Source organism: Sphingomonas sp. QA11, from assembly GCF_028473665.1.
Taxonomy (GTDB): Bacteria; Pseudomonadota; Alphaproteobacteria; order Sphingomonadales; family Sphingomonadaceae; genus Sphingomonas; species Sphingomonas phytovorans.
On sequence record NZ_CP098774.1, the window covers coordinates 505613 to 563283 of the forward strand.

Annotated in this window: 49 protein-coding genes (2 of these 49 running past the window's edge); 21 read left to right on the plus strand and 28 right to left on the minus strand. The window is 63.5% G+C overall.

The window, feature by feature from the left end; genetic code table 11:
* From NDN01_RS02440 to NDN01_RS02460, 5 genes are all read left to right on the plus strand, one after another.
* Positions 1-361 carry the 3' portion of an endonuclease domain-containing protein gene (locus NDN01_RS02440; RefSeq protein ID WP_443025190.1) on the plus strand. The gene continues 35 nt to the left of window position 1, outside the view, so only the last 361 of its 396 coding nucleotides appear in the window; the start codon falls outside the window, past its left edge; the stop codon is at positions 359-361.
* Positions 354-1748 (plus strand): dihydrolipoyl dehydrogenase, encoded by a 1395-nt coding sequence (lpdA, locus tag NDN01_RS02445; RefSeq protein ID WP_272625551.1) that lies wholly within the window; start codon positions 354-356, stop codon positions 1746-1748. Before NDN01_RS02440 ends, lpdA begins: the two co-directional genes overlap by 8 nt.
* A 187-nt stretch (positions 1749-1935) precedes the next feature.
* On the plus strand, positions 1936-3207 hold the full coding sequence (locus NDN01_RS02450) for a Xaa-Pro dipeptidase (protein WP_272625552.1): 1272 nt from the start codon (positions 1936-1938) through the stop codon (positions 3205-3207).
* A 13-nt stretch (positions 3208-3220) separates the two neighbouring features.
* Positions 3221-4657: a hypothetical protein gene (locus NDN01_RS02455; protein WP_272625553.1), complete on the plus strand. Its 1437-nt coding sequence runs from the start codon at positions 3221-3223 to the stop codon at positions 4655-4657.
* A gap of 62 nt (positions 4658-4719) precedes the next feature.
* Complete coding sequence (locus tag NDN01_RS02460; protein ID WP_272625554.1) at positions 4720-5064, plus strand: hypothetical protein; 345 nt, start codon at positions 4720-4722, stop codon at positions 5062-5064.
* Between the two features lie 132 nt (positions 5065-5196).
* Here NDN01_RS02460 and arr read toward each other — a convergent pair whose 3' ends face one another.
* Positions 5197-5610, minus strand: a complete 414-nt coding sequence (gene arr, locus NDN01_RS02465; protein WP_272625555.1) for an NAD(+)--rifampin ADP-ribosyltransferase — start codon at positions 5608-5610, stop codon at positions 5197-5199.
* A 213-nt stretch (positions 5611-5823) separates the two neighbouring features.
* Here arr and NDN01_RS02470 point away from each other — a divergent pair, with 213 nt between their 5' ends.
* Entirely contained in the window at positions 5824-6486 is a 663-nt protein-coding gene (locus NDN01_RS02470) for a CatB-related O-acetyltransferase (protein ID WP_272625556.1), read from the plus strand.
* 114 nt (positions 6487-6600) lie between these two features.
* Here NDN01_RS02470 and NDN01_RS02475 read toward each other — a convergent pair whose 3' ends face one another.
* From NDN01_RS02475 to NDN01_RS02490, 4 genes are all read right to left on the minus strand, one after another.
* Complete coding sequence (locus tag NDN01_RS02475) at positions 6601-6756, minus strand: hypothetical protein (RefSeq protein ID WP_272625557.1); 156 nt, start codon at positions 6754-6756, stop codon at positions 6601-6603.
* A gap of 46 nt (positions 6757-6802) precedes the next feature.
* Entirely contained in the window at positions 6803-7258 is a 456-nt protein-coding gene (locus NDN01_RS02480; protein WP_272625558.1) for a GFA family protein, read from the minus strand.
* A gap of 194 nt (positions 7259-7452) precedes the next feature.
* On the minus strand, positions 7453-7941 hold the full coding sequence (locus tag NDN01_RS02485) for a bactofilin family protein (RefSeq protein WP_272625559.1): 489 nt from the start codon (positions 7939-7941) through the stop codon (positions 7453-7455).
* 81 nt (positions 7942-8022) lie between these two features.
* Complete coding sequence (locus tag NDN01_RS02490; protein WP_272625560.1) at positions 8023-9189, minus strand: hypothetical protein; 1167 nt, start codon at positions 9187-9189, stop codon at positions 8023-8025.
* A gap of 141 nt (positions 9190-9330) precedes the next feature.
* Between NDN01_RS02490 and NDN01_RS02495 the strand changes: the two genes are divergently transcribed.
* The 4 genes from NDN01_RS02495 to NDN01_RS02510 all read left to right on the plus strand — a co-directional run bounded on the left by NDN01_RS02495 (position 9331) and on the right by NDN01_RS02510 (position 15185).
* Positions 9331-12525, plus strand: coding sequence for a bifunctional cytochrome P450/NADPH--P450 reductase (locus NDN01_RS02495; RefSeq protein ID WP_272625561.1), 3195 nt, complete (start codon positions 9331-9333; stop codon positions 12523-12525).
* A gap of 128 nt (positions 12526-12653) precedes the next feature.
* A complete protein-coding gene (locus NDN01_RS02500) occupies positions 12654-14171 on the plus strand; it encodes a WS/DGAT/MGAT family O-acyltransferase (RefSeq protein ID WP_272625562.1) in 1518 nt (505 codons plus the stop codon).
* On the plus strand, positions 14168-14521 hold the full coding sequence (locus NDN01_RS02505; RefSeq protein WP_272625563.1) for a phasin family protein: 354 nt from the start codon (positions 14168-14170) through the stop codon (positions 14519-14521). Before NDN01_RS02500 ends, NDN01_RS02505 begins: the two co-directional genes overlap by 4 nt.
* Positions 14522-14687: 166 nt before the next feature.
* On the plus strand, positions 14688-15185 hold the full coding sequence (locus tag NDN01_RS02510) for a hypothetical protein (RefSeq protein ID WP_272625565.1): 498 nt from the start codon (positions 14688-14690) through the stop codon (positions 15183-15185).
* Positions 15186-15226: 41 nt separating this feature from the next.
* Here the strand turns inward: NDN01_RS02510 and NDN01_RS02515 are convergent, their stop codons facing one another.
* The 12 genes from NDN01_RS02515 to NDN01_RS02570 form a co-directional block, all read right to left on the minus strand.
* A complete protein-coding gene (locus tag NDN01_RS02515; RefSeq protein WP_272625566.1) occupies positions 15227-16015 on the minus strand; it encodes an esterase/lipase family protein in 789 nt (262 codons plus the stop codon).
* A gap of 52 nt (positions 16016-16067) precedes the next feature.
* Positions 16068-16604, minus strand: a complete 537-nt coding sequence (locus NDN01_RS02520; RefSeq protein ID WP_272625567.1) for a GNAT family N-acetyltransferase — start codon at positions 16602-16604, stop codon at positions 16068-16070.
* Entirely contained in the window at positions 16601-17674 is a 1074-nt protein-coding gene (locus tag NDN01_RS02525) for an alpha/beta fold hydrolase (protein ID WP_272625568.1), read from the minus strand. Before NDN01_RS02525 ends, NDN01_RS02520 begins: the two co-directional genes overlap by 4 nt.
* Before the next feature lie 19 nt (positions 17675-17693).
* A complete protein-coding gene (locus tag NDN01_RS02530; protein WP_272625570.1) occupies positions 17694-18065 on the minus strand; it encodes a poly(R)-hydroxyalkanoic acid synthase subunit PhaE in 372 nt (123 codons plus the stop codon).
* 79 nt (positions 18066-18144) lie between these two features.
* On the minus strand, positions 18145-19572 hold the full coding sequence (locus NDN01_RS02535) for an efflux transporter outer membrane subunit (RefSeq protein ID WP_272625571.1): 1428 nt from the start codon (positions 19570-19572) through the stop codon (positions 18145-18147).
* The gene (locus tag NDN01_RS02540; protein WP_272625573.1) at positions 19572-22769 is read right to left on the minus strand and encodes an efflux RND transporter permease subunit; all 3198 of its coding nucleotides are present in this window, start codon (positions 22767-22769) and stop codon (positions 19572-19574) included. Before NDN01_RS02540 ends, NDN01_RS02535 begins: the two co-directional genes overlap by 1 nt.
* A 7-nt stretch (positions 22770-22776) precedes the next feature.
* Entirely contained in the window at positions 22777-23976 is a 1200-nt protein-coding gene (locus NDN01_RS02545) for an efflux RND transporter periplasmic adaptor subunit (protein WP_272625574.1), read from the minus strand.
* A 146-nt stretch (positions 23977-24122) separates the two neighbouring features.
* A complete protein-coding gene (locus NDN01_RS02550) occupies positions 24123-24305 on the minus strand; it encodes a hypothetical protein (protein ID WP_272625575.1) in 183 nt (60 codons plus the stop codon).
* Positions 24302-24760, minus strand: a complete 459-nt coding sequence (locus NDN01_RS02555) for a YaiI/YqxD family protein (RefSeq protein WP_272628462.1) — start codon at positions 24758-24760, stop codon at positions 24302-24304. Before NDN01_RS02555 ends, NDN01_RS02550 begins: the two co-directional genes overlap by 4 nt.
* Positions 24761-24783: 23 nt before the next feature.
* Positions 24784-25269 carry a GreA/GreB family elongation factor gene (locus NDN01_RS02560; protein WP_272625576.1) on the minus strand — a complete coding sequence of 162 codons (486 nt, stop codon included), beginning with the start codon at positions 25267-25269 and terminating at the stop codon, positions 24784-24786.
* Positions 25266-26174: a LysR family transcriptional regulator gene (locus NDN01_RS02565; protein ID WP_272625577.1), complete on the minus strand. Its 909-nt coding sequence runs from the start codon at positions 26172-26174 to the stop codon at positions 25266-25268. Before NDN01_RS02565 ends, NDN01_RS02560 begins: the two co-directional genes overlap by 4 nt.
* Positions 26175-26622: 448 nt before the next feature.
* Complete coding sequence (locus NDN01_RS02570; RefSeq protein ID WP_272625579.1) at positions 26623-26943, minus strand: hypothetical protein; 321 nt, start codon at positions 26941-26943, stop codon at positions 26623-26625.
* A gap of 884 nt (positions 26944-27827) precedes the next feature.
* Between NDN01_RS02570 and NDN01_RS02580 the strand changes: the two genes are divergently transcribed.
* A complete protein-coding gene (locus tag NDN01_RS02580) occupies positions 27828-28505 on the plus strand; it encodes a transposase (protein ID WP_272625581.1) in 678 nt (225 codons plus the stop codon).
* A gap of 333 nt (positions 28506-28838) precedes the next feature.
* Here the strand turns inward: NDN01_RS02580 and NDN01_RS02585 are convergent, their stop codons facing one another.
* From NDN01_RS02585 to NDN01_RS02600, 4 genes are all read right to left on the minus strand, one after another.
* Positions 28839-29273 (minus strand): hypothetical protein, encoded by a 435-nt coding sequence (locus NDN01_RS02585; protein ID WP_272625583.1) that lies wholly within the window; start codon positions 29271-29273, stop codon positions 28839-28841.
* 98 nt (positions 29274-29371) lie between these two features.
* Positions 29372-31951, minus strand: coding sequence for an RHS repeat domain-containing protein (locus tag NDN01_RS02590; RefSeq protein WP_272625584.1), 2580 nt, complete (start codon positions 31949-31951; stop codon positions 29372-29374).
* Between the two features lie 198 nt (positions 31952-32149).
* Positions 32150-34129, minus strand: coding sequence for a hypothetical protein (locus NDN01_RS02595; RefSeq protein ID WP_272625586.1), 1980 nt, complete (start codon positions 34127-34129; stop codon positions 32150-32152).
* The gene (locus NDN01_RS02600) at positions 34126-34485 is read right to left on the minus strand and encodes a Calx-beta domain-containing protein (protein WP_272625588.1); all 360 of its coding nucleotides are present in this window, start codon (positions 34483-34485) and stop codon (positions 34126-34128) included. The genes NDN01_RS02595 and NDN01_RS02600 overlap by 4 nt, the downstream gene beginning before the upstream one ends.
* A gap of 662 nt (positions 34486-35147) precedes the next feature.
* Here NDN01_RS02600 and NDN01_RS02605 point away from each other — a divergent pair.
* Both NDN01_RS02605 and NDN01_RS02610 read left to right on the plus strand, forming a co-directional pair.
* Complete coding sequence (locus NDN01_RS02605; RefSeq protein ID WP_272625589.1) at positions 35148-36647, plus strand: CoA-acylating methylmalonate-semialdehyde dehydrogenase; 1500 nt, start codon at positions 35148-35150, stop codon at positions 36645-36647.
* A gap of 1 nt (position 36648) precedes the next feature.
* Complete coding sequence (locus tag NDN01_RS02610) at positions 36649-37140, plus strand: hypothetical protein (protein ID WP_272625591.1); 492 nt, start codon at positions 36649-36651, stop codon at positions 37138-37140.
* A gap of 19 nt (positions 37141-37159) precedes the next feature.
* Here the strand turns inward: NDN01_RS02610 and NDN01_RS02615 are convergent, their stop codons facing one another.
* On the minus strand, positions 37160-37954 hold the full coding sequence (locus NDN01_RS02615; protein ID WP_272625593.1) for a sterol desaturase family protein: 795 nt from the start codon (positions 37952-37954) through the stop codon (positions 37160-37162).
* A gap of 108 nt (positions 37955-38062) precedes the next feature.
* On the minus strand, positions 38063-39097 hold the full coding sequence (locus NDN01_RS02620) for an AraC family transcriptional regulator (RefSeq protein WP_272625595.1): 1035 nt from the start codon (positions 39095-39097) through the stop codon (positions 38063-38065).
* Positions 39098-39202: 105 nt separating this feature from the next.
* On the opposite strand from NDN01_RS02620, the gene NDN01_RS02625 reads away from it, so the two are divergent.
* The 6 genes from NDN01_RS02625 to NDN01_RS02650 all read left to right on the plus strand — a co-directional run bounded on the left by NDN01_RS02625 (position 39203) and on the right by NDN01_RS02650 (position 45221).
* Positions 39203-40288: a polysaccharide deacetylase family protein gene (locus NDN01_RS02625; RefSeq protein ID WP_272625596.1), complete on the plus strand. Its 1086-nt coding sequence runs from the start codon at positions 39203-39205 to the stop codon at positions 40286-40288.
* A 23-nt stretch (positions 40289-40311) separates the two neighbouring features.
* Entirely contained in the window at positions 40312-41457 is a 1146-nt protein-coding gene (locus tag NDN01_RS02630; RefSeq protein ID WP_272625597.1) for an acyl-CoA dehydrogenase family protein, read from the plus strand.
* On the plus strand, positions 41454-42497 hold the full coding sequence (locus NDN01_RS02635; RefSeq protein WP_272625599.1) for an enoyl-CoA hydratase/isomerase family protein: 1044 nt from the start codon (positions 41454-41456) through the stop codon (positions 42495-42497). The genes NDN01_RS02630 and NDN01_RS02635 overlap by 4 nt, the downstream gene beginning before the upstream one ends.
* Positions 42498-42507: 10 nt before the next feature.
* The gene (locus NDN01_RS02640) at positions 42508-43284 is read left to right on the plus strand and encodes an enoyl-CoA hydratase (RefSeq protein WP_272625601.1); all 777 of its coding nucleotides are present in this window, start codon (positions 42508-42510) and stop codon (positions 43282-43284) included.
* Positions 43166-44170, plus strand: coding sequence for a 3-hydroxyisobutyrate dehydrogenase (mmsB, locus tag NDN01_RS02645; RefSeq protein WP_272625603.1), 1005 nt, complete (start codon positions 43166-43168; stop codon positions 44168-44170). The genes NDN01_RS02640 and mmsB overlap by 119 nt, the downstream gene beginning before the upstream one ends.
* 94 nt (positions 44171-44264) lie before the next feature.
* Positions 44265-45221: a hypothetical protein gene (locus tag NDN01_RS02650; protein ID WP_272625605.1), complete on the plus strand. Its 957-nt coding sequence runs from the start codon at positions 44265-44267 to the stop codon at positions 45219-45221.
* A 271-nt stretch (positions 45222-45492) separates the two neighbouring features.
* On the opposite strand, the gene NDN01_RS02655 is transcribed toward NDN01_RS02650, so the two are convergent.
* Together NDN01_RS02655 and NDN01_RS02660 are read right to left on the minus strand one after the other, a co-directional pair.
* Positions 45493-46734 (minus strand): hypothetical protein, encoded by a 1242-nt coding sequence (locus NDN01_RS02655; protein ID WP_272625606.1) that lies wholly within the window; start codon positions 46732-46734, stop codon positions 45493-45495.
* 12 nt (positions 46735-46746) lie between these two features.
* Positions 46747-48540: a S8 family peptidase gene (locus NDN01_RS02660; protein ID WP_272625607.1), complete on the minus strand. Its 1794-nt coding sequence runs from the start codon at positions 48538-48540 to the stop codon at positions 46747-46749.
* Positions 48541-49006: 466 nt separating this feature from the next.
* On the opposite strand from NDN01_RS02660, the gene NDN01_RS02665 reads away from it, so the two are divergent.
* Entirely contained in the window at positions 49007-50581 is a 1575-nt protein-coding gene (locus NDN01_RS02665; protein ID WP_272625610.1) for an alkaline phosphatase D family protein, read from the plus strand.
* A gap of 9 nt (positions 50582-50590) precedes the next feature.
* Here NDN01_RS02665 and NDN01_RS02670 read toward each other — a convergent pair whose 3' ends face one another.
* From NDN01_RS02670 to NDN01_RS02680, 3 genes are all read right to left on the minus strand, one after another.
* A complete protein-coding gene (locus NDN01_RS02670; RefSeq protein ID WP_272625612.1) occupies positions 50591-51565 on the minus strand; it encodes a FecR family protein in 975 nt (324 codons plus the stop codon).
* 86 nt (positions 51566-51651) lie between these two features.
* A complete protein-coding gene (locus NDN01_RS02675) occupies positions 51652-52227 on the minus strand; it encodes an RNA polymerase sigma factor (RefSeq protein WP_272625614.1) in 576 nt (191 codons plus the stop codon).
* A gap of 142 nt (positions 52228-52369) precedes the next feature.
* The gene (locus NDN01_RS02680; protein ID WP_272625616.1) at positions 52370-55348 is read right to left on the minus strand and encodes a TonB-dependent receptor; all 2979 of its coding nucleotides are present in this window, start codon (positions 55346-55348) and stop codon (positions 52370-52372) included.
* A 354-nt stretch (positions 55349-55702) separates the two neighbouring features.
* On the opposite strand from NDN01_RS02680, the gene NDN01_RS02685 reads away from it, so the two are divergent.
* A protein-coding gene (locus tag NDN01_RS02685) for a LysM peptidoglycan-binding domain-containing protein (RefSeq protein WP_272625617.1) crosses the window boundary here: on the plus strand, positions 55703-57671 show its beginning. Its footprint extends 14726 nt past the window's final position; the window shows 1969 of its 16695 coding nt (coding positions 1-1969); it begins with the start codon at positions 55703-55705; the stop codon falls past the right edge of the window.

Here is a 57671-nt window from a genome sequence, read left to right on the forward strand (position 1 = left end):
TTGGCAGGTCCTCCGCAACAAGCGGCTGGCCGGATGGAAATTTAAACGCCAGCAGCCGATCGATCCGTATATCGTCGACTCCGTATGCTTTGCCGCACGGTTGATCGTTGAAGCAGATGGCTCGCGACATCTGGAAAGCACCTGCGACACGCTTCGCGACGACTGGCTGAGAGCCCAGGGCTTCCGCCTCCTGCGTTTCTGGAACAACGACATACTGAAGAATCCGGAAGGCGTTCTTACGTCCATCCTCGTTGCGCTCGAAGGAGACGAACGCGGCATCGAGCCGGTTTCGTCTCCGCCCCCTCTCCCCAGCCCTCCCCCGCAAGGGGGGAGGGAGAAGAAGGATCTACCACGTGGCTGACAGTTTCGACCTCATCATCCTCGGTTCGGGCCCCGGCGGCTATGTCGCGGCGATCCGCGCGGCGCAGCTCGGGCTGAAGACCGCGATCGTCGAGCGGGAGCGTCTCGGCGGCATCTGCCTCAACTGGGGCTGCATTCCGACCAAGGCGCTGCTGCGCACGTCGGAAATCTATCATTATATGAGCCACGCCGCCGATTACGGCCTGAAGGTCGATAATCCCGGTTATGACCTGACGAAGATCGTCGAGCGCTCACGCAAGGTCGCGGGCCAGCTCAACGCTGGCGTGAAGGGCCTGATGAAGAAGAACAAGGTGACCGTGTACGAAGGCACCGGCACCGTCACCGCCAGGGGCAAGCTCAGCGTCAGGCAGGGCGACAAGACCACCGAGCTCGAAGCGAAGAACATCATCATCGCGACCGGCGCCCGCGCCCGCGACCTGCCCTTCGCCAAGGCCGACGGCAAGCGAGTCTGGACCTATCGCCACGCGATGGTCCCGGAAGAGATGCCGACGAAGTTGCTGGTGATCGGCTCCGGCGCGATCGGCGTCGAGTTCGCCAGCTTCTATTCTGACATGGGCGCCGAGGTGACCATCGTCGAGATGCTGCCGCGCATCCTCCCCGTCGAGGATGAGGAAGTATCCGCCTTCATGGAAAAGGCGCTGACCAAGCAGAAGATCCGAATCATCACCGGTGCCGGCATCGAAGGCCTGACCCCGGGCGCCAAGAGCGTTAGCGCCAAGATCAAGGGCAAGGACGGCACGGTGACCACCGAGGAGTTCAGCCACGCCATCGTCGCGATCGGCATCGTGCCCAACACCGAGGATATCGGGCTCGAGAAACTCGGCGTGAAGACCGACCGCGGCCATATCGTCACTGACGGCTATGCGCGTACCAATGTCGAGGGCATCTACGCGATCGGCGATGTCACCGGCCCGCCCTGGCTGGCGCACAAGGCGAGCCATGAGGGCGTTGTCTGCGTCGAGGCGATCGCCGGCGAGAAGCCGCATCCGTTCGAGACCTGGAACATTCCGGGCTGCACCTATTCGCGGCCCCAGATCGCTTCGGTCGGCTTCACCGAGGCCAAGGCGAGGGAAGCCGGCCATGAGGTCAAGGTCGGCAAATTCCCCTTCATCGGCAACGGCAAGGCGATCGCGCTGGGCGAGGCCGAGGGTTTCGTGAAGACGGTGTTCGACGCGAAGACCGGCGAACTCCTCGGCGCGCACATGGTCGGCGCCGAGGTGACCGAGTTGATCCAGGGCTATGTCGTCGCCCGCCAGCTCGAAACGACCGAGGCGGAGCTGATGGAAACGGTGTTCGCCCACCCGACCCTGTCCGAGATGATGCATGAGAGCGTGCTCGGTGCCTATGGGAAGGCGCTGCACATCTGACCGTTCGGTGCCTGCCGGTCATATGGCGCGTGAGGCCTGTCCTTAATGCACCTTCCGGCCGCCTCGGTGGCTGGCCGGCACGAACGGAAGTTGTGTTTCGTCGGATTTCGAATCTGCGCTAGTCCGGTGGCGGGTTCGAAAAACGGCCCGTCACGAGGCGATGGCGGGTCGAAAAAAGGGGGAAGCCATGCTGAAATATCTGGGCGGTGCGTTGCTGGCGCTGGTCGCAGCGCCAAGCACGGCGGAGACGGTGGTCGTCACCGCCGATCACCTGGTCGACGTTGCCGCCGGACGGATCCTCGACAAGCCTGCGGTGGTGATCGTCGATGGCCGGATCACCACGGTCGGCACCCAGGGCGCGGTTGCGATCCCGAAGGATGCGAAGCGGATCGATCTCGCCGGGAAAACCATCCTCCCCGGTCTGATCGACATGCATGTTCATCTGGATTCGGATGCGCGGATCAGCGGCTTCAAGGCGCTCGAATTCACCGACAGCTTCTGGCAGGCGGTGGGTGTGGCGAACGCGAAGGCGATGCTTGAGGCCGGCTTCACCACGGTGCGCAATGTCGGCTCGCGCGGGTATGACGATGTCGGCCTGAAACAGGCGATCGAGCGTGGCTATGTGCCTGGCCCGCGCGTCGTTCCAGCCACTTTTGCGCTCGGCGCGACCGGCGGGCATTGCGACGGGACCGAGGGCCTGCCTCCCAGCTTCGCCGAAGTGCCGACCCCCTCGGTCGCCGACGGGCCGGAGGGCTATCGCAAGCTCGTGCGCAAGGTGCGCAAATATGGCGCCGAGGTGATCAAGATCTGCGCGACCGGTGGCGTGCTGTCGCGCTCGGACGTCGCCGGCGCCCAGCAGATGACCTTCGAGGAGATGAAGGCAGTCGCCGACGAGGCGCACATGCTCGGGCTGAAGGTCGCGGCGCATGCCCATGGCACCGCGGGGATCAACGACGCGCTCCGCGCCGGGATCGACACGATCGAGCATGCCAGTCTGGCCGATGCCGAATCCTTCAGGCTGGCGAAGGAACATGGCGCCTGGTTCTCGATGGATATCTATGACGACGACTATATCCTTGCCGAGGGGGCGAAGAACGGCGTCTATCCGGAATCGCTGGAGAAGGAGCGCGCGATCGGCCGCCGCCAGCGCGAGACCTTCCGGGACGCCTACAAGGCGGGCGTGAAGATGGTCTTCGGCACCGACAATGGCGGGGTCTTCCCCGCCGGCCAGAACGGGCTGCAATTCGCCAAGATGGTCGAATGGGGCATGCCGCCGCTCGAGGCGATCCGCGCGGCGACCAGCAATGCGGCCCAGGCGCTTGGGCGCACCGGCGATGTCGGCACGATCGCGGTGGGGCGCTATGGCGATATCGTCGCGGTCGACGGCGATCCGCTGGCCGATGTCCGCCTGCTCGAACATCCGGCGGCCGTCATCAAGGGCGGTCAACGCATCCGCTGATCCGGAAGCGCAGATGGCTCCGGGATCTTCGGAAAACCTGACGGTGGGGGGCGGGAGTCCGGTTCGCCTCGCCATCGCTGCCTCGCTTCTCTGCTGCGTCGCGCTGGCGGTCTGGTGGCCCGGCGTGGTCGAGTATGACTCGGTCGAGCAGTACAAGCAGGTCCTGAGCGGCATTTATCTCGACTGGCACCCGCCGGCGATGGCGCGGCTCTGGGCGGTGCTGCATCCGCTCGGGCCGGGCGCGACGCCGATGTTCGTGGTCCAGTTCGTCCTGTACTGGCTCGGCCTGGGTCTGCTCGCGGCCGCGCTCGCCCGGTCGGGCAGGGTGCGCGCTGGCGTGGCGGTGCTCGCCATCGGCGCGCTCCCGCTCTTCGTCGGATGGCAGGCGGCCGTGCTGAAGGACACCCAGATGCTCGGCGCGATCGTGGCCGCCACGGGGCTGGTCGGCTGGTGGCGCCTCGCGGACAGGCGCGTGCCGATCATTGCGATGGCGGTGGCGGCGGCATTGCTCGTATATGCGATGCTGGTTCGCGCGAATGCCGTCTTCGCGGTCGTGCCGCTGGTCGTGATGCTGGCGCCATGGTCGATGCGGCTCTGGCAGCGCGGCCTCGCCCTTGTCGCGGGCATCCTCATGGTGCTCGCGGTGAGCCCGCCGATCAACCACGGCCTGCTCGGTGCCGACGAGACTAAGGTCACGCGCACCTTGCCGATTTTCGATCTTGCGGGCATCGCGCATTTCTCCGGCGGCGCCGACGTCCTTCTACCGGCCGAGCGAGCGCTGATCGAGCAGCGCCATTGCTATCAGCCCTATTTCTGGGATCCGCTTGGTGACGACGATCATTGCGGCAGCATCGCCCGGCGTCTCGAACTGATTCCGCCGCGTGCTCTTACTACCCTGTGGCTCGGGTCGATCGCACGTCATCCCATCGCCTATGCCAGGCACCGGCTCGCGCATCTCAATTCGACCGATCGCCTGCTCGTGCCGATGGGCAGGCCCGACGCCGCCCCGCCACGCCGGTCGGAACCGAACGGTATCGGTCTCGGTTCCCCGGGACCGGTCGCGTCGGCGATCGCCTGGTTTGGCGGCTGGCTCGTTGAGACACCCCTCGGCTGGCCGATCGCGTGGATCGTCGTCGCTGCCGTCGGCCTGTGCGTCGCGCTGGCCCGGCCACGGAGCCCCGCGCGCGATCTCGCGCTGGCGCTCGCGGTCTCCGGGCTCATGCTTGAGGCGAGCTTCGCCGTGGTGAGCATCGCCTCCGATCTTCGCTATCATCTCTGGCCGATGATGGCGGCGGTGATGGCGACCATCTTGCTGGCCGGCGAGCGGCGGCCGTCGCGGCGGGCGCTGGTCCTTGGCGGTGCGGCGCTGGCGCTCATCGTAGCGGCCGGGGTCACGGCGCGGATATCGTTGCCGCGAAGTCCGACAAGCTATCAGGGCATGCTGGGCTGAACGATCGAACCTATGCGAGCCCGGCACGTTGGAGCGTTTTCTCCAGAAGAAGAGTGCAGCCAATGCCTCACGCCAGCATGATCGTTACCTGCGCGGGGCCGGACAGCCCGCACGCGTTCGACATCGTCCCGCTCCAGCCCCGCAACGGTACGCTCGATGCGATGTGCCCCGTCTGCGTGGGGCATGGGCAATGGAACAGCGAGATCGATCTGGTGAGCTTTCGCTGCAAGCGCGTGATCTGCGATCATTGCCTCGGCGCAGGGTGGGTAGAGACGGGGGACGATCCCATCGGCCTTCCCGATATCGAGATGACGCCTGGGGGCTACCCGCAATGGACCACGCGATATGTCTCGGCTCAGGAACTGACGGAACAGGATCTCGATCGCGCCCGGCTGATCGCACCATAGAACTCTATCCAGCCAGGCCGGAAGCGCCGATCAATTCTTGTCGGTGCCATTCACCGAGCGAGAGATCGACCCTCCCGTTGAAGCCCTGCCGCTATGCAAACCCATCGGAACATGCCGGATAGCGTTCATGTGTCAGTCGATGATATCCGCGCCCTCCGACTTCAAACGGGCGAGACCATCCTTCATCTGCTGCAATTGTTCGGGCGGGTGTCCCTCCCACTTTGTAACTTCGGCAATGACGCGCAGTGGATCGCGGGAGCGATAGGACAGCGTCGGATTGCCGGGAAACTTCTTGTCGGTCAGGTTGGGATCGTCCACGATCGGCCCGGTCGGTTCCACGACGTAAATCCGTTCTCGCCCACCGTTCGCGGCAAGCTCGGCGCCCCAGATCGCAGCATCGAGCGTGCCCGCCAGATATACCCAGGATAGCGGCGTGGCTTCGGTAAAGTTGGATTGGTAGCCGACGACGATCAGGTCTCCGGGTTTCAGGTCGGCCCGTGTTCCGTGGAAGAATGATGGTGAAAACATGCTGGCGGACGCTGACATGGCTCGCGGCTCCTTTGATGCGAATCGAGGGCCGTTTTCATAGGACAAGGGCCCCCGCTTGCGGCAAGCCCCACCATGGGATACACGATAATAGCGGGAGATGCGGCGAGATCCTGCGACTCAGTTTTCAGCGATACGCTCGGGCAGGGCGGCGGATTGACATCGGCCGGCATGGCTTTCGGCCTCTCGGCCTAGTGAACAGATATGCCAAATATGACATGTCGCAAGAAGCATTGGTCCAACGTCGAATATCTTCACGAGACGGTAAAGAATCCAAACATCCATATCCGCGGGCGAGGCAGCTATTATAGCGACGCCTGGTCGGGCTCGTTTGAGCAGAGCGTTGTCCGCTATCTCTATGGCGACGAATACAGCGCAGCCACCTGGGTGTCGCAATGGCCTGTCGACCAGCTCCATATCGGCGATCATGTGTGCATCGGTGCTGAGGCGGTCATCCTCATGGGGGGCAACCACACCCACCGCACTGACTGGTTCAGCCTCTACCCCTTTCCCGAAGTCATCCTCGATGCCTATGCGAGCAAGGGAGACACGGTCATCGGAGACGGCGCCTGGATCGGCATGCGTGCCATGATCATGCCCGGCATTACCATCGGCGAAGGCGCGGTCATTGCCTCCGGTGCGATCGTCACGAAGGATGTCGCGCCTTATATGATCGTGGCCGGCAATCCCGCTGTTCCAATCCGCCAGCGTTTTCCATCGGAGACGGTCGCTGCCCTCCTCGCCCTGGGCATCTACCAGTGGGAAAAGGCAAAGTTCGATGCATTGAAACCGTTCATCTGCTCGGATGATATCGCGGCGCTCGCTGCCGCGTCGTCAAAATATGATGCCGAGCTGGAAGCGAGGGCCCGCGCGTAGCGGAGGACGGTCGCCGGATCGACCTGATCCGGCCGCCGGCAGTGGGTGAGCGTCCGGGTCCGAGATGGCTTCAGGGCAGCGTCTGGCGGGCGGCGTGCCTGAGCGGACGCCCGATCACGCTGGATCGTTCGCGACCCTGGCTTTGACCCTCGCTACGCTGCGTTCGGAAAATTCGGCGAAAAGAGGCCTGGCGCGTTCGATATTCTTCTCGCGGAACGCGGCAATGGCTTCGCGCAGAAGTTGGCGATCGTTCAAGTCGGCGTTGCTCATCTCGACCTCCGGACGACAATAAGGGGACCAGGCGTGGTTCCGACCGTTAAGCTTGCTCGGCAAACTCGGCGAGCAGTTTCCCGAAATCCGCCATCTCCGGAAACTGCGGGTAGCGATGCTTTGCGGGTGTCTTCGCCCAGGGCAGTGCTTCGCTGGTATAGGTCTCCATGAACGGAACGTACCACCCTGCATCGTCGAGCATCGTCGGGCGGACATTGACGAAGCCGACGTCGAACGCGATCCGGCTGAACACCCAGCTCTTGCACCAGTCGCAATGATGATGCTGCGATTGGTCGCCGTGGAGCCCCCCGATCACGGTGTCGCCCTTCGTCACCGTGAAGCCGTCGGTGGGAATGGCGACGCTGAGCGAATAGGCGCTGGCGCTCATCTTCTGGCAGCCGGTGCAATGGCACGCCATCGTCAGCATCGGCGGCTTGTCGATCCGGATGCGCACCTTGCCGCAGCGGCAGCCACCCTCCATCGGCAGGGTCATCTGGGTCATCGCCGCTCTCCCGTTGCTACTGGACTCGCTCCCTTTGCCACGGGCACAATCGTCGCGACAGGGGAGGAGCTTCATGCCGTTCAGGCGCAACCGCCATCCGCCGTCGACATCGCAAGCGCGTCGATCCGATATCAGGACGCGATGGGCAATATCGGCATGTAGGGGGCGGTCACGCTGACCGCCGCCCATAAGGATCAGGCAGCTTCGCCGTTCGAGCTGACCACGATGATGTCCGGCGCCGGGGCCATCGGCGCGTGGCGCTCGAAATTGCGAGCGCCCGCATCGGCGGCGATATGCTTAAGGCGGCCGTCGATCGACGCGCCATTCTCGATCGCGATCGTCTCATATTCGACATCGCCGGTGATCCGCGCGGCGCGCTCGATGGTGAGCTGGCGCACCGAGACCGATCCTTCGATCGCACCGGCCAGGCGCGCGATGTCCGCCTTGACCGATCCGTTGATCCGGCTGTCCGTGCCCTGCACGAAGCTGCCGCAATTCACGTCGCCGTCGATACGGCCGTCGATATGAAGATCGGCCGTTGCTGACACGTTGCCGACGATGGTGACGTCGGGCCCGAGCACCGAGAACATCCCGCGCTTCCCGCCCGAAGGCTGGAGGGCAGGGGCGGGCGGCAGCGTGGCGCCCGGATCGCGGCTATTCCTGCTGTTGTTGAACATCGACATCCGACTGAATCCCCCACTCCCGAATCGCACGAATGGGTCAGATACCTACCATAGGTTACGGTTTTGCCGCAGCGTCGATGGTCAAATCGCGCGTGCCAGAAGGGGATTGTCGTTCGCCGCGGGGTTGAGCAGTGGCCGGGCCAGGAAAAACGTCGCGACGATCATCGCCACCGCGCCGAGCGCGGCCAATCCCGCGACGCCGCTCAGATAGCTGAGCAACGCCAGGGTCGAGCCCGCCTGGACCAGGATCGCGATCGTCAGGCTTGGCTTGTCGCGGCATACCAGGGCCAGGGCCAGGGCCAGCACATCGGCAAGGAAGAAATAGCGTTCATGCATGCGCGGCAGCAGCCCGGCGGTGACGAGCGTCGCCAGCAAGGCGGCCGACAGCAGCGCCTTGTTGTCGAGAATCTGGGTCGAGAAGCGCGCGATATACGCGGCGGTCCCGCCGATCGCGGCGGCGCAGGCAAGGCCGGACAGCGGCAGGCCGAGCGGCAGCGCCTGGAGGATCGCCCAGATATTCGGCGCGTTGAACGACAGCATCTGGAATGTATCCGCCTGGCGAAGATAGATCGTCGCAAGATCGGCTGCTGGCCAGCCCGCCGCCCAGGCCGGCAGCATCGTCGCGATCGTGACCGCGGGCGCGATGAGCCAGAGCCTCGGCGGCACGCGGCGCTTGATCAGCAGCGCCAGAAAAAACGGCGCGACCAGCACTGCCTGTGCCTTGAACGCCAGCGCCAGCCCGCACCAGGCGAGCATCGCGGCGTGCCGGCGATCCAGCGCGGCGGCGATCCCCATCACGCACGGCGCGGCCCATAGCGCGTCGCACTGGCCGAATAGCGTCGCGTTGAGCAGGATGCTGGGCATCGCGAAGACCAGCGCTGCGGTGCGCACCGGCCGGGACGTATCGAAACGGGTGAGCAGGTGCCGCACGGCAAAGGCCAGCGCCACGGTTCCGGCGATCGACAGAAGCTTGATCAGCGTCATGGCCGGCAGCACGCCGTTGAACAGGCTCAGCGCGGCGAGAAGGTAGAGATAGGGCGGGGCATAGTTGGAAAAGGGCTCGGTGAAGGACGCCACCGGGCCGGTCGCGACGATGTGGTCGAACCAGGGGAGAAGATACGTCGTCATGTCCGTGGTGATAAGCGGCATGGTCATCCACACCACGGCCACCCACAGGACCGTCAGCGCCACGGCAAGGGGCAGCGGGACTGATGGCAGGGCGGGGGCGGGCTTGCGAACCATCATCATGCCCCGGCCTTGCCCCAACGGGTGTTGAGGTCACGTTAAGGGGGGAGCCGCCCGCATCGTCCAAGGTTGCGCCCGGCGCTCGGCTGTGTTCCACTGCCGTCCAACGACACGCGCCCTGGAACACAGGGGAAAGGTGGGAGGATGGCGACAACTGCGGTCGAGCGACCCGTGATTCCGTCGCCACCGGGCCTGCCCGTCGTCGGACATCTCCACCAGATCGCCCGCGCCGGGCTGATCGGTCACCTGCTCGCCGTCAGCCGCGACTTTCCCGAAGGCATCTTCAAGCTCAAATTCGGCAGTCGGATCGGCCTGTTCGTCACCTCGCCCGATCTCGTCGCCGAATTGTGCGACGAGACTCGCTTCCGCAAGATGCCCGGGCCGGGCCTGCGCGTGGTGCGCAAATTCGCCGGCGATGGCCTGTTCACTGCGTTCAGCGAGGAACCGAACTGGGGCAAGGCACATCGCATCCTGCTCCCCGCCTTCAGCCAGCGCGCGATGCGCGGCTATTTCGACATGATGCTTGAGGTGGCCGACCAGCTTGTCGGCAAATGGTCGCGCCTGTCGGGGACTGACGTGCTGGTCGCCGACGACATGACCCGCTTCACGCTCGATTCGATCGCGGTCGCCGGCTTCGGCCACCGGTTCAGCAGTTTCGAGAAGGAGGAACTGGACAGCTTCCTCGAAGCGCTGGGTCGGGCGCTCGGCGAATCGCTCAACATGATCACCCGGCTGCCGATCCAGCAGCGCTTCGCCAAAAAGGCGATGCGCCAGTACGAGGCCGACATCGCCGAGATGAACGCGCTGGTCGACGGCATCATCGCCGAACGCCGCCTTCATCCGAACGACGGCAAGGATCTGCTCAACCTGATGCTGAGCGCGGTCGATCCGGAAACGGGCGAGGGCCTCGACGACATCAACATCCGCTATCAGGTGCTTACCTTCCTGATCGCCGGGCATGAGACGACCTCGGGCCTGCTCACCTTCTCGCAGCATCTGCTGCTGCGCCATCCGCATGTGCTGGCCCAGGCCTATGCCGAGGTCGACCGGGTCCTCCCCGGCGACAAGCGCCCTGACTATACCGACATCGTGAAGCTCGAAGTGATCGAGCGCGTCCTGAAGGAGGCGATGCGCCTTTGGCCGACCGCGCCCGCCTTCAGCGTGGCGCCGTTCGAGGATGTCGTGATCGGCGGCAAATGGCACATGCGCAAGGATCGCCCGATCAACGTGTTTTCGCCCGGCCTGCACCGCGATCCCGGCGTCTGGGCCGATCCGGAAGAATTCGATATCGACCGCTGGCTGCCCGAGGCTGAGGCCGCGCGGCACCCCCATGCCTACAAGCCCTTCGGCAATGGCGAGCGCGCGTGCATCGGTCGCCAGTTCGCCATGGTCGAGGCGAAGCTGGCGCTGGCCATGCTGCTCCAGAAATTCGCGATCAGCGATCCCCATGCCTACAAGCTGCGGATCAAGGAAACGCTCTCGATTAAGCCGGACGAGTTCTACATGCGCGTCCGGCTTCGCGCGCCGCACGAGCGGCTGAGCGTCGCCCCCGTCGAGGATCGGGCGGAGGAAGCGCCCGTCGCCTCGGTCTCCGGCACCGGCCAGCGTTTCGCGGTGCTATATGGCTCAAGCCTCGGCACCGCGCGCGACATTGCGGAGGAGATCGCCGAGCGGGCCAATCTCGATGGGTTCGAGACGATCGTCCGGTCGATGGACGAGAGCTTCAAGGGTGGGGCCGCGCCCGAGGACAAGGTGATCGTCATCGTCACCGCCACCTATAACGGGCGCGCGCCCGACACGGCGCTGGCGGTCGAGAAAGCGCTTGATGCCGGGGCCTTTGAGGGTGCCGACTGGAGCGGCGCGCGCTTCGCCGTGCTCGGTATCGGCAACAGCCAATGGCCCAATTACCAGATATTCCCCAAGCGGGTGGACGCCGCGATCGAGGCTGCGGGCGCGACCCGCCTGCTACCCCGCGCCGAGGCTGACGGGCAGGGCGATTTCGATGGCGCCGTCGCCGGTTTCGTGCGCGATCTGTGGAAGGCGCTGGGCAGCGATTCAGCGCCGAGCGAGTCGGTCTCCACTCTGTCGCTCCAGCCGATCGATACCTCGGCGGCGCGCGCTGCCGCCTTGCCGGAACATGCCCAGCAGCTTGAAATCGCCGGCAATGATGAGATGATCCTGCCCGCCGACGGTCTGTGGGATTTCGCGAAGGAGCCGCCGCGCCCGTCGACCCGTTTCATCCGCATCCGTCTGCCGCAGGGCCAGCATTACCACACTGGTGATCACATCGCCGTCTATGCCCATAACCGCCCCGATCTGGTCGAGCGCGCTATGGACCGGCTCGGCCTCAAGGGCTCGACCCAATTGCGCGTGGACGGGCAGGGCGGGCGCTTCCGCCACCTGCCGCTCGGCCAGACAGTGACGGTCAGGCAATTGCTGACTGATTTCGTCGAGCTGTCCGATCCGTTGCCCCGGCGTGCTCTAGCGGTGATCGCCGCGCAGACCCGCTGCCCCAACACGAAGCGCGACCTGGCGCGGCTGGAGGAGGCATTCGATGCAGAGGTGGCAGGCAAGCGCCTCACTCTGCTCGACCTGCTCGACCAGCATCCTGCCGCAGAACTCTCGCTCGACTCGCTGGTCGAATTGTCGGCGGCGATCTCCCCGCGATTCTATTCGATCGCGTCCAGCCCGCTGGTGTCGCCCGACGTCGCCGAACTGATCGTCGGCACCATGGCGGCGCCCGCTTGGTCGGGCCTTGGCGAGCATCGCGGTTTCGCCTCCGGTTATATGCAGGGCGTCGCGCCGGGCGATCAGGTGTTCGGCTATGTCCGCCGCCCGAACCCGCCCTTCGCCCCGCCTTCCGATACAGGCGTGCCGATGATCCTGATCGGCCCCGGCACCGGCTTCGCGCCCCTGCGTGGCTTCATCCAGGAACGGGCGGCACAAAAGGCGATGGGGAAGGAGGTTGCGACAAGCCTGCTCTTCTTCGGTTGCCGCCATCCCGATCACGACTGGTTCTGCCGCGACGAGATCGAGGGCTGGGCGCGGGACGGGGTGATCGATCCCTATCTCGCCTTTTCCGCTGTCGACTCTCATCCGTGGAAGTTCGTTCAGGAAGCACTCTGGGCCGAACAGGACCGCGTCTGGGCCGCGCTCAGCGCCGGCGCGCAGATTTTCCTGTGCGGTGACGGACGTTTCATGGCGCCCGCGGTGCGCGACACGCTGATCCGCATCCAGATGCAGCAGGCTGGGGACGAGCATGCACAGGGATCGGCATGGCTTGAGGAACTGATCGAGGACGGACGCTTCCACCAGGACGTGTTCGGGTTTGGGAAATAAAGGCCCTCTCCCCTCCGGGGAGAGGGCAGACGAGCGGAGCGAAGTCGGGAGAGGGGCAGTGAGGGAAGGGCGGTTCGACACACTGCCCCTCTCCCCGACCCTCTCCCCGAAGGGGAGAGGGAGTACGCATGCTTCAGCTATCGGGCCAGGACGCCTCGTTCGTCTATCTGGAGACGCCATATACACCGATGCATATCGGTTCGGTCGCGATCTACGATCCCTCGACCGCGCCGGGCGGTTTCGTCCGCTTCAAGGATATCCTCAACTTCATTGGTTCCCGCCTCTCCGGCGCGCGCAGCTTCCGCCAGCGCCTCGTGCGTGTTCCGTTCGATCTCGATCATCCTTACTGGATCGAGGACCCCGAATTCGATATCGAATTCCACGTGCGCCACATCGCGCTGCCCAAGCCCGGTGACTGGCGCCAGCTCTGCATCCAGGTCGCCCGCCTCCACTCGCGCCCGATGGATCTCAACAAGCCGCTCTGGGAATTCACCGTGATCGAGGGGCTCGACAATGTGGAGGGCCTTCCGCCGGGCTGCTTCGCGCTCCTCTCCAAGGTCCATCACGCAGCGGTCGACGGCATGTCCGGCGTCGAGATGTCGACCGCCGTCCATGATCTCGACGCGAGCATGGCGCGGCCCAGGGAGCAGGACCAGTGGAAGCCGGAGCATATGCCCAATGTGGCCGACCTGCTCACCCGCAGTTATTTCAACTCGCTCCGCCAGCCGATGCGCGTGGTTGAGACGATCGGCCGCTCGCTCCCCGGCATGGCCAGGCTGGCGGCGACCGTCGGCAAGGGCGAGGTCAGCCTGTCGAATACGAAGATGGCGCCCAAGACCCGCTTCAACGGCAAGGTCTCGCCCCACCGCGTGTTCGACGCCGTGCCGTTCAGGCTCGCCGACATTCGCGCGATGAAGGATGCCGTGCCCGATGCGACCGTCAACGACGTCATCCTCGCGATCGTCGGCGGCGGCCTGCGCACCTATCTCGAGGACAAGAACGAGCTGCCCAGGGAATCGCTCACCGCGATGGCGCCGATCTCGGTGCGCGGCGAGGGCGAGAAGGCGGCGCTCGGCAACCTCGTCTCGGCGATGGTCATCCCGCTCGGCACGCACATCGCCGATCCGCTGGCGCGGCTGAAATATGTCCATGACGAGGCGGTCAATTCAAAGGCGATGACCAACGCCGTCGGCGCGCGCAGCCTCGCTGATTACAGCCAGCTTATTCCCTCGGGCCTCGCCGGTCTCGCCGCGCGGCTCTACACGAGGATAGGGGCCGCGAACACACACGCACCGGTGTTCAACACGGTCGTCACCAATGTGCCTGGTCCGCGCGTCCCGCTCTATTTCTGTGGCGCGAAGATGCTGGCGAGCTACGGTACCGCGCCGGTGTTCGACTCGATGGGCCTGATCAATCCGGTCTATTCCTATGGCGACACCATCGCGATCTCCTTCACCGCCGACCGGGGCATGATGCCTGACCCGGAAAAATATGCGGCGGCGCTCCAATCGTCGTTTGAAGCGTTGAAGGCAGCGACGCTCGGCGGAACGCAGCCAGTGAAACCCAAAGCCGCGCCCAGGCCAAGGGTCGCGGTCAAACCCAAACCGGCGGCGAAGCCGGCACCTCGCAGGAAAGGAGCAGCATGATGGCCGAGAAAAAGAGCACCACGGAAAAGGTGAAGGACACGATCAACGAGAAGATCGTCGATCCGGCGAAGAAGGCGGGGGAGGCGATGCGCGCCTCGGGCGCCAAGGTCGCTGAGGGAGGCTCGACTGTGAGCATGAAGCTGATCGACCAGGCGGAGAACAATGCCCGCCAGGCCTTTGCCGCGATGCGCGCCGCCGCCGCGGCCAAGGACCTGTCCGAAGTGATGAAGGTGCAGGGCGATTACCTGCGCGACCAGGGTAGCCGCAGCATGAGCCAGGCGCGCGAGATCGGCGAACTGATCATGCAGATCGGCCGCGATGCCGTCGCCCCGCTGAAAGGCGACAAATAACCTTTCGCCCTCTCCCTCGCGCGAGGGAGAGGGCGAAAATATCCGGTCGTCGGCCCGCCTGCGCCTCTCCGAACATGACAATAAGTTCATTTGAACCCGCTTCGGGAGAGGCACATCGTCCCCGCATCCTGCCGCCGGTACCCGGCGGCTTCAGGGGAGAAGAGCGATGTCGCGATGGTCGATTGCAGCCTGTGTCATCACGGGCACCATGCTGCTGGCGGCGGCGCCCGCTTCGGCGCGCAACTATGATTGTTCGAAGGCAGGCAACGCCAAAAAGGCGGCGTGCAAGGGCGCGGCGGTTGCCGCGCCCAAGCCAGCGGTGAAGCCGGCACCCGTCGTGGCGGTGAAACCGGCGCCCGTGGCGGCGGCCAAGCCGGCCGCGGTTCCGGCTGCCGCCCGGCATTATGACTGCTCAAAGGCGGGCAATGCCACAAAGGCAGCCTGCCGCGGCGTAACGCCCGCCGCACCTGTCGTCGCGGCCCGTCCCGCACCGGCCCCTGCGCCGCGCCCGATGCCGGTTTCCCATCCGCAGCCGATGGCGCGGCCGGCTGCGCCCGCGCAGCCGACTGGCCGGATCGTCGCCTGGACGACCAAGACCGGCAAGGTCGTCCACTACGACTGCTCGAAGGCCGGAAACCTCAACAAACAGGCCTGCAAGCAATAGCGGAAGTGCCCGGGCCCGTTATCGGGTCCGGGCCTCAGCTTCTACGCATGCCCGGCAAAGGGATAGACAAGCGCTTTCAGCCCGTTCCGCTCGAACGGCCGCCAGTCGTTCTCAGCCTGGGAGAGCCGGTCGGCGATCGCGTAGAGCACCGCCGGGTTCACGCCGAGCCCGCAATGGCTGCCATGCACCTCGATATTGTCGGTCTCGGGCCCGCGCGGCTCGATGCAATTCTGCCACGCGACCACCCCGTCCTCGCGCGAATAGATCGCGGTCGAGGGCACCGGCGGCGGCGCCGCGCTCTCGCGGAGCTGGCTGCGCACGTCCGGATCGTCGATCTTCTGCCCGGTCAGCACCTCATAGGCGCGCCAGACATTGGTCGCGCGCGGCGTGCCGGTGAAGGGTGATCCGAGCGAGATAACCTGCCGCACTGCCTCGGGCGCTCGGCGTGAAAGCTGGCGCGCCATCACGCCGCCCAGGCTCCAGCCGACCAGGCTGACCTTCTGGCCCGTCGCCTCATTGATCGCGCGCAGCCGCTCGATCAGTTTCTCGCCCTCATAGCCGATCGCCTTGGGGCCAAGGTTGCGGCCGAGCCCCCACTCATGCGCGTCATAGCCGAGATTGCTCAGGAACCGCCGCAGCACGGTGGTCGACCTGTCGCTGGTGACGAAGCCCGGCAGGACCATCACCGGATGTCCGTCGCCGCGCGGCGCGGTGGCGAGGATCGGTGCCGCAAGGCCGAGCGAGCCGAATTCGGCAAGCGCGCGCGGCAGCTCGGTAAAGGCGAGAAGCGCTGACGGCGGCCGTATCTCTTCGGCGCTGGGTGCGGTCATTCGGTCATCCTTCCTGTACATGCAGTCTGAACGTGCTGCATTGCGATATGGTTCATTCGTCGATCCCGAACGCCCGGTGCTGCGCTGTAACCCGCGCGACGTCATGGGCCAGGATCGCCAGGTCGTGCGGCTTGCCGTCGCGGTCGCGGACATGGTCCTTCAGCAGCGCCTCCGCGCGGAAACCCAGGCTCTCGAACAGCATCACCGATCCGATCTGGTCGGGGGTCATCTGCGCCGTCAGCTTCTCGAGCCCGCGCTCCATCGCGACGGTGTAGATCGCCTCGAGCAGGTCGCGGCCGATCCCGCTGCCGCGCTTGCCCGGCGCGACGAGCAGCCGGATCTCGCCGACATGCGCGCTCCAGCCAAGCGGATCGCGCACCAGTGCCGCGGTGCCGACGAACTTTCCTCCATCCTCGGCGACCAGACTGTCGATCCAGCCTTCCTCGATCGCCGACTGCCAGGCATCGACGACGCGGGGATGCTTCAGGTCGCGACCCAGGAACAGCAGGTCATGCTCGGGCAGGGTGTTGGCGAAGGCGAGCATCGCGTCGCGGTCGCCCGGCGCGAACCGCCTGATGTGATGGCTCATGTCGACCTTTCCCCCAACCACTCGACCAGCCTCGGCCATAGCCGCTTGATCGCGTTGCCCCCGGCGACGAGGCTGACATGGCCGCCCTTCAATGTCACCTGTTCCTTGTCGGCCGATCCGATCTTCTCGATCAGCGGCGCGGACGCAGCAGACGGCACGATATGGTCGTGCTCGGCGGTGACGTGAAGGAAGGGCGCGGTGATCCCGCCCAGGTCGATCCGCCGTCCGCCTACCTCCATCGTGCCGTCGTTGAGCTCATTGCCCCACATCAGCTTCTTGGTCGTCTCGCGGAAATATTCGCCCGCCAGCGGCAGCGTGTCGCTCGCCCAGCGATCGAACATGCGGAAGGATTTGACGTACTCGTCGTTCCAGAGGTTATCGATCAGCCTGATATTCCCCGCGATCCGCGCGCCGGGACGCAGCATGTCGAACGCGGTGTAGAGATAATCCGCCGGGCAATTGCCGAACGTATCGACCAGCCGGTCGACATCGAAGAACCGCTTGTCGGCCCAGGCCTGGAACATCTCCATCTTCGAGAAATCGACCGGCGTGGTGAAGGTGACGAGGTTCTTCATCGGCGCGCTCGGGTGCAGCGCGGCCCAGAGCAGGGACAGCACGCCGCCGAAACAATATCCGACGACGGTGAACTCCTCCTCGCCGGTCTCCCGCTGTACCCGTTCGATCGCCGAGGGGATGAAATCCAGTACATAATCGTCGAGTTTCAGGCCCTTCTCGTCCGCGCGGGGCGGGCTCCAGTCGAGCATGAACACGTCGAACCCGGCCTTGAGCAGATATTCGACCAGGCTTTGCCCGGGCACCATGTCGAAGATATAGCCGCGATTGGTCGTCGCCATCACCAGTAGCAGCGGCACCCGATACACCTCGTCGGTCATCGGGCGATATTGATAGAGGTTCATCGTGCCGCGCTGGATCAGCAGATCCTTGGGGCTGGCGCCGAGCACCGGCGCGGGCGAGGCGAAATAGTCGAGCCCCTTGAAGTTGCGCTGCAACGCGCGGTCGAACGCCGTGCTGGCCTGGGTGAACAGGTCGGGGGCGTTCCGGTCGGCCATGGTCAGCGCCGCGACCCGCTCAAGCCGGCTTCTCCGGCGGCTTGCGGGTGCGCTTGGGCCTTGGCCGCTCCGACGGCGCGATGCCTTGCGGAACGCCTGGGGCCTGGGCCATCAGCAACGCCTCGATCCGACCGACCGACTCCTCGATCCGCCTGACGCGGGCCGACAGGTCCTCGACCTCGCTGCGGCTCGGCATGTTGGCGGCGGCCAGCGCCTTGTCCATCATCTGGTGCGCGGCTGCCTGGGCGGTCATCGTCGCGCTGCTGGCGCCCTGCATCACGCGCGAGAATTCTCCCGACTTCATCACCTGGCCGCCGAACTGGTTGGCCATCTGCTCCCACTGGCCGAGCATTTCGCGGAAGAACGCGCCGGGGTCGGGTGGGGTCGTCATGCAACCGCCATCCTTTACCGGCTTTAAGCATCCGTCAAGCGAGCCTGCTGCGGGGCAGGCTGCAGCATCGCCGCAGCAATCAGTCGGTGGCGCCGCCGCCTGTCGGCTCCGGCCCGGCCGCCGTAGCGTCCAGCGTGGAATCCCCGCCCAGCGTGCGATAGAGCGTGACGAGATTGGTCGCCGCGATGAGCTGGGTCGAGACAAGCTGACGGCGCGCGGAATAGAGCGATCGCTGCGAATCCAGATTCTGCAGGAAGGTGTCGATGCCGCCGCGATAGCGCGCATCGGACAGGCGGTAATTGTCGGCCGCGGCGCTGGCCAGCGCCTCGGTCGCGCGCATCTGTTCGGTGATCGTGCCGCGCCGTGCCAGCGCATCCGATACTTCGCGGAACGCTGTCTGGATCGCCTTCTCGTAGCCGGCGAGCGCTGCGTCGCGCTGCGCTTCGGTCTGGCGGACGTTCGCCCGGCCCGCGCCGGCGTTGAAGATCGTATAGCTGGCATTGGCGCCGGCCGAATAGTTGAACGAGCCCCCCTCGAAGAGGCTGCCGAGCGAACCGCTCGCCAGCCCAAGCACCGTCGTCAGGGAGATGCGCGGGAACAATGCCGCCCGTGCCGCGCCGATCTGCGCATTGGCGCCGCGAAGCTGATATTCGGCCTGCACCACGTCGGGACGGCGCAGCAATATGCCTGAATCGATCCCCGCCGGCAGTTCGGCGACGGTCTTGCCGGCCTCCTCGATCGATCCGGGCAGCAGGCCGGGGTCGATCGGCGCGCCGACCAGCAACTGCAGCGCGTTGATATCCTGCGCGACTCTGGTGGTCTGCTGCGCGAGGTCGGATTGCGCGGTGGCCAGCACCGTTTCCGCCTGGCGCAGGTCGGTGCGCGGCGCGATACCGCCTTCCAGCCGGGCCCGGGTCAGCGTGACGCTCTTCTCGGCACTCGCGGCGGTGTCCTGCGCGATCGCCTGCAGGCTCCTGTCGGTGCCATAGGTCAGCCAGGCGGTGGCGATGTCGCCGACCAATGTCAGGCGCGTCGCCCGCGCCGCCGCTTCGGTCGCGAAATAGCTGTTCTGCGCGGCGGTGCTGAGGGACCGGATGCGACCGAACAGGTCGAGCTCGAACGCGGTGATGCCGCCATCGACCGAGAAATTGCTGCGCTCGCCGTTGCCGTTCCCAGTGTCGGCATGAGTCGCTCCCGCCGATACGCCGAGTGCCGGGAACAGTGCTGACCGCTGGATACGATATTGCGCCCGTGCGGCGGCGATGTTTGCCGCGGCGACGCGCAGGTCGCGATTGTTGGTCAGCGCCTGCTCGATGAGCGCCTGCAGCCGCGTGTCGCGGAAGATGTCGCGATAGGTGACGGCGGGCAGCGCCGCCTCGCTCTGCTTGAGATAGGCATCGCCGGCCGGCCAGGACGTCGGCACCGGCACGTCGGGGCGGACATATTTGGGCGCCATCGAGCAGGCGCCCAGCGATGTCGCCGCGAGCAATAGGGTCAGGCGGCGCATCACGCGATCCCCTCTTCGGCCTGCACCGGCTGGGCAGGGGGCGAGGGATGCTCGTGGTGCAGGTGCGCCAGCACGTTGCGGGTGCCCCGGCGAACCAGCACGAAGAACAGCGGGATGTAGAAGATCGCGAGGATCGTCGCGGTCAGCATCCCGCCGATCACCGCCGTACCGATCGCGACGCGGCTGTTCGCGCCAGCGCCGGTCGACACGGCAAGCGGCAGCACGCCGAAGATGAAGGCGAAGCTGGTCATCAGGATCGGGCGGAGACGGATGCGGGCCGCTTCCAGCGCTGCCTCGATCACGCGCCTGCCCTGCTTCTCGGCCTGTTCGGCGAACTCGATCATCAGGATCGCGTTCTTCGCGGCAAGCCCCATCGTCGTCAGCAGGCCGATCTGGAGGTACACGTCGTTCTCAAGCCCGCGCAACGTGACCGCGAAGATCGCGCCGACCAGCCCGAGCGGGATGACGAGCAGCACCGCGATCGGGATCGACCAGCTTTCGTAGAGCGCGGCGAGGCACAGGAAGACGACAAGCAGCGACAGCGCATAGAGATACGGCGCCTGGCCAGAGGAGAGGCGCTCCTGGAAGGACAGGCCGGCCCAGGCGACGCTGGTGCCGGGATATTGCGCGGCGAGCTGCTCCATCCGGTTCATCGCCTCGCCCGAGCTGACGCCCGGCGCGGCCTGGCCCTGCAGCTCATAGGCGGAGAAGCCGCCGAACCGGCTGAGCGACGAGGGCGCCGTGCCCCAGGAGACGTTGGCGAAGGACGAGAAGGGCGCCATGTCGCCGGTCGATCCGCGGACGAACCAGGAGCCGATATCGTCCGGTGCTGCGCGGAACGGCGCATCGCCCTGGACATAGACACGCTTCACGCGGCCGCGGTCGTTGAAGTCGTTGACGTACCGGCCGCCCCAGGCGGTCGACAGCGTCGCATTGACGTCGGCCTGGTTCAGTCCGAGCGTGCTCAGCTTCTGCGCATCGACATCGACCTTCAGCGTCGGCTGGTCCTGCAGGTCGGTCGGGCGCACCGCCTGGAGTGTCGGGTCGGCACGCGCCGCGGCGAGCAGCTTGTCGCGCGCGACCTTGAACTCCTCGCGGCTCAGCCCGCCGGTATTCTGGAATTCCATCTGGAAGCCGGCCGACTGGCCGAGCCCGCGCACCGCCGACGGCACGGTCGAATAGAATTCGACGTCGCGCAGGCCGCCCAGCGCGGCGGTCGCCCGCCGCGCGATCGCGTCGGCGCCGTTCTTCTCGCCCTTGCGTTCCGACCAGTCCTTCAGCGCCACGAAGCCGCGGCCGGTATTCTGGCCGCCGCCGCCGCCGCCCGCGACCGTCATGATCGCATCGGTATCCTTGCCCTCGGTCTTGAGGAAATATTTCTCGATCTCGCGTTGCGCCTGCTGGGTCTTGCCGATCGTCGCGCCGGGGGCGAGGTTGAACTGGATGCTGGTGGTGCCCTGGTCCTCGGTCGGCAGGAAGCCGGTCGGCAGCCTGACGAACAGGATCACCAGGATCGCGACGGTGATGGCATAGATGATCAGGAACAGGGCCTTGCGATCGACCACCTTGGAAACGGTGTTGGTATAGCGCTCGACCATGCGTTCGAAGCTGGTGTTGAACCAGGTCTTGGCCCCTTCCATCCGGTGCTGGATCCACCGGATCGATTCATGCCTGCTCTCGCTTTCCTCTTCCTTGCGCTTGAGCATGGTCGCGGTCAGCGCCGGGGTGAGCACCAGCGCGACCACCACCGACAGCACCATCGCGGAGACGATCGTGATGGAGAATTGCCGGTAGATCACGCCGGTCGATCCGCCGAAGAACGCCATCGGCAGGAACACCGCCGACAGGACCAGCGCGATGGCGATCAGCGCGACGGTGATCTCGTTCATCGACTCGATCGTCGCGTCGCGCGGGCTCATGCCCGGATTCTCTTCCATCAGGCGCTCGACATTCTCGACGACGACGATGGCGTCGTCGACGAGCAGGCCGATGGCCAGCACCAGGCCGAACATGGTCAGCGTGTTGATGGTGAAGCCGGCCACCGCGAAGATGGCGAAGGTGCCGAGCAGCACGACGGGTACCGCGATCGTCGGGATCAGGGTCGCCCGCCAGTTCTGCAGGAAGATGAACATGACGATGACGACCAGGATGATCGCCTCGATCAATGTCCACACCACTTCCTCGACCGACAGCTTGATGAAGCCGGTCACGTCCTGCGGATAGTCGTAGGCGAAGCCCTTGGGGAACTTCTTTGCCTGCGCCTCGATCTCGGCCTTGACCAGTTCGGCGGTCTTCAGCGCATCGGCATTGGGTGCCAGGCTGATGGCGATGCCAGCGCCGGGGTGGCCGTTGACCCGGCTGACGACGCCGTAATTCTCCGCGCCCAGCTCGACCCGCGCGACATCGGACAGATGGACGGTCGATCCGTCACGCTGGGTCTTCACCACGATGTTGGCGAATTGCGCCGGCGTCGACAACCGGCTCTGCGCCGTCACCGTCGCGTTCAGTGCCTGGTCGGGGCTGTTGGGCACGCCGCCCACTTCGCCCGCCGCGACTTCGGCGTTCTGCGCCTGGATCGCGGTGATGATGTCGCTCGGCATCAGGCTGAAGCTCGCCAGCCGGTCCGGGTTGAGCCACACGCGCATCGCATATTGCGATCCGAACACGTTGACGTCGCCCACGCCCTCCAGGCGGCCGATCGGTTCCTGCAGGGTGGAGACCATATAGTCCGACACGTCCTGGTTGGTGCGCGTGTCGGTCGTGTCGTAGATCGCCGCGACCATCAGGAAGTCCGGGTTGGACTTGGTGACGGTCAGGCCTTGCTGCTGCACCTGGGAGGGAAGGCGGGGCAGCGCCTGCTGCACCCGGTTCTGCACCTGCACCTGCGCGATGTCGGGGTCGATGCCCTTGGCGAAGGTCGCGCTGATGTTCACGCCGCCGCGCGAGTTGGAATTCGAACTGAAATAGAGCAGCCCGTCGATTCCGGTGAGCTGCTGCTCGATCACCTGGGTCACGCTGTTTTCGAGCGTTTCCGACGACGCGCCGGGATAATTGGCGCGGATGTTGACGTTGGGCGGCGCCACGTCGGGAAACTGCTCGATCGGCAGTGTCAGGATCGCGCCGGCGCCCGCCAGCATGATGATGATGGCGACGACCCAGGCAAAGATCGGCCGGTCGATGAAGATGCGCGAAATCACCGGCCGGTCAACCGGGCTTCTTGCCGGTCGGGGCGCCGATGTGTTCGGGCTGGCCCGCCGGCACCGGCCGCACGACCTGGTTCGGGATCGTCTTGCCCACGCCCTGGACGATCACCTTGTCCCCGGCGTTCACGCCGGCGGTGACGACCCAGTTGGTGCCGATCGCCTGTGTCGCCGTCACCTTGCGCTGGATCGCCTTGTTGTCGGGGCCGACGACGAACACGGTCGCATTGCCCTTCGGGTCGCGCGATACGGCTGGCTGCGGGATCAGGAAGGCATTGTTGCTGATCGACTGGGCGAAGCTTGCCCGCACGAACATGCCCGGCAGCAACAGCCCCTGCGGATTGGGGAAGCGCGCCCGGATCGTGACGGTGCCGGTCGTCTGGCTGACCACGACTTCGGAGAATTCGACCGTGCCGGTATAGCCATAGTCGCTGCCGTCCTCGAGCTTCAGGCGCACATCGGCATTGGCCGGGGTCTGGCCGCCCGTGGCGAGCTCGCGGCGCAGGGTAAGCAGCTCGGCGGTCGATCGCTGGATGTCGACATATATCGGGTCGAGTCGCTGGATCGTCGCCAGCGGATCGGCCTGGTTGTTCGTGACCAGCGCGCCGACGGTATAGAGCGACCGGCCGATACGGCCAGTGATCGGCGCGGGGACGGTGGTGAAGCGCAGGTTGATCCGGGCGGTATCGAGCGCGGCGCGATTCTGCGCGACGGCGGCCTGGCTCTGGCGTGCCTGCGCTGCCGCGTCGGTATAGTCCTGCTTGGCGACGGCCTCGATATCGGCGAGCGGCTTGTAGCGTTCGGCCTTGATACGGCTGGCTTCGGCCGTGGCCATGGCGCTGGTCAGATTGGCCTGCGCCTGGTTGGCGGCAGCACGGTAGAGGCTTGGATCGATCTGGTAGAGCGGCTGGCCCTGCTTCACCAGCGAGCCTTCGGTGAAGAAGCGGCGATGGATCACGCCTGAAACCTGCGGGCGGACCTCGGAGCTTTCGAAGGCCGTCGTCCGACCCGCCAGCTCGGTCGTGATCGGCACGCTGGTCGGCTGGATCACGACATAGCCCACCTGCGGCGGACCCTGGGGCCCGCGGCGGCCGCCGCCCTGCTTGGCCGTATCGGATTTGCCGCAGCCGGACAGCAGCGCCAGCGCCGCCAACAGGGCGAGCGTGGTCGATATACGCGCGGGGTCAGGCGATCGTACGGTCATTCTTGCTCCCGTTGCTTCAGGCCGTGCCAGCATGTCGCGACGGGAAGCTCCCGTGCGGAATGCGCCAAACACCGTCCCTCAACCTTGGTTCCTGTCTCGCCCGGAGCTGAACAGGCAAATGCTTTGTTAGTCGTATATCCTATATCCTATCTAAGTTTCGCGATAGAGAGGCCATCGGCCTTCGCGCGATCCTTAGTGGATTCCTCGCTTCGCTTCAGCGCCTTGGCTATCGCCTTGAGCGCCATGCCTTTTTTCGCGAGTGTATGGAGCTTCTGGATCTCGTCGCTTGTCCAGGGCTGCCGATGGCGTTCGAATTTGTCCTGGCTCATGACGGCTGGACCTTGCGCTTGAGCGACACCAGCGCCTGGTCGAGTGCCGAGAGGAAACGGGACCGGTCGGTCTTTGAAAACGGCGCGGGTCCGCCGATCGCGTCCCCGCCGGCGCGCAGGTCGGCCATGATCGCTCGGGTCGCGATCGCCGCCCCGATCGAACTGGTGGTGAAGGGCTTGCCGGTCGGGGCGATCACGGTGGCCCCGGCCTTGAGGCACCGGTCGGCCAGGAGGATATCGCTGGTCACGACGACGGCTGACGGGTTGGCCCGTTCGGCGATCCAGTCGTCGGCGGCATCGAACGAATCGTTCACGATCACCCGCTCGACGAGCGGATGAACCGGGATTCGCATGATGGAATTGCTGACGATCGCCACTGACACCTCGTGGCGAAAGGCCACTTTATAGACCTCGTCCTTTACGGGGCATGCATCGGCATCGACAAGGATTCGGATTGTCGCAAAATATGTCAGGCGGGTTACTCCCGTTCATCTTGTTCGTTGCTCGCCCGGCTGATCGTCACGATCTCGATCGCATCGGGCGTGCCGTTATAGTCGAGATGCTCGCCGGCCTCGGCGCCCATCATCGCCTTGGGCAGCGGGGCGGTGAAGGCGATGCGACCGGCGGCCGGATCGGCTTCGTCGCTGCCGACGATCCGGATGGTGCGGAGCGCGCCGTTGAGGCGGAAGGTGACGCTGGTGCCGAACGCGACCTCCGCGCCATCGGGTTCGGGCGCCAGGATCGCGGTGGTCTGGCGCGTGTTCCAGTAACGCAGCTCACGCTTCAGCACCTCGCGCGCGGTGTCGTCGGCCTCGGCGGCGATCTCGCCCTCCAGCGCGGGCACCCGCGCATCGATCAGCGCGCGGCCGCGCGCCGTGACCAGATTGGGCCCCGGCGGCAGCGGCAGTTCGAACTTCGGTTCCTTGTGCTCCTCGTCGCTCTCGCGGCGGAATGCGACGCTCATATCCTTCTCCCGGGCGCAAAGGCCGCCGGGCGCAGACTGCCCGTCGCGGCTTCCTTCAACCATTCAAGCACCGCCTCGATCCGCGCGAGCCGCCGCATGTCGCTATGGGTCACCAGCCAGAAGCTGCGGACGATATCGACCTGGTCGGGGAACAACATGGTAAGGCCTGGATCCTGATCGGCGATGAAGCTGGGCAGCACGCCGATGCCGGTGCCGTTGGCGATGGCGCTATACTGCACGTTGATGCTGGTCGAGCGGAGATTGGCGTCGAGCCCCGGCGCGACCTCGCCGAGATAGTCCAGTTCGGGCGAATAGAGGAATTCGGGGACGTACCCGATCAGCGTGTGCCCGCTCAGTTCCTCGATCGACCCGATCGGGCCGTGCGCGTCGAGATAGCGCGTCGCCGCGTAGAGCCTCAGCCGATAGTCGGCGAGCTTCGCCGCGATCAGCCGGCCGTGGCGGGGGCGGGCCATCATGACCGCGATATCCGCCTCGCGCTTCGAGGGATTGAGGAAGCCCGACGCGGTGACGAGATCGAGCCGGATGTCGGGATGGCGCCGGCGGAATTCCGGCAGGCACGGCGCCAGCACCCAGGTGGCGACCCCTTCCGCCACGCTCAGCCGGACATGCCCGGTCGCCTGGTTGGATCCCCCGCCCACTTCGCCCAGCGCATGCAGCGCGGTACTCTCGATCGTCTCGGCATGCGCGAACAGCGCCTGCCCCTGCTCGGTCAGCCGCCGCTCGCCCGCCTCGACCTCGAACAATTCGGACTGGAGCGCGGCTGCGAGCCGCCGTAATCGCCGGCCCACGGTGGTCGCATCCATCCCCAGCGACCGCGCCGCGGAAGCCAGATGCCGCGAGCGCGCTACCGCCAGGAATATCCGCAGGTCGTCCCAATCGAACATAACGCCGTAACCCGCTCCCCTCGTGCCGCCGGATCACCCCGCCCTAACCGTCACTGTCACCCCGGACTTGTTCCGGGGTCCATCGGGCCGCACATCAAACGGTCCGAGGCACCGGCGGCACGCTTGATGCCGGAACCAGCCCGACAAGGGACATTGGCCGCGAACGACACGCATGCTGCATAATTGCAGGCCCTACATGCACGTCGGGCGGCTTGCCTGCAAATTCCCCGGGTCGCCAGGTGGTTCAAGCGAGTGAGGGGAGGTTTGACAGGCGGCTTGCCATCACGTCGCCGGCTTCAGCGGGGGAGGTTCAGGGTGAATGGCCGATATGTTCATCCGCACCGCGCTCGCAGAGTTGACGCACTGACCCACTCCACTCTCGAATCGTTCGTTCAGCGGTTCCGGCGTGGTGCAACGACGCTATGCCTATGATCCCGGTTCCGGGTTATTAAAACGAAACGTCGCCAACCTCGATAATATTGCGATTGCCGTTGCGGCTTGAAACATAAAGATTGACCGTTTTCCTCAACGAAGCGGCGGTGTACATGAGCGACGTCAGTTCATGAAAATTAACTGCGGTCCGCTGGATATGGAAAAGCGAGCCGCCACAGGGGCCGGTGCCATCGAGCTGCAGGACCACGTCGGATGGGTCGGCATAGATACGATTGATAAGGCCGGCTTTGTAGGCGGGAAGGCTCTGTGCGTCCGCCGCGCTCAACGAGAAGGCTCCGCAGAAAAGAAGCAATCCAATGACGGGTATAAATTTCAATTTTACCTCCTCTGCATCAATCGTAAAACAGCACCCGCCTGTCATCGACCCGCTTCATGCCACGCGTACCCGTCGGCAACAGCGGCTCGATCCGCGCCCACTGCGCATCCGAAAACCAGAAGAAATCTGCCATCTCAAACGCCTCCTCGCACAGCCCGTTGAATCATAATCAAGACCAGCACGGAATCCTCTTTATGGGTCGGACCCTAGTTTGGCTGTGTCATCGCTCTCGCGTGTTCAAGTAAAATTTGACCACCTGTGCCGCGGATATCACTAATCCAATTAGAGTCATGGAAATCGTAAATGTGAAATATTCCGTAATGTGTTGCTGGTAGTTGTAAACAAAGAATCTTGCGATATCGATGATCAATCCTAGTGCGCCCATAAGGGTAATCGTCAAAAGGCTGAGCAAAAGGTTAAATTTTACATTACCTCTCATTAGCATTTTCCTGTTCTTTGACACGCGGCGTCAGCGAGCGGCCCGGCATTCGCCTTGGCGTTTCCGACGGCATTTGCTGTTCCGCGAACAGCGGCATCCGTATGCGAGTTTGGTGCCGGAGTGGTCACCGTACCGCGCGGTGGCACGATGGAAACACCCGTTTTCTCTGCAAGGGCGCGAGTTCCTTCCTTAATAGTATCCGCCGCCACGGAGCCTGCGGCTCCCACGATGCCGCCAATAACAGCTGCTTTGGCCAACTCTCTTCCGGTGGGCGCCCGACGCGAGATTCCGGCGTTAACTCCGGCGCCAGCCACTCCTACAACGACCCCCGCGCCGCCGTTCGCCGTGGAATTACGGTGGCAGAATTACGGTGACACGTGCAACAGCCCCTTTACTTTGCGGGGTTGGTTGCCAGCCTGACCATATGGCCCGGCTTCCCCGCATCATGCTTCCGGGCCTTCCGCACCATGTGACGCAGCGGGGCAACCGGCGCGAACGCGTGTTTTTCGAGGAAAGTGACTATGCGCTGTATCTCGACCTTCTGGCCGAGGCGGCGCCGCGATCGCAGGTAGCGATCTGGGGGTATTGCCTCATGCCCAATCATGTCCACATCATTGCCGTGCCGGCGGACGGGGACGGGTTGCGTCGCACCTTTCGCTCGGTCCACCGCCACTATACCGGCTATATCAATGCGCGGATGCGGGTGACCGGTCATCTGTGGCAGGGCCGTTTCAGTTCGGTCGCGATGGACGAGGCGCATCTGGTTGGTGCGTTGCGCTATGTTGCGCTCAATCCGGTCCGGGCGCGGCTCGTCGAGCGGCCCGAGGACTGGCGATGGTCGAGTGCGGCGGCGCATATAGCTGGCGAGGGTGATCGTTTTGTCGACATGGCGCCGGGGCTGGGGCGCGTGGGTGATTTCGCCGCTTTCCTAGATTCCGGTGGCGGTGCATTTATCTCGGCTTGGAGTTGGGCTCGCCGGCTTGAGGGATCGGCCTGCTTCATTTTTGAGCCGATCGAGAAAGGTGGCATCGCTGATCGGCCGGCCGATCTGTTCCGCCTTGCGCAATCGTATCAGCCGCTCCTCATCCTCTCCAGCCGCGAGGGGGCGGCGAAATCCAGATAACGCGCGATGACGGGTTCGCGCGCCGTGATGCCATCGTCGAAGCAGCCGAGATGGGCGTGAACGCTCGACCATGGCCAGTCCGCCGCTCGTGGCGCCAGACTGGCGCCGGGTTCGGCATCAGCACCCAGGACCAGCTTTCGACCCCGGCTGCCGCGCAGTGCGCGCTGAGCAGATCGCGATTGAGCGCATAATCCTCGTCGCCGAAAAAGGTTTGTGCACGACCGTTGCCACGCTGCGTCACATGGTGGGGATGCCCTGGGAAGGTCGCGCGTGCCAGTCGTGCCACGGGCTTGGGGTGCTATAAGCGCCGGATGGGGGCAATTAAAGGCACTGTCATCGGAACCCAAAACCCCGGAACTCAATTCCTCTGCAGTATTCCTTCATTGTGAAGCCATCGAATTGTATCACTCCGCCCGTTAAAGTCCCACCTTTATTTACAGCATCCCAAAAGAAGTATATACCGTTAAACGGTTTTTCGCTCGCTACTTTAGCTTGAAATAGTCTGTGGTATTTGAGGCCTTCGGAAGAATCAATAAGTCCAAGTGGGAAAACAATAATGTGCGGCCCTTTCAGTGATTTTTTTTTGTAGATGCGGGCTGTCGTTTTATCCAGAACAACATTTCTGAATCCACCAATGGATGATATTTGATAAATATTGCCGTCGATTACTTTAATATCCATGCTAACCGTGCAAGCCGGAGCCTGAGATACCAATGTCGACAATGAGGCGGCGGAAAAGCTTGCAGCCATGATAAGATGTTCAATCATATAAAGCCTCCAAATAACTTTCTTGGCCAAATTGCACTAAAGTTAATATGGTCATTGTGTCCAAGTGCGCTATAGTTTGTAACAAATGTGCCAGCTGTTTAGCACGATGGGTTGGCTCCATTGCTGCTGGGACATAAATTTGGATTCTCTGGTGGAGGCGCGTTTACTGTAACAGTTGTCGTATTAGCCCTAAAAAATTCACTTTCTCCCGACCTCGCTCTGCGGGAGTTCTCTGCGTCGATGGAGCCAGCGTGATTACCGGTTCCGTCATCTCCCGGAAGGCCTCTGATATCATTCCTAACATTGGATAATTCGTGTTCGGCTAAATCGGCTTCTGAATAGGTGTAAATTTTTCCGTCCCACGTTCTGGATTGTACTGTATCTGCGGGATCGTACTTCAATTCGCCGCCGAGCTTTCCGTCACGTGCTTCATAATGAGCACCAGAGACCCTATCATTTTGCCTAGCTTCAGTAACTTTAATGCGAATAGCTTTGCTAACAAGCTCTTTCTCAAGGCTTGGTGCCATCGAATATCGATCCTGAAGCCGGCGATCGACCCAGCCCTTGGCGGGCGTAGATGTCCCACACAATCCGTACTCGACCCTGCCTACCAAGGTGCAACTCCCAGTTGGATCGCGTCCCCCAATAGGATCATTTCTCACATACGCGTATAAATTGTTCTGATCCTTGTACCCAATCGGATCGGTCTGCAGAAACCTCCCAAGCCTCGATGAATAAATTCGCGCTTTGTAATAATACATCCCCATCTCGGAGAGATAGATTTGACCGGTATATTGAAACCGTCCGCCGTTGTTCGCGCCCGGCACTCCATATTCGTCATAGGTATTGAGCGTCACTAGTTCGCCCGAGACATTCGCCATCGAAGTGATAGAACCCTGATGATCCGACTGGAGGCTGTACCGGTTGAACAGGCCAACGCCAGCGTACCATAGCAGCGGGTCGTCATCGCCCGGCCCGTGGACATAGCGCCGAAGCATCGTTCCATCCGGCCCGAACTCCGAGAGAAGTTCATCGCCATCGTACAGGAATGTGGTCCCGTCGGTGAGCGAGTAGAGCCGCCCAAGCGGATCATAGACCAGGTTCGCCGTCAACGTCCCCGCAGCAGAGACCAGCCGGTTTTCGACATCATAGGTGAAGCTCGTCCCACCGTTCGACGCAAGGTTGCCGTTGGCATCATAGCCGAGCGCGCCCGCGCCGACCGCTTTGTATTGGTTTAGGCCGTTGACGGTGTAGGCATTGGATGCCGGTGTGTAGCCGGTATAGGCATAGCTGTCGTTCGAACGACCCAGGCTGATGATCTGGCTTGCTGGATTGTAGCCGAAGGTTGCAATGTTGTCTGCGCTCGTTCCCGACAGATTGTCACTGAGGTTGGCCAGGCGCGAGATATCGTCATAGTCATAGGTCGTCAGCACCGCACCGCGTGCGGCATGCCAGCGCTGGCCCTTTGCGTTGTAGTCGAGGGTGGCGACCTGGGTGCTGCCATTCTGGTTGACGGCGGTCATCCGGTCCAGGCCGTCATAGTCATAAGTGAAGTAATTGCCGTCCGGATGCGTCACTCGGATGCGGTTACCGTCCGCATCATAGGTTCGCCCGATCGCCCGGCTCATGCCACCCATGCTGACGGTGCTCGAGGTCAGGCGGCCGAAACCGTTATAGGCATTCACCACCGCATCCGCGCCATTGGCACTGTCGAACCTGGCGGCGGTTTGCAGGTCCTGCAGATTATAAGCATAATAAACGTCGCGTACCGCAGAGGCGGGCGGCGTGGTGCAGGCATAGCCGGATACGCACGTCCCGCTCACATGCTTAATCTTCAATCGGTTCAGCGCGTCATAGCGATAGGTGATTGTCCGCCCGTCGCGCTTTCTCAGGTCCGTACGATTGCCATTCGCGTCATAGCCATATTCTTCGAAGTCGGTTGTACTGGCTATGCCCGGCGTTGTCGGTGACGGAAATGCCCACACTGTCTGTCGGTCTAACCCGTTATAACCATAGGCCGCCTTGTTGCCGTTCGCGTCCGTTACCAAGGCCTGCTTGCCGTTGGGCGTATATTCATAGGTCGCATAATCCTGTTGCAGCGGTGTCCCGTAGGCCTTTTGTATCTTTAGCAAGTGGCCCGCCACGTCGTAGACGTGCTTGGTGATCCGATCTGGACCCTGGCTGCCTTCCGGACCCAGCGTGGAAGCGCTCGGCGGCAATGTGCCAAAGGCAGCCGGGTTCATGCGCACCGCCGTGTATTCGAGCCGACCCATCGCATCATAGCTGTACTGGGTAACCGCATGGATTCCACTGCCCGCCGACGGGCCCGCCCTCACGATTTCTTTTACCTTGCGGCCCATTCCGTCATACTCGGTGTCGGACCTCTGATGGACCGTAAAACCCGTCCAGTTTTCCGGAGCCACCGCTTCCGATAACCAAGCGGCAAGTTCCCCTTTCTCTACCTTCACCAGCCGCCCGCCGGCATCATAGCCATTGCGCTGCGCCAGATGATGCAGACCTCCAGCCCCGTCGGGATCCGGCGCGATCGTGCCCGTCACCCGACCCATCGCATCATACCGTGTCGCGGTGGTAAAGGGTGACGGTGATGACTGCGGCCACGCAACCGATGGCAACCAGAGTGCCAGGAAACCGAGGAGGCTCACCACAGGCTTGTGCATTATCCTTATCCTCTCTCGCCGTTTCATCGGCTGGTTCCCGGGTGTGGATCACCCGAGACTGCCAGGTGCGGAAATCGTCCGTTCCGCAAGGCGGTGCGCTTTATGCGTGGGCATTCGATCCGAAGAACGGGCAGGGGACTCGCGAGGCTGCAGTAAGCGCTGGACCTTGTTGCGTGGTTCATCATCAACGCTCCGCCTTCACGAACAGCTTGCCAAGCCGGCGTTAGGTTTTGTCTCAGCAATTTTTTCACCGAAATAGTTGTATTTGTAACAGGTCCGATGCGTCTCCAGTAATCCTGACGAGCCCATGGCCGTGACCGCAACTCCTCGCAGGTTAAGGTTGTTGGCGCCGCTCAAAGGGCCATAGTCATACTGGGTCAGAATATCATTGGCTCCGCCCGTGCAGGTGGATGTGGTGTCGCAAACGACCATCTGTGTTGGCAGAGAGATTGCGGGCCCCGCGGCCACGATATTGCCCGCAGCATCCTTGATGTACGCAGTACGTGGTGTGTATGTGTACACTTTCTTGGGTCGAGGGGCTCCGGCCGTCGGCGCGGGACGCGTTTCAACCTCGATCTGCCCTCGAGAATTATACTCGTATTCGGTCATATTTCCGTTTGGATCGGTGACACTTGTCGGCTTGTTGCAATAAGCGAGTGTAGAAGGCGAGCATGTTGACGGATAGGTTAAATATGTAATTTCCTGACCCAGGGTACTTCCCGGTTTCGGCGACACAACGCGCTTGCTTACATTATTCCGGATGTCATAATATATTTGAACGTTGTTTCCCTCAGGTAACGTTTCTCCGGAAATTTCCATCCGCTCGTCGCGGCTATATCCTGTCTGCCGTCCTAAGTCGTCAGTCCAGGAGATGAGAGCGCGCCGTGCTGAACCCCATTCGGGTACCGGACGAATTGCCCGAGAATTTCCAATCAGCTGTTCGCCTATTTTCATCTGAGTGTCGATATAAAATGCCAGATTGTAGGGGTTCGAACCCCATGAGCCGAATTTACTTTTGGTCGTGTTATAGGAGGCCAAGAGGCTTCCCATCTGTACTGAGCTTACGAAGATATCATCATGGATGTCGCCCTTTTTTACGTGGGAGATCGTGTAATTCGGCGAACTGAATCCCGGTAAGGTTACCGTCACTGGATACCAGCGGTACCATGACGGGGGATCTGGACACTGGGATATGTAGTCTGTGACATAGCATATTCGTTCATAATCAAATGCATAAAGTTGATGAAAGGTATATCTGGTTATGCCTCCGCCCGCGTCGGTCAATACACGCTCGCCTGCGGATGTGTTTGCTGAGGCTTGGCGCGTTTGCGTTAACCCTGAGCAATATGTTGAACTGGTGAGGTCGCAATAATCTACCGCTAGATTGACGGCTTGAATATCGATATGCGAACTCGATCCGGTAAACTTGAGCATATATCCAAAGTTGTTTTTAGCCGATCGGTATGGCCGGTCCCGGTCTTCGAACGATATGGAGGCCGACGTTCCCATAAACCTAATTTCGCGGCCATCTGGATACGTGACGACTCGTTCATTCGGGCTGAAGTCAATGACTATCCCGAATTTATCGGTAAATATATAATGATCTCCGGATACAATTAACGTAGATCCGGTCGGGTACTGAGTAACAAAAGCATCAGAGCTCCCGGTATTTCGTCGAAAAGTCTCATTAACCTCGTTGAATTCAATGGATAGATAATCGTAATAATTTAAAGTTCCTTCTTTTCTGATCTGATTGAAGGCCATTCTGGGTATGCCGCTTTGCTGAAAGTCGCTTCCATCGACCGGACCATATGAAACGGCAAGGGATGATTCTTCGCTGCTTCCGATCTTTATTTGATCCGATGTCCTAAGGGCGAATCTTCCTGTCTTTCGTTCCACGGAAAAGCGGTCAATAAGTTCCTGATTGATCCTGGGTTGCGTCACCTGCGAAAAAGCGGGGCTGTGTAGAGGTGTGCAAATAACACAAGCTGCGATGTAGACCTTCCTAAATGGAATTTTCTCAGATTGAAAATTCCCCTTGTGATTTTTAAGTTGGTTCCCGTGTCGCCGAAGTTCGCGGATAATCATTGAATTGCCCTTCCGATCGGCGCCTGCTTTAAAATGGAGTGGTTCGCTCGACTCTTTTTGTCCTCTTGTGACGGCTTGGCCATGTTTCACTCGTACTCCGACGCAATTGCGACGGCGCTTCTTCTTGCCAAATTTCTCCGCCAGAACAATGGCGGTGCGTGCAATGGTTCCCTAAATATTGCCGCTGTCTTTGCCCCGATGATGTCCCGATGGTCGCGCCGCGGGGCGCGGCCGAGATGTTCATTCAGTACCGTTTCGTTCGATTTCGTTGTCGCGTCGCCGGCCGTTGCAACGGTGATCATCTTCGATGCCTCCGACGGGAGGAAGGTAAGCGTTTCAGATGTTGCGGTAAAATCAGGGTTAAACGTCGCCGTGGCTGAAGTGCTGGCGTAATTCGCGGTGTGGGTGCCGGGCATAGTTCCGGTCTTTTGGAGATTGAAGATCATGCTGCCACCCTGCACGACCGCGAACAGTTCGCCTCGGAAGTGGGCGCAGGCGGCTGGATCGACGCGGTGACGGTGTAGCTCATACGATTGCTCGCTGGGTCGAGGCTAGGCACATATTCACTCATCGCAGCCCCCCGGGAGTGTGTGGCTGCTACGAGACAGCTACGCGCATCATAAATACAGGTCGTGGTTTCCGGCGCCGATGCGGAGGAGCCGATCGCCAGGGCAGCCGACATGATTCCAGTTAGCAACAACGAGTGCGCGCGCATGCAATGTCCCCTCCCCGCAAGCAGCCCACGTGCCCGGCGGCGATGACGAATCCGTTTATGATTTCGGTGTGGAACTGGACCTTAAACGTATGACGAGGTCGGCTGGGATGCTATCGAATTTATATCGGATATGGGTCTATCGCTCATGGCGGCCTTGCGGACAGAAGCTTTTGCGCTGTCGCACTCAAGGAACGGTGCCATTTTTGACTGATCGATCGTCCGCCAGCAGCCATTCCTTCGAACGTGCGGCAGCTATTCTATCGTCAGCTCACCAAGCTCATCCCAAACGCCGCACGTCCTGCATAATTGCAGTCCCAACATGCACCCCATCCACCTTGCCTGCAAAATTCCCGAGCGTAAGGAAGAACCACAAAAGTTTTGGGAAGGTTCGACATGCGCCTCATCGATCATCACGTCGCTGGCCTCTCCGGTGGCGGTTCGGGCCGCACGGCCGATGTGTTCAACCCCAATACCGGTCAGGTCCAGGCGACCGTCCAGCTCGGTGACCAGACGGTGCTCGATGCCGCTATCGCCGCCGCGCAAAAGGCCCAGCCGGCATGGGCCGCCACAAACCCGCAGCGCCGCGCCCGGGTGATGTTCGCCTTCAAGGCGCTGGTCGAGAAGAACATGGACGAGCTGGCGCATCTGCTCTCGTCCGAGCACGGCAAGGTCGTCGCGGATTCACGCGGCGATATCCAGCGCGGGCTTGAGGTGATCGAGTTCTGCTGCGGCATTCCGCATGTGCTGAAGGGCGAATACACCCAGGGTGCAGGCCCTGGCATCGACGTCTATTCGATGCGCCAGCCGCTGGGCATCGGTGCCGGCATCACCCCGTTCAACTTCCCGGCGATGATCCCCCTGTGGATGTCCGGCGTCGCCATCGCGACCGGCAACGCCTTCATCCTCAAGCCGAGCGAGCGCGATCCGTCGGTGCCGGTGCGCCTCGGCGAGTTATTCCGCGAGGCCGGCCTGCCGGAGGGCATCTTCCAGGTCGTGCACGGCGACAAGGAAATGGTCGATGCGATCCTCGATCATCCCGCTATCTCGGCGGTCAGCTTCGTCGGTTCGTCCGACATCGCGCATTACGTCTACTCGCGCGGCGTCGCCGCCGGAAAGCGCGTCCAGGCGATGGGCGGGGCGAAGAACCACGGCATCGTCATGCCCGATGCCGATCTCGACCAGGTCGTCGCTGACCTGTCGGGTGCCGCCTTCGGTTCGGCGGGCGAGCGCTGCATGGCGCTGCCGGTTGTCGTGCCGGTCGGCGAGAAGACCGCCATCGCGCTCCGCGAGAAGTTGATCCCGGCGATCGACGCGCTGCGCGTCGGCGTCTCGACCGACAATGATGCGCATTACGGCCCGGTAGTGAACGCCGCGCACAAGCAGCGTATCGAGAACTGGATCCAGACCGGCGTCGACGAGGGCGCCGAACTGGTCGTCGATGGCCGCGGCTTCGAATTGCAGGGACATGAGAAGGGCTTCTTCATCGGCCCGTCGCTGTTCGATCATGTCACGCCCGACATGCAGGCGTACAAGGAAGAGATTTTCGGCCCTGTGCTGCAGATCGTCCGCGCCGACGATTTCGAACATGCGCTTCGCCTGCCGAGCGAGCATCAATATGGCAACGGCGTCGCCATCTTCACCCGCAACGGCCATGCCGCGCGCGAATTCGCGGCGCGCGTCAATGTCGGCATGGTCGGCATCAACGTGCCGATCCCGGTGCCGGTCGCCTATCACACCTTTGGCGGCTGGAAGCGCTCGGCGTTCGGCGACACCAACCAGCACGGCATGGAAGGCGTGAAGTTCTGGACCAAGGTCAAGACGATCACGCAGCGCTGGCCGGACGGTGGTGTGGGCGATGCCGCCAACGCCTTCGTTATCCCGACCATGGGGTGAGATGATGCTCGGCTTTCTTCTCGCGTTCGTGCTGTTGGTGCCGCTCCAGGCGGCGCCGGCTGTCGAGCCGGAAGAGCCAGCGCCTCGACCGTGGGTCGGGCCCGGTCGATTCTGCGGCTACGCTTCCGTTATAGATCTGCAGCCGGGCGAGCAGATAATTGCTGGTGAAGGCGGTGTCCACGGCGCCAGCTATATCTGGTCGGGGCCGTTCGGGGCTATTGTCGTGGACGAGATCAACTGGGCCTCAAGGCCAAAGCATGTCGTGCGCAGCATATCAAAGGAAGGCGGGATCGAGATCTTCCAGTTGCGGGGCGGCGGGTCGAAACCCCTGTATGTTGTCTCCGACGGGGGCCATCTGGTCGCCTATCTGTCGAGTTCGATGTTCAGGAAGAACAAGTCCGATCTCAAGTATATCCGCCGGATAGGTCTGTCCGATCACGCTGGCGATAAAGGCACTGGCTGTAAATACCGGATGCTCTTTTCGTGGGAATGACGTCGCACGCCCGCCTCCCTCACGCCGGAACGGCTTCCCCCGTCATCGCGCGCGCCGCCACGCTCTCGAACCGCGCATGATATTTCGGATGCTCGGTGCCCATCCACCGGTCCCACCAGGTGAAGTAGAGGCCGAAATTGTGCCGGCCCTCGCTGTGGTGGAGGTCGTGGTGGGTGGTCGTGGTCAGCCAGCCGGTCCAGGGAGACCGGGTAAAGCCGGACCAGGCCAGTTCATGCCCCGAATGGCCGATCGCGTTGCGGGCGATCTGGTGGCCCAGGAAGATGAACACCGCGAGCGGATACATCGGCCCGAAGCGCGACAGGACGAACAGGAAGACCGGCACATACAGCGCCTCGAACACGGATTCGATCGGCGCGAAGGCATAGGACGCCCAGGAGGTCGGGGTACGCGACTGGTGATGGGCGGCATGGGCGCGGCGGAACATCATGCGCAAATGCAGGCCCCGGTGCATCCAGTAGAACCAGAAGTCGTGCAGGATCACCATCGCGACGAGCTGGATCGCGATCATGCCCGCGTCGAACGTGCGGGCGACGGTGATCACGCCGCTCGTGATCATCGCGAAGGTGATCAGGTTGACCACGCCGAAGATCGCGACCGTCTGAATGGACAGCAACAGTTCGCGTCGGCGATCGGCCATGGTCGCTGTGCGCTGCTGGATGCGGCGCGGCGCGGTCCAGCGGCGGAGCAGCCAGTAGATGACCGCGACGCCCGCCGCGCCGAACAGGTAACGGGTCATCTCGACGGTGAAGCTGTGCAGCCAATGGTCGCCGATGGTCTGCAGGGTCTCGATCACATTGCCACTCCGTTCGATTGGGTTCGGCCCTCTGCCTATCCGGCGGCGCGCGGCGATGCTGCGCCAGCCCGAAAAATGCCGATCGATTCCGGAATCGATCGCGTTTTTTCAATTCCGCACGATGTTGGCGCGGCGATATTCGCTCGGCGACTGGCCGACGGTCTCGCGAAAAGCCCGGTTGAACGGGGCAAGCGAGCTATAGCCCAGGTCCATCGCGATCGTCAGGATCGGCAGGTCGACATGCTGCGGATCGACCAGCAGCGCCTTGGCCTCGCCGATGCGGTGGTGGTTGAGGAAGGCCGAGAAATTGCGATAGCCCAGCCGCTGGTTGATCAGGCTGCGCAACCGGTGCTCGGGCGTTTCGAGCAGCTCGGCCAGCGCGCCGATGCTCAGGCCCTGTTCGCGATAGATGGTTTCGGCGATGGCCGTTTCGAGCTTGCGATTGAGCACATGCTCGGACGGACTGAAGCTCGGGGCAGGGGCCGGTTCGGGCTGGGCGGGATCGAACAGCAGGTCGGGGTCGCTCTGCAGCAGGGCGACACCCATGGCGGTGGTCGCAACCAGGATCGCGGCAGCCTGCGGGATCGCGATCTCGGGCCCCGTGGTGCGAAAACCGAAGAGCATCTCCAGCGCGACCACGACGAACGCGAGCGTTCCCACCACGATCACGAACCCGACGCGAAGCTGGCGGCGCTTCTCGATCAGGTCGTCGCCCCGCTCGCGAATCGCGATCAGGATCGCATGGCCTGCCAGAATGAGCGAAACGCCCCGTTGAATCGAAGCGATCGCAATGGCCAGGTCCAGCCCGGCATAGCGGGTGAAGAAGAAGCAGGCCCAGCATCCGACGGTCACCGCGATGCCGGCGATCAGCGCCCGCCGGTCGATCGCGCGCTCGAACAGCAGGTGCGAGAAGATCCACAGCAGCAGCGGCACCGACTGCGCCATGAGCTGGACGACCGCCCAGAACGGCCCTTCGGTCGGCCGGAACAGGTGAGTCGCCAGCGTCAGGTAGCAGCATACGCCAAGCAGCAGCATCGCCGTCGCGATGCGGATCGGCCTCGGCGCGCGCCCGCGCCCGATCACCAGCGCGATCAGCAGCAACTGGCCGATCGCCAGCATCCGCATCACCGTGTCCAGAAGCATCAGCCGCGTCATATCGGTACCGTTATGGCCCGGCCGCGAAACCCCGTCCATCGCGCCTGTGGGAATTCTCCAACAAGCGCGATAGACCCCTTGCAGTGTCCGGAAATGATGAACGGGGATGCTGAGATGATCGCGGTGCGGGCGCTTCTGGCCGTCGTTGCGCTCGTCGGCGTGATGCTGCCGATCGGCGGCGCCGTCGACGCGCCTCGTTCCATCGGGAAGGCCCCTCAGCCACAAAAGACGATCGCCCTCAGCTTCGACGATATCCCCCGCGCGCCCGGCGCCTTCTATTCGAGGGAGGAGCGCACCGAGCGCCTGATCGCCGCGCTCAGGGCATCGGGCGTCACTCAGGCGGCCTTCTTCGTCAATCCAGGCCGCGTCGGCGCGAAGGACGGGTCGCTCGATCTGATCGAGGCCTATGCCGCCGCCGGGCATGTGCTGGCCGATCACAGCTTCTCGCACCGCAGCCTCGCGGCGGTGCCGGCCGCGGCGTTCCTCGCGGATGTCGACCAGGCCGAGGCATGGTTGAAGCATCAGCCGGGCTATCGTCCCTGGTTCCGTTTTCCCGGGCTCAACCAGGGTGGCGCGGATCGGGCCAAGCGTCGCGCGGTGCTTGACGGACTGAAGGCGCGGGGGCTTCTGGTTGGCGCGGTGACGATCGACGGATCGGACTGGTATCTCGAACGCTTGACGCTGGAGGCGGCGAGGGCGGGCAAGCCGATCGACGAGGATGCGCTCCACGACCTCTATATCGAGACGATGCTTCAGTCGGCGGAATTCTCCGATGCGCTGATGCGCAAGGCCATCGGGCGTTCGCCCGCGCACATGATGCTGCTGCATGAGACCGATCTCGCCGCACGCTATATCGGCGATCTTGTCGAGGCGCTGCGTAACAACGGGTGGCGGATCGTGACGGCCGATGCGGCCTATCGCGACCCGATCTATCACAGCGAGCCCAACGTCCCGACCTCGAACGGTACGTTGTCCGAGGCGATCGCGTGGGCAAAGAGCATCCCCGGTCCGCGCTGGTACGGCCGCAACGACGCCCGCATCGCCGGTGCGCTGTTCAACGATCGCGTGATGCACCAGCCTCCGGCTGTGGCGGCGTTCGGCGGCGCGCGTCGGGAATGCCGCATCCGGCGCAAGGACCCGCATCGCGCCTGCCCAGACCTCACTGCCAAGGCCGCCTAGACTTTTCTCTCAGGAACACCCGCATGACCCAGCAATTCGACATTACCGACGACCAGCGCGAGATCCAGGATCTCGCGCGCAAGTTCACCGCTGACCGCATCACGCCCTTCGCCGCCGAATGGGACGAGAAGCACATCTTCCCGCGCGAGACGATCAAGGCGGCGGCCGAGCTCGGCTTCGCCTCGATCTACGTCTCGGAGGAAAGTGGCGGCATCAATCTCGGCCGGCTGGAATCGGCGCTGATCATGGAGGCGATGGCCTATGGCTGCGCCTCCACCTCGGCCTTCATCTCGATCCACAACATGGCGTCCTGGATGATCGACCGCTTCGGCAGCCAGGCGGTGAAGGACAAATACCTCCCCCGCCTCGTCACGATGGACGAGATCGCCAGCTATTGCCTGACCGAGCCCGGCTCGGGCTCGGACGCCGCTGCGCTCAAGACGAGAGCGGTCAGGGACGGCGACGACTATATCGTGACCGGTTCCAAGCAGTTCATCTCGGGCGGCGGCGAGAACGAGATCTACGTCACCATGGTCCGCACCGGCGAGGAGGGGCCCAAGGGCATCTCGTGCCTGGTGATCGAGAAGGGCATGGCCGGCGTCAGCTTCGGCGCGAACGAGCGCAAGCTCGGCTGGCATTCGCAGCCGACCGCTCAGGTGATGTTCGACGGCGTCCGCGTGCCCAGGGAGAATCTGGTCGGCGCCGAGGGCGAGGGGTTCCGCATCGCGATGATGGGCCTTGACGGGGGGCGCCTGAACATCGGCGCCTGCTCGCTCGGCGGTGCGCAGCGCTGCCTCGACGAGGCGATCAAGTACACCAAGGACCGCAAGCAGTTCGGCACTGCCATCGCCGATTTCCAGAACACCCAGTTCATGCTCGCCGACATGGCGACTGAACTCGAGGCGGCGCGGGCGCTGCTGTACATGGCGGCGGCCAAGGTGACGGCCAACGCGCCCGACAAGACCAAGTTCGCGGCGATGGCCAAGCGCCTCGCCACTGACACCGGATCGTCAGTGGCCGACCGCGCGTTGCAGCTCCATGGCGGCTACGGCTATCTGATGGACTATCCGATCGAACGCTTCTGGCGCGACCTGCGCGTCCATTCGATCCTGGAGGGCACCAACCAGGTGATGCGGATGATCGTCGGCCGGGACCTGACACGGCAATGACCAACGACGTCCTCACCCAGCACGACGGCAAGGCTGCGCGTATCCGGCTCAATCGGCCCAAGGCGATCCATGCGCTCAATACCGCGATGTGCGTCGCGATCCTCGATGCGCTGGATGCATGGCGCACCGATCCCGATGTCGAGGCGGTGCTGATCGACCATGCCGAGGGTCGTGGTTTCTGCGCAGGCGGTGATATCCGCATGCTGGCGGAAAGCGGTGCGAAGGATGGTGTTGAAGCACGGGAATTCTTTCACACCGAATACCGGATGAATCACCGGCTGTTCACCTATGCCAAGCCGATCGTGGCTTTTATGGACGGCATCACCATGGGCGGTGGCGTCGGCCTGTCGCAGCCGGCGAAATATCGCGTGGCGACGGAGAATACCCGGTTCGCCATGCCTGAAACCGGGATCGGCCTGTTCCCGGATGTCGGCGGCGGCTGGTATCTCTCGCGCTTGCCGGGTCGCATCGGGCAATATCTCGCGCTGACCGGCCATCGTCTCGATGGCGCTGAGTGCCTCGCGCTGGGCCTGGCCAGCCAATACCTGCCGAGCGACCGGCTGGACGAGGTCAAGGCCCGTATCGCCGCGGAGCCCCAGCGGATCGCCGTGATTCTCGATGAGCTGTCGGCGCCGGCCCCGGATGCTCGCATCCTGGCGCATCGCGACGCGATCGACCGGCTGTTCGCGTCCGACGTGCTGGAGGAAATCTTCGCCGCGCTGGAGGCTGATCCCGGCGAATGGGCCCAAGCTCAACTCGCCACCTTGCGCACGAAATCGCCGCAGACGATGAAGGTCTCGCTGCGCTTGCTCCACGAAGGCGCGATGATGCCGACCTTCGAGGACGAGATGCGCCAGGAATATGCCGTCGGCGCGCATGTCGTGCAGCGCCACGATTTCCTCGAAGGTGTCCGCGCGGTCATTGTCGACAAGGACAATGCGCCGCGATGGGATCCGCCGACGCCAGAAGGCGTCACCGATCACGTCATCGACCAGATCTTCGCGCCCTTGCCCGATGGCGAGGCGTGGACTCCCGCATAAGGAACCTTCCATGGTAGAGTATGAAACCCTCCTCGTCGAACAGCGCGGCGCCGTCACGCTGATCACGCTCAACCGGCCCCAGGCGTTGAACGCGCTCAACAGCCGGGTGCTCGCCGACCTGATCGCCGCGACGGCCGCGTTCGATGCCGATGAAAGCCAGGGCTGTGCCGTCGTCACCGGCAACGAAAAGGCCTTCGCCGCCGGCGCCGACATCAAGGAGATGCAGGCCCAGGGCTTTGCCGAGATGTACGGTCACAATTTCTTCGCCGGCTGGGAGAAGTTCACGGCGACGCGCAAGCCGATCATCGCCGCGGTCGCCGGCTTCGCGCTTGGCGGCGGCTGTGAGCTGGCGATGATGTGCGACTTCATCCTTGCCGCCGACACGGCGAAGTTCGGCCAGCCCGAGATCAAGCTGGCCGTCGGCCCCGGCATGGGTGGCTCGCAGCGTCTGACGCGTGCGGTGGGCAAGGCGAAGGCGATGGAGATGTGCCTGACCGGCCGGATGATGGGCGCCGAGGAGGCTGAACGCGCTGGTCTCGTCAGCCGCATCGTCCCCGCTGCCGACCTGGTCGAGGAAGCGGTGAAGACCGCTGCCACGATCGCGTCGATGGCGCCGCTTGCCATCAAGGCCAACAAGGAGATGGTCAACGCGGCGTTCGAAACGGGGCTTGCCATGGGCGTGCAGTTCGAGCGGCGCCTGTTTCACGGCCTGTTCGGCACGGCGGATCAGAAGGAAGGCATGGCGGCGTTCGTGGAGAAGCGCCCCGGTAACTGGACGGGAAAATAACATGGCACGCGTAGGATTCATTGGCCTCGGCAACATGGGTGGCGGCATGGCCGCGAACCTCGCGAAGAAGGGGCATGACGTTCGCGCCTTCGATCTCTCCGCGGAAGCGCTGGAGCGTGCGAAGGCAGCGGGCTGCCTGCCCGTCGCCAGCGCGCAAGAAGCGGCCGACGGTGCCGAGGCGATCATCACCATGTTGCCCGCCGGCAAGCATGTGGAGCAGGTCTATACCGAGAGCCTGTTCGGCACCGCGCCCGCCTCGGCGATCCTGATCGACTGTTCGACGATCGACGTCGCCACCGCCAAGCGCGTCGGCGAAGCAGCGCTGGCCAGGGGCCTGACGGCGGTCGACGCGCCCGTTTCCGGCGGCATCGGTGCGGCCAATGCCGGCACGCTCACCTTCATGGTCGGCGGCAGCGCGGAGGCGTTCGACCGGGCCGAGCCTTTCCTGTCCGACATGGGCAAGGCGGTGATCCATGCCGGCCCAAGCGGCACCGGCCAGACCGCGAAGATCGCCAACAACATGCTGCTCGGCGCGACCATGGTCGCGACATGCGAGGCTTTCCTGCTTGCGCGGAAGCTCGGGCTCGATCCGCAGAAATTCTTCGATATCTCCTCGGTCTCGTCGGGCCAGAGCTGGTCGATGACCAGCTACGCCCCGCTGCCCGGCGTCGGCCCGGACACGCCGGCCGATCATGACTATCAGGGCGGCTTCGCGACAGCGCTGATGCTCAAGGACCTGCGCCTCGCCATGGAAGCGGCGGCGGGGGCGCACGCCGATACGCCGATGGGCGCGAAGGCGGCCGAACTCTACGAGAAGTTCGCGGACGAAGGGCAGGGCGGGCTGGATTTTTCCGGCATCATCAGGATGCTCGACCGGGGCGCCTGATCTTTCGTCGACGACGTACGGGCATCTTGCATGCAATATTGATATCATGCATCCTGCCTCCAAGGGCGGACAACGCCGTTGGAGGGGGAATGCGATGAAGGTCCTGTTCTATCTTGGTGCGGCTATGGTCGCGGTCTCGACTGCCTGCGTGGCCGCTGCGCAGTTCGTGCCGCAGACCGAACCAATGCCCGCCGCGCCGAAGATCGCCGAGAACTACTGGTCGGCGAAGCCGACCAGACCAACCCCCTATGTGGCGCCGAACAAGGTTCATTGGAAACTGTCCGAAATCCTCGCCGCGCACCGTGGCAGGACTGACTGGGTCCAGCCGATCGTTCGCAACCAGGAACAGGATGCGGACTATATCTCGCTGGGCGCCGGCAAGAAGACCAAGGCGCGCATGTACGCCGACGACCGGGTCGCCTGGATCGTGCAGGACGGATCGATGAAGGTGACGATCGACGGCGTCGAGCCGTTTGTCGCGACCAAGGGCTTCATGGTCAGCGTGCCGTTCCGCCATCTCTATACGATCGAGACGGTGGGCGATAAGCCGTCGCTGCGCTTCGAGGTGCGCCAAGCCGGCTCGCCGCCGCTCTTCCCGCTATCCGAAACGCCGGAGGCCTATCCGGGCCGCACCTATGTGAAGGTGCGCGGCAATCCGGGGCCCGCGACGATCGCCACGGGCGGGACGAGCAACCCGATCTGGGTCGATTTCCAAAAGGACATCGCGGTCGGCGACAAGACGTATAACGGCAAGTTCGTGTGGGACGATCATTTCACCTCGAACATCCTGCGCGGCAAGGCGCAGCCGGTACCGCCGGCGACCAACAAGGGGCATTTCCATGTCGACTGGACCGAGTTCTGGTTCATCATGGAAGGCAGGATCGGCTATCAGATTGAGGGCTTCCCCTATTTCGAGGCTGACCAGGGCGACATCGTCACCGCTGCCAAGGGTCGCTGGCACCGCGCCGGCAACAGCCCGCTGGCGCCGATGTCGACGCGCATTCCGTTTAACCCTCGTCCGGTGATCCTGCATAATTTCGAGCCGGAGTGACCTTCGTCACCTTTCGGGGCGCGACGGGGTCGCTGGCGGGGAAAGTATCTTCCAGCGCCTCGTCGAGCCAGCGGTCGAGATCGGCAGGCGGCTTCGGATCGTCCGGCAGCGGTGAGTCGGTTCGCGGAGCGTCGGCCTGTTCCATCAAATCCTCCTGCGCAACGTGCGGATGGCTGTCGCACCCGTCACATCAGCGATCACAGCTTAAGATAGGTAGCCGTCCCCATCGCGGCAACGCGCAGGGAGCTATGACCCATTCCGTCGGCGCGGCTCAAAAGCCGATCGGATCAAGGAGATCGATCGGCGCCGGGTGAAGCGCCGGCGTCTGCACCGTGAATTTATACCCGTCCTGCGCGGCGTGAGAGAAGAATGCCGCGAGGCTGTCTGCGCCGTCGTCCCACTGAGGTGACAATGGCTTGTGATCCCTGGCCTGTTGATCACGCGTGGTGGCGCGTTCCTTCGCGCGGAGCAGGTCGATATCGGCCACTTCGCCGGTCAGGTGGATGGTATAGCGATCCTCCTTTGGCCGCGCCCTGACCAGCATCTCGAACGTCGCGCGATCCGGATTCTCATATTTGCCGCTAGCCGACGCGACATAGTGATCCGCCGTCACGCGCTCGAAGAATTCCCCAGCCATATTCCGGTCGCTGCCATGGTGCTGCATCTTGAGGATGTCGACATGCAGCCTGCCCTGATCGAGCAACCCGGCATTCCCAAGCCCGGTCAGGATATAGTCCCCGCGGGCATCTCCGGTGAGGAGCATCGACTTGTCGCGATACGTGGCCAGCAGAACGATGCTCGACAGGTTCGGGATAGACGTGTCCGAATAGGCCGCGAGCGACGCAGCCGGCCCCTTGGGTAATTCCTGGGCGAACTTGTCGCGTAGCGCCTTGAGCTGGTCGGGCAATGGGCCAACGACATGAAGCCGAAGCTGATCCCCGAACGGAACGGGCTGGCTAGGGTCTGCACCCGGCTGGACCAGGCCGTCAAATCCCTGATTCGTCGGAATATCGAGCAATTTCGTGTCATTACGCAACTGTGCGCCCTGGCCGACACTCGCCAATATCTTGATCGCCGCGTGCTCGTCTTCATTATCCGTATCGAGAGCAGCGATGTCGCCGAAACTCTGCGTGCCGAAAGAGGCGAATACCGATGCCCTGACATCATTGGGATTGCCGCCGGCGATCCGCTCGAAGCTGTTGTGCCAGAGCTGGCGTACTGGCCAGTCCCAGGGCCGGTGATCGGTCTTCGCGTCGCGCCAGTCTTCGGTGAAGTCGATGATGCCACGAATATGATCATCGTCGATATGGCTGACGACCAGCAGGTCGATCGCGAAGGCGCTGCCGGGGCGCTTTGCCTTCAGCGTCTTCAGCCGGGGCTTGAGCGTCTTGCCATAGACCTGGGAGGGGCCCCCATCGATCAGGATCGTGCCCGGTGCGGTCGCCGGACCGTAATGCAGCAGCAGGCAATCGCCATGACGCGCGGCCAGGGGTTCCAGCGTGAAATGCTCCATCGATAGGCTCCTTTAGTAGGATTGAAGGGCGCGCAACGTGTCGAGCAGACCATGTCCCTGGAAAGCGCGCTCGCGGCCGAGGTCGGTCGCGCTCTCGCACAGCAGTTGCTTGATCTGCCGTGGTTGCCCGATCAACTCGGGAAAGCGGGCCATCAGCATGGCGGCCGCCGCGCTGACGTGCGGTGTCGCCTGGCTGGTTCCATCGAGCGGTCCGTACTCGCCGCCGGGGAGCGTGCTCCTGATACGCTCGCCCGGCGCGACCAGATCGGGTTTCAGGCGTCCGTCGCCGGTTGGCCCCCGGCTCGAGAAATAGGAGACGCCAAAAGTATGGGGTTCGCGTTTGTGCGTGGAACCGACCGTGATCACTGAATCGGCGTTGCCTGGATCAGTGATGCTCAACGTCGCATAGCCGCGATAGAGTCCCTTCGCCGTGGCGAAACCCTGATAGCCGTTATTGCCGGCCGCGGCGACGACGGTCACGCCGGCCCCGACCAGCCGTTCGCATTCATCGCAGATCGGCGTTCTTCCACAGGCGTAGTTTTCGACTGCGTGGGGAATGGAAAGGCTCAGATTGACGCCGTGAACCGCGATATGTTCGTTACGCCCATTAAGATAGCGGACGAACTGGAGAGCGCTGATCACCGCGAATTCGGTGTCTTCCTCGGCGGTCTCTCCCTCGTCCGGTGCGGGCGCGATAATACGAAGATCGAGCAGATGAATGTCAGGGCAAAGCCCGATGACGATGGGTTCGCCATCCTCGTCGCGCCAATTGGCGCCGATGATGCCCGCGACATGGGTACCATGGCCATCGGTCGGTGGAGACGGATCCTGCAATCGGATGAGCCGTTCGATCGAGGACCAGTCCATCGTGTCGGTATCTAGGGCGCGGTAGATCGCGGTGAGGAGTTCAACTCCATCGGCGATCGTAACGCCTGCGGCGGCGCAGCATCGGGCCAGTTGCGGATTGTTCGCCGGATTGGTCCGATAGGCGGCGTTCAACAGCGGGCGAAGGCTGGTGAGATCATAGGCGCCTGAAATACGGGAGGTGCCGCCGTCGTTGAAGGCCGGGTGACCGGCGTCGATGCCGGAATCGATGACCGCCCAGCAGATATCAGCACATTTGACCTCGAAGACACGGAATGCTGCATCTGCCTTGACCGTGCTGCGGGCCTGCTCGTCCGAAAGGTCGAGCGGCCGGTTCATCGCCACGCGCCAGATCGCGCCCGTCGCGGGTGCATCGGCAAGGTGTGCGATCAGCTTTTCGGCGTTGCTGAAGCTTGCGGAGAAAAAATCGCCATCCCGGGGCTTTGCAGGTCCGGTGCGCAAGGCTTCGCGGTCGGCCAGGATTGCGCCAATCAACACGGCAATTCGACCTATTTCGAAATCCGACATCTCCTTGTCGCGGGGCGATTCAGAAACGGCCAGACGACGACTGCGCTCGAACACGAGGTGCAACCAGCCCTCGCGATAGTCGTTGCGCCGCGCAAGCGCGACGGCGGCCTTGGCCCAATGCGTGCGCGGCAGGATAAGCTGGCAGAATTCATCGAACGTCAGGCGCATCGCGACGAAGCCTCGCAACGCCGCGGGGCATGTCGCGATCAGGTCGGTGTCGCCGGGCGCTTCCAATATTTCCCGCAGCAGGCGATTGGCCGAATCGGTGTTGAGCGGCGTGATCAACAGGTCGTGCCGCTGGTCCGGCGTCGCGGCATAAGCATACCAGACTTCAGGAAGAATCGGAGTGTCCTGGGTAAAACGCTGCCGTACACCCATCGAGAACAATAAGGTATCGACCTCCGCCGGCTGCATTCTTCCCCCTCTTTCACGTCCCGCGACACAGGATTCGGAATATCTTACCAATTGTGAATGACACGACTACGGCAAGTTCAGGCAGCCGGCCTGATACCGGCAAATCGAGGTTGCGTGTTTTTGCCTTTTACCAGAAGCCAGCAGCATGCGATAAGCCACCGACTGCCGCAAGTCCTTGCTTCGATGACAATGTGGAGTATCATGATTTTCGGATTGAAGACCTGGGACGATTACAGGGAAACGATATAGGCGACCTGCTTGTCCTGGATATTTGCTGCATCGGCAATGAATCGCGGTAAAATACGCAGGGCGATTTATATCCCGCGGACGGTGAAGCCAGGCCCGTGGAACGGATCGTCGCCTGGCGCCGAGGCGCGGACCCGGGTATGTCGCGAGCACGTCACAATCGGAGGCGAGAGACTCAGGGCGGCTCGCCTTTTCACGGTCGCGGATGTGTGGGGTGCCAGTGCTTCGTAAGACTCGTCGGGATATCCTGAAGGCCGGTGCGATCGCCGCGCCCGCTTTGTTGACTTTCTCCGCACGCGCCGGCGTTCTGCTCGGCAGCGATACGCCTTTCACGCTCGGCGTGGCATCGGGTGAGCCGTCACCTGACGGGATGGTCCTGTGGACGCGTCTCGCGCCGCACCCGCTTGAGGCCGGGGGCGGCATGCCGCCACGCCGTGTCCCGGTGCGCTGGCAGGTGGCGGAGGATGAAGGATTCGCCCGCGTCGTCCGGTCGGGAACTGCCGCCGCCGATCCGGTGGCCGGCCATTCGGTGCATGTCGAAGTGTCGGGCCTGCGTCCGGGGCGTTCCTATTTTTATCGGTTCGTCGCCGATGGCGTGGCGAGTCCGGTTGGCAGGACGCGGACGGCTCCGGCGCCGGGGGCGATCGTCGACAACCTCCGTTTCTGCTTCGGCTCATGCCAGAAATACGAGGCCGGTCACTATGCCGCCTGGCGCCACGTCGTCGCCGACGACCCCGAGCTGATCCTGTTCCTCGGCGACTATATCTATGAGAATGCCCCGGGCAATGGCGGCGTCCGTCGCCATCTCAATCCCGAACCCTTCGATGTGGCGGGCTATCGGATCCGCTACGCAACCTACAAGATGGACCCGCTGCTCCAGGCGGCTCATGCCGCCGCGCCGTGGATTGTCACCTGGGACGATCACGAGGTGGCGAATGATTATGCCGGTGCGCTGGACGAGCATAATGGCGATCCCGTTGCATTTCTCGCGCGGCGTGCGGCGGCCTATCAAGTATATTGGGAGCACCTGCCGCTACGGGCGGCCGCCCGTCCCTCGGGACCCGATGCACGTCTCTACCGGACGTTGAACTGGGGAGCGCTCGCCCAGTTCCAGGTGATCGACGACCGGCAGTTTCGCGGCACCCGCGCCTGCCAGCCGCCGGAACTGCTCGCTGAGCATCGCGATTATCTGGTCGGGGTGCTCGATTGCCCGCAGCGCCACGATACATCCCGTACGATGCTCGGCGACGTCCAGGAGCGCTGGCTGCTCGACGCGCTAGGCAAGACGCGCGCGCAGTGGAATTTCCTCGCGCAGCAGACCCTGATGACGCCGTTCGCGATGATCGATCCGCGTCATCCGGAACAGGGCGCGGTCGTCCATCCGGCCGATCGCTGGGAAGGCTATCCGGCCGCGCGCGACCGGATCTTCCGCCGCTGGGCGGAGGCGAAGACGCCCAACCCCGTGGTGTTGAGCGGCGATATCCACGCCTTCACCGCCACCGATATCCATCACCCCGATCATCCCGATGCTACTCCGGTCGCCGCGGAGTTCGTCGGAGGATCGATCACCTCGCTCAACAACCATCCCGGATGGCGTGAAGAGGCTAAAGCGAACCCCGGGATTCGCTTCGCCGAGAACGAGGTGCGCGGCTATGCCAGGGTGGACTTGAGCGGGAAGGGCAGCGAAGTGCTGTTTCGCGGCCTGGCCGATGCCCGCAATCCCGATTCCACCGTGTCGACGATTGCGCGCTTTGAGGTGGAATCCGGGCGGGCCGGCATTGCCGACGCAAGCTGACGGGGCCGGTCAGGACGACAGGACGATCCGGTCCCGCCGCACCTCGGCGCGAATGCCGAAATTGAGGCGAAGGGCTTTCAGGAATTCGCTGGGGTCGTTAGTGAGGAAACGGCCACCCAGCCGTACCTGGCCCATGTCGGCGCGTGCCAGCTCGATCGGTGTTGGCAGGTAGCGGTTATATTCGGCGATCGCCTCCGTCAGGGGCTGGCCGTCGAACAGGATCTCGCCCTCCTGCCAGGCCGAGAGCGTCTGGATCTCACCGTCCGACAGGGGCCTTGCCTGCTGTTTGCCATCGGTGACGACCAGCTTGCGGCGCTCCGCCACAAGCGCGGTCCCGGAACGGCCATGGAGCGGCAGTATCCAGGCCTTGCCGGCGATGGTCGCAAGGTCGACGATCTCTCCGGCGTGCAAGCGTACGTTGAACCGGCCGGGCCCCAGGCGAAACCGCGCCGCACCGACATGAAGCGTGCAGGGCTGGGTGCCTTGCGGAAGGTCGAGGGCGAGTTCGCCCCGTTCAAGCTCGACTTCGAGCTGGCTTTCGGCCAACCACCAGCGCAACCGGCCTCCGGTATTGAGGTCGAGGCAGGTATGATCCGCCACGTAGAAGCGCCTGCGCTCGCCGACCGCCGTTTCCACGGTATGGGCCGCCGCCTGGCTCGCGATGAAGACGGCGCCACCCGCCGCCAGCGCCCCGGCCATGCCGAAGGCTGCCTTGATCGCGGTGCGCCGCGGCAGTGCCATACGGGGAGCAGCCATGATTGGCGGGGCTGCCGCATCGGCTGGTTCATGTGCGGAATGGCCAGCGCGCAAGCGATCGAGGTCGCGCCACACGGCATTCATCCGAATGAAGGCGAGGGCATGGGCAGGGTCGGAGGCGCGCCATGCCTCGAAGACCGCCAGATCGGCGCGTCCGGCGTCGAGTGCGGCGAGCCAATCGGCCGCTTCGGCCTCGATTCGCTCCTGGCGCTCGATCGATAGGGTCAAAATGCTCTTCTCATGTCCGTGGGAATGCCGATCACCTCCCGATGATTAGCGGAAGCGAAACCGCCATGCCAACGACACGATTTTCTTCATGCCTGCCGTCGTGTGGTGTCGCTCGTCTCGATCGAACCGGCTGGATCGACCGGAATGGGAAGGTCGCGCAGGGCTCGAGACAGCAGCAATATGCCGCGCGACAGATGCTTCTCCACCGTCGACAGGCTGAGCCCGAGACGTTCGGCGATTATTCGGGGCGGCAATTCCTCGAACTTGCGCAACAGGACAACGCGCCGGCACGAGGGAGGCAGGGCATCGATCGCCGTCATCATGCGCCTCAGTTCGTCGCGGCCCGCCGCGATGGCGAAACTGTCGGGCGCCGGGTCGGGGTGCTCGGCCTCTTCGAGCGCGGCGAACTGGCGCATGGGCACGATCCGCGCGCGGCGCATCCGCTGGAGCGCCGCGTTGCGCATGATGCGGACGGCATAGGCGGCGGGGTTGGCGATCTGGTCCCAGCGGTCGAGCTGGAGAAGCTGGGTATAGGCCTCGTGCAGCAGGTCGCGGGCCTCGTCGTCGTCCAGGGCCCAGCGCCGCGCCTGGCGCAGCAACTCGCTTTCATGGGGAAGGACTGACGATGCGAACCATGCATCGATCGGGCGAAGCCAGGACATGGATCGGGGAAATGCTCGATTCTGGATGTTTCCCGACTGCCCTAGGGCTGGATTGATACGGTGCTGTGACAGGATCCGGTCACGCCGGTGATTTTCGCGAAGGCGGCGTCCTCCGGGCACCGGTGCCCGGAGGACGCGGCGGTCACTTCCTGTCGCCGGGCTTGAAGACGAGCCCGAACCACACGGTGCGGCCCACTGGATAGCGTGTCTGCAGCAACTCCCGATTCTGGCCGAGATGTGCTTCGAACGCTGTGTTCGTCACGTTCTGGACCTGACCGATCACCTGCAGCCAGGGGGTCACGTTATAGCTTGCATGCAGATCGAGCTGGTCGCGCGAATCCGCCCAGATATCACGCCAGCTGAACTGCGAATCGACCGACACTGGGGATGCGCCGATCCGGTTGAACGCAGCCCGCAGGCTGAACGGGCCGTCCACATAGAAGAGCGTTGCGTTGTAGATATGGTTCGGCTGGTTGAAGAGCGCGTCGATCCGGCGAGTGGCGCCGTTGGTCGACACGAAGTCGAAATGGCCGTCGAGCCAGGTGGCGTTGAGCGACACGCCGAGATTGGCGAGCGGGCCCGGCAGGAAATCGAGCCTGTCCTTGACGATCTGTATCTCAGCGCCCTTCACTGCGGCGCGTGAGGCGTTGACCGGCTGGGTGATCGTCGCGCCATAGGTTACGCCATCGGTATAGACGCCGGTTCCGACTGTCGACTTGGTGAAGATCTCGTCGTGGATGTCCTTATAGAACAGGGCCACCGAGAGGAGCCCGCCCGCGCCGAGATACCATTCGCCCGACAGGTCGTAGTTCCAGGAACGGCGTGGCTTCAGATCGGGGTTGCCCTGGTTGATCGTCAGCGGAGTGAGCGTCGATGAAAGATCGAGCGACATGGTCGTGGTCGCGCCATATTGGCCGTAATCGGGGCGGCCGATCGTCTCGCTGATGCCGCCGCGCAGCTTGACCGCGCTCGTGACGTTCCATGTCGCCACCGCTGATGGCAGGGCATAGGCATAGCTGCGCTGGCGCGACACCAGCGCGCTGCCGCCGTTGAGATGAGTCGTCACGCCGACCGAGGTGCTGTCGTACCGAAGTCCGGCCTGCAGGTTCAGGGCATCGCCCTGCCAGCGGAGCTGGCCATAGCCGGCCGTGATGGATTCGCGCAGTTCGTAGAAAGCGTTGTTGCCGTCGGCGACGCGCGCCGTCGACTGGCGGAACCATTCGGGATGGTTGAGCAGCACTGCCTTCGCCTTGGCCGCGTCGATCAGGTAGAAGTTGACGCCCGGCGCGGAAAGCGGAGTCAGTACGGTCGATTGCGAATATTGGTCGAGATTGCCGATCAGCGCCGCCGAGGCGGCATCCTTCGCAAACCATTCGCGATAGTTGAGCAGGCTTTCGACATGAGTCAGCGTCTGGTTGACGCCGGCCTGGATGCCGAGGCCGCGATCGTTGGCGCCGAAATTCCACGACAGCTCGCCGTGCAGGCCGCGTACCCGGTTGTCGATGTCGTAGACGATGTCGCGCCAGTAGCGCGGCCCGTAGCTGGCGGCCTTTGCGGCCGCCACCGGATCGTTCAGCGCGATCGTGGGCTGGCCGTTGGCGCTCTGGTAGCTATAGCCATAGGCGGGAAGATTGGATGTGGCGGCCGAGCTGGGGGTGATGACCATCCCCGTGTTCCATTTATACATCCAGCGATCTTCATTGTAGTGCGCCTGGGAGTTCGACGCGCCGGCGGTCAGCTTGAGCGTGTCGCTGAAGTCGTAGTGCGCGTTGCCGTTGACCAGCCAGGTACGGCGCTTTTCCGGCTGGGCAACGAGGCCGAGCTGGTAGTTGCCGGTGTTCAGCTTGCCTTTGTCGGCCGACGCGCCCGGCGTGTAGCTGCTGGAGGGAAGGGCGAGCGCCTCGTAGCGGTCCTCGTCCGAGAGCTCGTGATAATAGCCGCCGAAGACCGACACGCCGAAGCGGTCGTTCGGACGATATTCGAGCTTGGCGTTGACGCTGTAGCGTTCGCGTTTCTCATCAAAGGCATAATCCTGCACGCGCACGGGCACGGCGCGTCCGGTCGAGTTGGCGATGTCCCCGGTCGCTGCGCCCGCGGCGGTGTAGTAGGTCCAGCCGGCACCGGCTGTGTCCCCCGGCAGGTTCGCCAGCGCCGAGGCGTGGAGCTGCTGATATTCGCCCGACACGACCAGGCCGAATTCACGGTTCGCGCCGAACAGGACCGCGCCGGTCGCGTCAGCCCGGATATTGGCGTTCCTGTCGGGAACGACCTTCCCGGTCTGCGACGTCCAGCCGCCCATTGCCTGCGCGGTAAGCGAGGTGCCCGTGTCGAACGCGCTCTTGGTCACGAGGTTGAGCTGGCCGCCGAGCGCGTGCGGATCATATTGCGCGGTCACGGTCTTGATCGCCTGGATCTCGCTGACCAGCGAGGCAGGCAGCATGGCGAGTTGTGCACCGCGATAGCTGCTGTCGGCGCTGGCGATCTGCGCGCCGTCGACGGTCACGAGATTGTAGCGGCTGTCGAGCCCGCGGATCGTGACATATTGATAATTGTCGTGACCGCGGCTCGAATCGCGGTCGGTCATCACAGAAATGCCGGGGATGCGCCGCGCGGCTTCGACGATGTTGACGTCCGGGAGCTGGCTCACCTCGTCCTGGCTGACCGCATCGATGATCTGGCTGCTCTTGCGCTTGGTATCCAGCGCGCGGCGGGTGGCGAGGCGGAAGCCGGTGACGACGATGTCGCCATCGCTCGACGCTGCTTCATCGCTGGCCGGTGCCGCTGCATTGGTTCGCTGCTCCCCGGCGGTCAGCAGGATATGGCCTTCGCCCGCCTCCCGCACGGTGAGCGCGGTACCGGCGATGAGCCGGCGCACGGCATCAAGCGGCGTCATCCGGCCCTTCAGCGGCGCCACATGGTGGCCGGAAGCGCGATCGAACGGGAAGGATATCTGGATCCCCGCCTGGCGTCCGACCTCATTCAGGGCAACGGTCAGGTCGGATGCCGGAATATCGAGCGCGATTGTGCGGGACGCAGCCGCTGCCGGAGCGGCAAGGCAAGCGGATGCCGGGGCAAGCGCGATACCTGACAGCAGCAAGGTGATAGCCGAACGACGACGCATGACGAGAAACCCCCTGCGGCGGAATGCCGCGTCGCAGGCTCGATGCTTTGGGCGCGCCAAACCGCTATGGCGGGAAATGCCGGCACGAAAATTCGGACGCCCGGGCGCCGTCCGGTTCCTGCCTGCCGTTCATCCGCGCTTGACCCGCCGGTCACATCCCAAGCGAGACACGCATATTGAATCGCGGCACATCGGCCGTCGGATTTGGATATTCCGCATATAATTCAACATATTATGAAATTTCCATACCGGCGCTAAAAAACCTCTAAACAATGAACAGGATTTCCTGATCCCCCAACTAAAGTCGCGGCAGATTTTCGGTCAGCCGGCTTTGGGTTTGAGCTGGGGGATTCCATGGTTTCGATTTTCACCGGGCTTGGCGCGGGCTTTGAGCGTGGGTCGGCTGCAACGCTGAAGTCGTTGGGCCTGCTGGGATCCGGATCGTTCGGACGGAACGGTGAGCAGATTTCGGTGAACGCGGCGACCGGCAATCTGCTGATCACGCAGCGCGACGAGTTCCTGGTGGGGCGCGGGCCGGATTCGGCAATCGGGCGGACCTACAACAGCTTCGAGGACGTCGCCGATGGCGACAATAACGACCATTGGCGCCAGAGCACGACGCGCGCCGTCCACGGCCTGACGGGCACCCTCAATGCCCCCGGCAGCACGATCAAGCGCGATTCAGGCGACGGATCGGTCATCACTTATAGCTGGAATGCGGGGGTGGGGGCTTACATCGCGACGGACGGTGCCGGCGCCTATGACAAGCTGACCTATGCGAGCGGGGTGTGGACCTGGACCGATGGCGACACCCAGCTCACCGAAAAATACGCAGCGCACGGCGTCTACGGGCTGACGGGCACCGTCAACACCAGCGGGAGCACGATCACCCGGAACAAGGCGGACGGTACCAGCAGCACCTACACCTGGGATCCCGCCACCTCGAAATACATCGTCAGCGCTGGCACGGCGAGCGCCGACAATCTGACCTATGTCAGCGGCGTATGGACCTGGTCCAACAACGGCAGCCCGCTCACCCAATATTATTATGCGAGCGGTGCGAATTGGCGCGTCACCGAAGTGTCGGACACGGTCGGCCAGAAGCTGACCTTCTCCTATCTCGGTGCGAACCTGGACAAGGTGACGACGCAGGACGGCAGCTACGAGCAATATAGCTGGTCGAGCGGGCGCATCACCCAAATCGTGACCGGCTATACCGATCTGGCGACGAATACAGCCAGGACGCTGACGCGCACTCGCTATAGCTATGACGGCTCCAATCGACTGGCGACCGTCACCGTCGATCTGTCTCCCGGAGACAACGTCATTGCTGACGGCAAAACCTATGTGACGACCTATGGATACGACACGTCGGGCCGTGTCTCCTCGATCACGGAGACGGACGGATCGTCCGTTATCATCGCCTATGACGCGTCGAACCGTGTCGCGACGCTGACCCAGGCGGTCTTGGGCGCTGCCACGCGCGTAACGGCGTTCAACTACGACACAATCGCGCGGCAGACGATTGTCACTGATGCCCTGAACCAGAAGACCGTGCTCAAATATGACGCGAACGGAAATCTCACCCAGATCGTGACGCCCCCGGCCAACGGCTCCAGCGCGCCCCGCGTCCAGCAATTCGCCTATAATGCGAACGGCGACGTCATCTCGGTCGACCAGGGCGACGGCAACATCGTCGTCTACGGTTATGATGCCGATGGTAACCGGACGAGCCAGCGCGACGCACTGGGCAACACGGTCACCTGGACCTACCAGAACAACCAGTTGCTTACCGAGACGCGCTATCTGGTTCCCGATCCCGATGGGGCCGGACCTGGCGTGGCCGGGACACCCCAGACTATCCGGTATGTCTACAACGCTGATCTTACGCTTCGATACGCGGTCTCAGCCGAAGGGGCGGTGACCGCCTATGGCTATGACGCGTACGGAAACCGGACCAGCGCGATCGAGTATCTGGACGGCAAATATCCTGTCTCCGGTCTTCAGCCAACCGACATTCCAACTGCCACGCAGATATCCAACTGGATCGCAGGGCGCGACAAGAGCGCCGCAAGGCGCACCGAGACGGTCTATGATGCCCGCGGCAATGTCGCCGTTGTGCGGGGCTATTCGAGACTGCTCTCCACCGGCGAGTTCGATACGGCGTCGGAGAAGAGCGAGACCGTCTACGCCTACAACCAGGCAGGCGAACTGCTTGTCCGGCGCACCTTCGCCGGCAATGCGAGCAAGGTCGACAGCTTCGCCTATGACGGCCTTGGCCGGACCATATCGACCAGCAATTCCAACGGCCTGCAAACGACGA

Excerpts from the sequence above, each read along its gene's own strand:
- NDN01_RS02450 (WP_272625552.1), top strand. The coding sequence starts at position 1,936 with ATGCTGAAATATCTGGGCGGTGCGTTGCTGGCGCTGGTCGCAGCGCCA.
- NDN01_RS02455 (WP_272625553.1), top strand. The coding sequence starts at position 3,221 with ATGGCTCCGGGATCTTCGGAAAACCTGACGGTGGGGGGCGGGAGTCCG.
- NDN01_RS02460 (WP_272625554.1), top strand. The coding sequence starts at position 4,720 with ATGCCTCACGCCAGCATGATCGTTACCTGCGCGGGGCCGGACAGCCCG.
- arr (WP_272625555.1), bottom strand. The coding sequence starts at position 5,610 with ATGTCAGCGTCCGCCAGCATGTTTTCACCATCATTCTTCCACGGAACA.
- NDN01_RS02470 (WP_272625556.1), top strand. The coding sequence starts at position 5,824 with ATGACATGTCGCAAGAAGCATTGGTCCAACGTCGAATATCTTCACGAG.
- NDN01_RS02475 (WP_272625557.1), bottom strand. The coding sequence starts at position 6,756 with ATGAGCAACGCCGACTTGAACGATCGCCAACTTCTGCGCGAAGCCATT.
- NDN01_RS02480 (WP_272625558.1), bottom strand. The coding sequence starts at position 7,258 with ATGACCCAGATGACCCTGCCGATGGAGGGTGGCTGCCGCTGCGGCAAG.
- NDN01_RS02485 (WP_272625559.1), bottom strand. The coding sequence starts at position 7,941 with ATGTCGATGTTCAACAACAGCAGGAATAGCCGCGATCCGGGCGCCACG.
- NDN01_RS02490 (WP_272625560.1), bottom strand. The coding sequence starts at position 9,189 with ATGATGATGGTTCGCAAGCCCGCCCCCGCCCTGCCATCAGTCCCGCTG.
- NDN01_RS02495 (WP_272625561.1), top strand. The coding sequence starts at position 9,331 with ATGGCGACAACTGCGGTCGAGCGACCCGTGATTCCGTCGCCACCGGGC.
- NDN01_RS02500 (WP_272625562.1), top strand. The coding sequence starts at position 12,654 with ATGCTTCAGCTATCGGGCCAGGACGCCTCGTTCGTCTATCTGGAGACG.
- NDN01_RS02505 (WP_272625563.1), top strand. The coding sequence starts at position 14,168 with ATGATGGCCGAGAAAAAGAGCACCACGGAAAAGGTGAAGGACACGATC.
- NDN01_RS02510 (WP_272625565.1), top strand. The coding sequence starts at position 14,688 with ATGTCGCGATGGTCGATTGCAGCCTGTGTCATCACGGGCACCATGCTG.
- NDN01_RS02515 (WP_272625566.1), bottom strand. The coding sequence starts at position 16,015 with ATGACCGCACCCAGCGCCGAAGAGATACGGCCGCCGTCAGCGCTTCTC.
- NDN01_RS02520 (WP_272625567.1), bottom strand. The coding sequence starts at position 16,604 with ATGAGCCATCACATCAGGCGGTTCGCGCCGGGCGACCGCGACGCGATG.
- NDN01_RS02525 (WP_272625568.1), bottom strand. The coding sequence starts at position 17,674 with ATGGCCGACCGGAACGCCCCCGACCTGTTCACCCAGGCCAGCACGGCG.
- NDN01_RS02530 (WP_272625570.1), bottom strand. The coding sequence starts at position 18,065 with ATGACGACCCCACCCGACCCCGGCGCGTTCTTCCGCGAAATGCTCGGC.
- NDN01_RS02535 (WP_272625571.1), bottom strand. The coding sequence starts at position 19,572 with ATGCGCCGCCTGACCCTATTGCTCGCGGCGACATCGCTGGGCGCCTGC.
- NDN01_RS02545 (WP_272625574.1), bottom strand. The coding sequence starts at position 23,976 with ATGACCGTACGATCGCCTGACCCCGCGCGTATATCGACCACGCTCGCC.
- NDN01_RS02550 (WP_272625575.1), bottom strand. The coding sequence starts at position 24,305 with ATGAGCCAGGACAAATTCGAACGCCATCGGCAGCCCTGGACAAGCGAC.
- NDN01_RS02560 (WP_272625576.1), bottom strand. The coding sequence starts at position 25,269 with ATGAGCGTCGCATTCCGCCGCGAGAGCGACGAGGAGCACAAGGAACCG.
- NDN01_RS02565 (WP_272625577.1), bottom strand. The coding sequence starts at position 26,174 with ATGTTCGATTGGGACGACCTGCGGATATTCCTGGCGGTAGCGCGCTCG.
- NDN01_RS02580 (WP_272625581.1), top strand. The coding sequence starts at position 27,828 with ATGCTTCCGGGCCTTCCGCACCATGTGACGCAGCGGGGCAACCGGCGC.
- NDN01_RS02585 (WP_272625583.1), bottom strand. The coding sequence starts at position 29,273 with ATGATTGAACATCTTATCATGGCTGCAAGCTTTTCCGCCGCCTCATTG.
- NDN01_RS02590 (WP_272625584.1), bottom strand. The coding sequence starts at position 31,951 with ATGCACAAGCCTGTGGTGAGCCTCCTCGGTTTCCTGGCACTCTGGTTG.
- NDN01_RS02600 (WP_272625588.1), bottom strand. The coding sequence starts at position 34,485 with ATGATCTTCAATCTCCAAAAGACCGGAACTATGCCCGGCACCCACACC.
- NDN01_RS02605 (WP_272625589.1), top strand. The coding sequence starts at position 35,148 with ATGCGCCTCATCGATCATCACGTCGCTGGCCTCTCCGGTGGCGGTTCG.
- NDN01_RS02610 (WP_272625591.1), top strand. The coding sequence starts at position 36,649 with ATGATGCTCGGCTTTCTTCTCGCGTTCGTGCTGTTGGTGCCGCTCCAG.
- NDN01_RS02620 (WP_272625595.1), bottom strand. The coding sequence starts at position 39,097 with ATGCTTCTGGACACGGTGATGCGGATGCTGGCGATCGGCCAGTTGCTG.
- NDN01_RS02625 (WP_272625596.1), top strand. The coding sequence starts at position 39,203 with ATGATGAACGGGGATGCTGAGATGATCGCGGTGCGGGCGCTTCTGGCC.
- NDN01_RS02630 (WP_272625597.1), top strand. The coding sequence starts at position 40,312 with ATGACCCAGCAATTCGACATTACCGACGACCAGCGCGAGATCCAGGAT.
- NDN01_RS02635 (WP_272625599.1), top strand. The coding sequence starts at position 41,454 with ATGACCAACGACGTCCTCACCCAGCACGACGGCAAGGCTGCGCGTATC.
- NDN01_RS02640 (WP_272625601.1), top strand. The coding sequence starts at position 42,508 with ATGGTAGAGTATGAAACCCTCCTCGTCGAACAGCGCGGCGCCGTCACG.
- NDN01_RS02650 (WP_272625605.1), top strand. The coding sequence starts at position 44,265 with ATGAAGGTCCTGTTCTATCTTGGTGCGGCTATGGTCGCGGTCTCGACT.
- NDN01_RS02655 (WP_272625606.1), bottom strand. The coding sequence starts at position 46,734 with ATGGAGCATTTCACGCTGGAACCCCTGGCCGCGCGTCATGGCGATTGC.
- NDN01_RS02660 (WP_272625607.1), bottom strand. The coding sequence starts at position 48,540 with ATGCAGCCGGCGGAGGTCGATACCTTATTGTTCTCGATGGGTGTACGG.
- NDN01_RS02675 (WP_272625614.1), bottom strand. The coding sequence starts at position 52,227 with ATGTCCTGGCTTCGCCCGATCGATGCATGGTTCGCATCGTCAGTCCTT.
- NDN01_RS02680 (WP_272625616.1), bottom strand. The coding sequence starts at position 55,348 with ATGCGTCGTCGTTCGGCTATCACCTTGCTGCTGTCAGGTATCGCGCTT.